Here is a 57671-nt window from a genome sequence, read left to right as displayed (position 1 = left end):
ACGAAGACAGTTCAGCAAGAGCAGTTGTCTCGCGATCAACGGCCGTGACCTCAAATCCCTGGGAAAGCAGATATCGTGTATCACGACCTGCTCCACATCCTAAATCTAAAGCATCACCTGTCTGTCCAAGGAGTGAGACGGCCCTGATGATCCCTTCAGAGGGGGGCCTCTCCCTGGTAAGTTCATAAAACTGATCCCACGTTTCTCTCATCTTTTTTTCACCTTTCATTCAAAGGAACAATCTTTATTTTGCAAGAATCTTACTATTTGTTACATCGTCGACTATACCTTCAAAGCAATTCACTCGTCTCAGTACTCTTCAGCTCATCAAGTGCCAGGAATACAACCAGTCGATTGGTACGCTCTCCTTCCTGAGCTACCTCTTCAAAAGCGCTGATATCCAACCCGCTCCAACGACTGGCAAAATCCTCGCACGCTTCATCAGCTCTATACTGATCAAATGACCAGAACGCCCTGGCAATAAAGTATAAAGGAGTTAAGTACACGTCCGTCCCACTCATGCTAATAGAATCTTTCTTTCTTATTATTAACGTTTAGAAGGCATATATAGTCCCTACTAAAAATCAAGATCTGGAGCAGCTTGACAGCCAATTCGAACGGATGCAATAATTGCACCACGAAAAGCACTTTTTTTAAGGATAAAAGCATGCTCAACGGCTCTACTCCCTTAGAACGCTACGGATACAATTTGACCCAACTTGTGAAAGTCGAAGCATCAGCTCCTCTTACTAGCCACGGGGCCGTGATACACCATGTCTTTGAGGTTCTCCAGCGAAGAACGAAAAATTCCCCAGTGCTCCTGACTTCCGATGAAACGGGGCGTTGGGCAATCGTAGCAGAAGTCATTCGTCGCATGGTAAAGGGAGACGCGCCTTTGCCTTTCTGTTCTCAGCAGGTAATCGGGTTGAATTACGAGGCACTCTTCACAGATCTATCTGATGATACAGCGATCCGACAAGAACGGATAGAACAGGTATATGCCCCTCTGAGAGAAAAGCTCGCCCGTTCAAAACCGGACTCTGATGAAGAAAGAACATTATTGGACGCGTTATTTCTCTGGCCTCCCCTGGAAGAGTGGATTGCACCAACGATGGCCCTTGAGCGGCTTCAGACGATGTTCATCACGATGCATCAGGCATCAGGCTCTTTCATGCTCTACGTCGATCATCTTCACCGCCTCGTCGGCGGCGAACCGGACACCTATCCAATTGATGCGAGTACTCTTTTGAAACCGGTCCTGGCACGCGGCCAGATCCAGTTAATCGGGGCCTGTACACTCGAACAATATCGCCAGTATATTGAGAAGAATGCCTCCCTCCAACGCCGCTTCCAGGCAATTTGCGTGCCAGCCGTCGAATGATAATCTCTAACGAAGTGATTGAGCAAAACTCAGAGACTGAAAAAGCGAAAATCAGGCTCTTTCGCGCAAACGATGCTGCTCGTTTGCTGAAATGGTGAGAAAAAGAGATTTTTGATCAGATATACGCCGTCTTTTTTGAATGAATCTCTTTTTTTAAAATAAAATTCACAACTATGGCAGAAGGTGTCAAGAATAGAATAATATATCTTGACAAGGGAAAGAGTATTGAAACAACTCCTGGCCAAAGGAAAAGAGGAGAATGGTAACATCATGAAAACATTGTGTAAGACACAAGGCATGCAAACTTCTTTCATCATCTCTGACCTGGACCCAATCTACAACGACGCTGTGCAAGAACTCTTCTTTATGCCTCATGAAGATGGCTTCGCCAAGACATTCCCGGCCAATACTCCCCATCTGGATATCTTCTACCAACATTTCACGCAGGTGCTCGAAGAACTCATCTTGCAAACAGCTCGCATCCATCCTGTTCCTTGGGAACAAGCACTTCTGGCATTTATACAGAAAGTTGAGCAACAGGATATTCAATGGTATCTCGCAGGAAGTGCCGCATTAGCTGTGCGAGGACTCGACGTGGCTCCGCGCGATCTGGATCTGATTACTGATGATGGAGGCGCTCATGCTCTGGGAAACCTTTTGTTCGATACGCTCATTCAGCCGGTCGAAGACTCGCACGGTTGGATCAGTAACTGGTTTGGGAGAGCCTTCTTCCATACGCGAATCGAATGGATTGGAGGAGTCCGTGAAGACGTTGATGAGCATGGGATAACCGAATATGGACCTACAGCTGCTAGTCGCTTGGAAACCATCAACTGGCAGGGATATGATATCCTGGTTCCTCCTCTTGACATCCAATTGGAGGTAAATAGACGACGGGGATTGGATGAACGGGTGAGAATGATCACACAGGGCATGATCTCCTGAGAGTGTTCGTATTGAATGTTGATAGAGACACACTCGAACGACGGCTCGCCACCCGTTCGAATAACGACTGGGGTGCGAGTCAGGCCGAACGCGAACTCATCTTCAAGCTGCATGCCACACAAGAAGACGTACCTGCAAGAGGGATAAGGATAGATGCTACTGCACCAATTCAAGAAGTGGTCGATGAAATACTTCGCCTGGTTAAACGCAATTAATGGCCCCAATCGTGGTCTCCTGCATTTAAAGGAGGTTATTTATTGAGCAAAGGTGCTTAAAATGCCTCTCCTTTGCATTTAGCACAGGATGATCTTCCTCCACTGTGATTCGCTCCTTAACAGAGAAGGGGCGATATCGAAGATCTTTTCCTTCTTGGGTTCAGATACTCGTAAGATTGCCCCCCTCTCTTGCCGTTACCAGCTTTACAGGCCAGTAAAAGAAGAGTAGAGAAAGAGCCATCGGATAACACGTCGTTTCATGAAATGAAGGAAGGTAGATGCACTCGATCCACTTTACTGTTCTCCCGCCTCCAGCCATCCTCAAAAACGAGGTAGAGTGCGTCAGGATCGCTGAGCATCGTGGCAAGGAAGCCGTGACCATTCAGGTCTCTCCCACAGGTGCGCCAGGAATGGTCTTTCATCATCACAACGGGCACGCTGCTCTTGAACACATCGTCACCCATTCGGGACGCAGCTTTTGCCCACCGCCTCTCTTTCTCTCTGGACCCGTCATTGAGCCCAGCGTCATGACCTACAAGCAGACAGCTTTTACCACAGTGCAGGTGATTTTCAAGCCCTGCGCCCTCAAAACCCTTTTTGGGATTAACGCCTCGCACCTTGCTCCCGGCTGGATGGGTCCACAGGAGTGCGGGGCTCTTGATTTGACCAGTCAACTGATGGAAGCCCGGAGCAGGCAAGAACAGATGACGCTTCTCACCACCTTCCTGCTATCTCGGCTCAAGCAAGAGAAACCACGAGATATGCTCATAGAAGAAAGCCTCCATTTGATTCACGCGCATATGGGTTCTCTGCATGTCAGGGACTTGCTGAACACGTTCCATCTCTCTGAACGCCAGTTTGAAAGGCGCTTCACCCAGGCGGTGGGCCTGACCCCCCAGGCGTATCTTCGGGTCAAGCGCTTTAATGCAGCGATCCACCTCATCAAAACCAGGCGCTTTGCCCGACTGACCGATGTGGCCGCCGCTCTGAACTTCACTGATCAGTCTCATTTGATTCGCGACATCAAAGCCTTTTCTGGCCTGACGCCCACACGCCTTGCCGGGCAGGTCGATGACTTCTATCATGAGCAAACAGGCTATGCTTTTGTTTGAACATGCCGGTTTTTTACAAGTCATCGAGGAATGAGCAGGATATACTCCAACCCATGAGAGAAACCCCATCGTTTCCCGACTGAAGGAGGAAATATTCATGCGCAAGCTTATTGTCTTCACAAATCTGAGCCTCGATGGAGTCATGCAGGCCCCAGGACGACCAGATGAGGATCGCCGGGGCGGCTTTGAGTATGGTGGCTGGGCAACCCCCTATGCCGCGATGGCGCAGGCTGGGGAAAGCATGCCCGCCATCGGCGCCCTGCTACTGGGCCGGCGAACCTATGAGGACTTCTACGCCGTCTGGCCCAAACAGAAGGAGAGCCCCTTCTCGGCAATGCTCGACAATATGCCGAAGTACGTCGCATCAACCACACTCGTCTCGCCGCTCCCATGGATGAACTCCACATTGCTAAAGGGCGACGCCGCAGAGACGGTGGCCAGGCTCAAGCAAGAGGTAGGCACGGATCTGGTCATCATGGGCAGTGGAGCGTTGGTCCAGTCACTCATGCAGGCAAACCTTGTCGATACGTACGTGCTGCTCATCCACCCACTGGTGCTGGGATCGGGACGCCGCCTCTTCCCGGAAGGTGGGGCAACAACCACATTCCAGCTTGTCGGCACCAGAACGACGAACGCGGGCGTCGTGATCGCAACCTACCAGTTGCCCCAGGAAAATCGCTAAAGGTGCGGCTCCTTGCTGAAAAAGGAGCAAGTTTTGCAGATCAGATGTGCCGTCGGAGAAAAAAGAGACCTCTTCAGTGACGTTGCCCTTTCAACAAAAATACGACAAAGGGCATGCTTATTATCTTTCGATAAGGTAGCATGCCCATCATTCTAGAAACAGCAGAGAAACGTTTGCTTTTTCAAGGCTATAACCATTACCAGAATCTGAGCTGCTCTGTTCCTACAGGCAATAAAACTGATACAGGCACAACCAGAGATGCTCTCTTTTACACCTCCAACTCTTGTGTGCTTAGTTCACGACCGGCCCGCAACTCTTTCTCATATCGATCGAACTGACGCACTTTGTGCATACCTGCACGCTCATAGAGGCGCGTTGCTCCTGTTAAGCTCTGTGCATCAACCTCTAAAGCCACCTTTCGTTCCCCACGATGATAGAGTTCACCAAAGGCTGTATGCAACAGGGCAAGGCCAAGCCCCCTCTGCCGCCAGGGTCGCACAACGCTCAGACTGTTGACCCAGGCTCTGTCTTCTCGACACTCGCAGAGGGCACAGCCCACAATCTTCTCATCTTCAAAGGCAAGAAACCAGAGGGTTGGATCAAACTTAGAGGCTGTAATATACTCGTGTTGAAATGTCTCAAACGGGACGGGCATGTAGCCCCAGTGGTCTTGAAAGCCCTCGTCGTCTGCGGCATGAACTGCACGTGCCATCTCCAAGGTAAAAGGACGCAGCGTTATTCCCTCTGGCCAAATTACTGGAGGTGGTGGTTCATTCATTTCAATCTCCATACGCAAGTTGCTCCGCACATAGATAAAACCTGCCCGCTCAATGGCTTGCCTATAGATAGTCGTTGGGTCACTACACGAAATGCTGAGCGAAATACGGGCATCTGCACGTACCTGGGGAATGAACTGACGGGCACGCTCCTCAACACACTTCAACAGCGATGCTTGCAATCCTAGATGAGCAGAATCAGGATGGACCTTCAAAACAACTGACAGACGCAAAGGGTTTTTATGTCCAAGATGAAGGTAGGCAACGATCTGATCGTGAAGAGAAAAGACCAGCCAGGTATCATGGGTCAAATCAACTTCGGGAGACGTCCAGAGGGTGAGCGTATCTGCCTCACTCACAAGCGCAAAGCCATATTCAGATTGTTGGCAGAATCTCATAAAATCTGTGACGCTCCTGACGTCATCGAGGGTTGCGGACCGCACAAAAAACCCCTCAGGGAATTGAAGAGTCATCGGTTGCTCCTATCTGTTCAAGAGAAAACATTCTCCCTTGTCAAGGTTTTCAGCCTGCATGAGCAAGTGTATCAAGTATTTTCTAAATAGGCAAGTTTTATCCTCATTCTCGGTTCTTACACGCTCCTGGCGAAAATATAAAGCATATTGCGATACAGTATTGGAAAGTGATAGCAAATGCTCTCAACTCATCCATTTGGACGGTTTCCGTTGACGGTAGAGCCGTTCCCTACCTTACAGACAATTTCAACCGTCCTGGCAACAACTGCGGGTGCCACTATCCCCTGCCCAAAGGAGTTGGGGAATGCTTTTCGTAAAATGTTATACGACCCATTGACATCGGCCTGGATGCGCCTGCCATCCTGTGCTCGATAGAGGCCACGGTATTCACGCTTTCCACGAAACTGGGGGTTCTCGGTTCGCTTGGGGTCATATACCGGAATGGGATCACAATCGAGAAACGAAGCTTTACTCGTATAACTCTCCTCCTGGATAACCACTTGAATGCCTACTTGCTTTGCTTTGTATGTCAGCAGGTCAAGAAAACGAGCATGAGGGATCTGGACAAACTGCTGATTGTTCTTCCTCCCCAGCATGACTTCTTGTTTCCAGAGCCGATTTTTCCCCAGCACCAGTGTACTGATTCCCTCTTCGACCAGAACATCAATGATTCGACGGCTTGCCGTGTGCAGATAGGCGTTCACGCGGCGCGTTCGCTTCGTCGTCATGGCCGTCAGCTGATGAGAGGTATGCTGGTTCTTGGGGAGAAGGCCCTGAAGGTGGGCGCGGTGTTTATTGTAGCCCTGGTTTTCGCTTTTCAATGGACGACCGTTGACCAGAAGCGGCTGAAACCCTGGCTTGTTCGAGGTGAGCGCGGCAAGGATGTCTACTCCTGGATCAAGAGCTGCTATCCACTCCTGGGTCACAGCGGCTTGCTCTTCCGGCTGTTCATAGACGACTTCAATCATGTACCCACCAGACGCAGGGACAATACGGACCTGATCAAGGTGCCACCATTCCGTCAGACAGGTGTCAATTTCGATGGGCAATCCTGAAGGCACGAGCTTGCCCGTTTTCTTGAAGTGACGTTTCCCCAGCGCCTGGGTATCGTAGATCAGGATCATCCGGCCCCGCTCTTTATCTTTGTACCCAGGGATACGTGGACGCCCCACAAACGTCGAAGGGTCTTCCAGGTACGTCTCCATGGCTTTGAAAAAGGATACCCAGTTTTTATGAATCAGAATGAGAAGGGAGTTGGCCACCTTGGCCGGAAGGGCTTTGTAGCAGTCCATCTGCTTGACCAGATGAAAGACCGCAGCATACGGCAGGTATTTCCTCTCATGGATGTATGCTTGCCGTATCTGATACATCGCCTGATTATACAGGTTTTTGGAGGCAAAGGCGGCGGCATCAATAGGCGCAAAGCGCGCATCGCTTTTGTGGATGAAGTGCTGTTCAACCAGCTGCATCGGGGAGGGCCTCCTCTTTGATCTGAGCAACCAGGGCTTCTGTCTTCCGTTTGGCACGACGTTGTCCATAGAGTCTGGCGCAAAAGCTATAGATGATACTTGTGAGGTCAGAGAGCAGATCTTCTGTACTATTCTCCGCCAGATTCACAACTTCAATGGTTCGATCCTGAACGGCCAGCAGCGTTTCCAGATAGCGAAAGCCAAAACGGGTCAATCGATCTTTGTGCTCGACGACAATCCGGCTGGCTTGCGGATCTTTGAGCACGGCCAGTAATTTGGGGCGACTATCGTTGACTCCTGAGCCAATTTCCTTGACCACCTGATGCACCTGATAGCCACGCACAGTACAGTATTGGACCAATCGCTCAGCCTGCCGCTCCAGATTCTCCCGATGCTCAGGTGAGGAAACACGAGCATAAATAATCACATGCTTCTCCTGATGCTGGGGCTTTTCTTCCACTTCCACAATGATGGTACCTGTGGGAGCCTGATAGCCGCGAATGGCTCCTTGTCGCCACCAGCGCAATGCCGTCGAGTAACTGATTCCTTGTTGTTTGGCATACTGACTCAATCTCATGCGCAAAGTGTACCATATTTGCATTCGTTTGGCAACATTTGCTTGTGGTTTCTAAAATCGGTTACAACACTCTTTCCTCATGGAAGGACGTATCAGATTCATACTATAGCTAGCCACTTTGAAGGCTGGTTTGGTGACAATCTGCATTCCATCATCATAGCTCCTCTCAATTGGTAGTGAGTGAATAGGAGCAGATCCACCTTCGCAGAAAGCTGTTGCGTGCGGTGCAGGTGATACTTTTCTGGAAGCATCTTTTATCTCTCACTCCATCTCCCATGCCAAAAAACCGCAACGTATTATCAACAAAACTGCACATCCAGAGACTATCAACATCTTATGACCAGGATGAGGAGGATCACAATGATAGGCTATTTGAAAGAGCCCCCGTGCAGTAGAAAACTTGACATGAAATGGCTCTTGCTATTATAATTTTATTATGAGTCAAATACCTAATCATCCTGATAAGGATGCTCTAGAAGCTTTTGGTGTGAAAGACACCCCTGTTTTATTGCCCGGAGGAAGTGGGACCACATTCAAAGCAGGTTCTCTTATTTTAAAGCCCGTCGAAAATAGTGACGAACATGCCTGGATTGCACAGGTCATCAATACTCTTCCACAAACTGGATTTCGTCTCGCCCGCCAGCTTCAAGCACACAACGGCGACTGGGTCTACAAGGGATGGAGCGCCTCGACCTTTCTTGAAGGGCATGAAGTCAAAGGAAAATGGAAGGAAAAAGTCAGCGTTTCGCAGGCCTTTCATCAAGCATTGGCTCCCATTCCTTGCCCTTCCTTCATTGGGACAAGAATGAATCCGTGGGCGCTAGCAGATAAAGTCGCCTTTGGAGAACTCCCTTTCGACGCTCATCAACACCTTCTCCCTGCTTTGAACAAACTACGAGCAGATCTCACGCCGATAGATCTACCATATCAATTGATTCATGGAGATATGCCTGGTAATATTCTTTTTCAAGATGGGCAGGCTCCTGCCATCATTGATTTTTCGTTCTATTGGCGGCCAGCAGCGTTCGCGACGGCGATTATTCTGGTTGACGCAATTGTCTGGGAGGGTGCTCCGGACACTGTCCTTAACCTTGTTGAGTATACTCCGATGATGCATCAACTTCTTCTGAGAGCTGAAATGCGCCGCATCTTAGAGCTTGATGGGTTGTACAAACAGTCGGGGAACACACGGCTCTTAGAACAAGTGCATGCTCACACTCATTTGATTGATGTCCTTTGTTCTCGGTCTCTTCTTTTATAGCTGGCCTCATTCTTATTTTTCTGCTGGATATACTGGCTGGTTACGCTGGAATGGGAGAGGAGAAGCCTCCTTGCACCTGACCTTCTCTCAAAGTGTTGAAGTATCTTGTATACATGCAGATCAGTATATGCTATTCTAGAGGCCGGATACTTGTATAGAGAGGGCATACCCTCTCTTACCTTTCTCTCTGGAAAAATGATGAGGAAGGAAGGAAGGAAGGCAATACCACGCATGACTGTTTTTGAGACATCCCGCTTGCTGCTACGTCCCATGAGCATTGCTGATCTGCAGATAAAGTGGGAGATTGACCGCCATCCAGATGTCTACCGTTTCCAGGGATTTATCCGCTTACCTAACGGGGAGAAACGCGCTCGCACGCTCTCCGAGACTCAGGAGAAACTGGAGCAACGGATAGGTGAGTTTGGACTCCAAGGCTTTGGAATGTGGGCAGTCGTGCTCAGAGAAACCAACATACTTGTCGGATGGGCAGGTCTTCAATTTTATCTCCTGGAATATCCCACTCACAGCCTTCCCGAAATTGAACTTTTTTATGGGCTTTCGCCAGCCTACTGGGGCCAGGGCATTATCCACGAGGCATGTCAGCGCATCATCGAGCATGGATTTCAGACGCTCAAGCTCACCCGTATCACTAGCGTTGTCCACCACGAAAATATCCGCTCGCTCAATGTTGCCAAACGCAACGGCATGCGCATTCTCGACCATCCCACAGAGAGTCACAATGCGTTGGGCATTCTCGAGAATCCTGCAATGGTCTAGCAGCAGGAAGGCACACATGTCCCTCCTGCTTAGCCTGAGGAAGCTCGACGTTTGTTCACTAGACACTGTCGAGATAGATTTCCCGGCAATGGCTAGCAAGGCGACACTCACGCCAGGCTTCTATTGCTTAGTCATGTGTCTGGTTAAGGCGACTCACGCTGTTCGCAGAGAGTGCCACTCCCATTAATGTTTGAGCGACTTGACCTTGCTTTATCGTTCCTGACGATAGGGCAAGAGAGCAAGCATCAAAAGCGGTGCCAGTCCAAGAACCCCCAGGCCAGCCAGCACGCCAAAGTTGAGAGAAATCAGGCCGATTGCGCCGGGAAGAGCCATTTCAAATGGAGCGCCCAGACTGATGACAGTGCGTACAAGACCGGAACTGCCAGGTCTGCAGGCGTATGCTTCGGCCTTCGCGATGGGATACCAGCCTGCACAGCTCCCACTAATCACGAGCAACGCAAGAATAGTCAGCCAGAGTGTATGTGCGAACAGGAGCACTACCATCCCAAGCAAGGTAGTCAAGGCTAACAAGGTGAGGAGATGCACCGGACGCAGATTGCGGCGCTTCAACACACGATCTAGCAGCAAAAGCCCGACGAACGAGGAGAGCATTTGCAGAAGCATAATCAACGCAATCCCAGCCTCGCTGATATGCACGATATCGCGCAAGTAGAGCGCGACAAAACCTAGAAAAACCTCGTCTAGCATGGTTGGAATCAGGGAAAGCGCAGCCCAGCGCACTAACAATGGGTCACGTAATGCGTCGCGCAAATTCGACCAGGGGCTTGCTTTGTCCTGCTTTTCAGGCAAGACTGCTGGACCTGCATGTGTTGGGAAACGCAGTGGCGCGAGGAGAAGGGCGACACTCAACCAGCTTATCGCCATCAGCCAGTAGAGCTCTGTCCAGCCGAGACGCAACGTGACAAAGGTAGCAACCAGGAGTGGCGAGAGACTATCACCAATTCCACTGAGCAATGTCCAGCGCGTCATCGTACGCGTCTCCTCGCCGAAAGCAGCATCAATCACTGTGGCTTGAGAAAGACCGATCGCAGCTTTCCCTGCGGGGGCAGAGAGAATAAAAGCCAGAAGTAGCACGAGATAGATGGTTGCATTGCCAATGATGATGTCTGTTGTAGCCAGAACCAGCAAGCCACAAAGAATCCAGCGCTTTTTAGAACCTCGATCGCTGTAGAGATTCATTAAAGGTTCCAGGAGCATGCTGGAGAGTGCAGCAACCGTGAAGAGCAGGCCAATCTGGGCATAGCTCAAGCCGAGGTGATCGCGCAACAATGGAAGGGCAACCACAGGGATGCCAGCGCTCACTTCGTCAATCAGCCCCATGCATAAGAGGAGGGGATATGCTGACACCTTTCTACGGCTCAGACGCGCAAAGATAGAACGTACAAACATGAAAAAAGAGTCCTCTCTGAACTTTGAGAAAAAACGACAACAAAAAAGTTCAGCGGACCTGGAGGGCCACGGGCAGTGTACGACCTGCCAGCATGGACTGGCTTTCTGAGTTGATCGATCTCAGAAGGCTTTGATTGTAAGACGGCATGAGGTTAATTGGGACCGCGAATCACGGGCAGTTCCTCCTCTGTGTTTCATAACACTATATCACATCCATACGGATGCTCAAAGGTTCACCCGAGACCTGAGTGGATGGTGCCATCATGGATACTTTTGTAGTAACCTGCAAAACAATAGTGGCACCACGGCATAGATAGATGCTCTACCATGGTGCCCGATAGGCTCATACGCTGCCCTTTAGGAGCGTAGAAATGTATATCTAGTGATACGCTGCCAGGAGCGGCTGGACAATCTCTTTATCTATCCTGGCCACAATGCCTTCTGGATAAGGAGGGCGCAGGTTGAGAACGATATGGGTAGCCCCGGCTTCGATATAGCCGCGTGCAGCCTCAAGCGTACTGCCGAGATCGTCGTAGTTGACCACAGGCTGCACGGAGGTCTCGATCGCGGCGGGATCGCGCCCAACGACGGCACAATGCTCATCCAGGATGGCGCGTTTGCGGCGCAGCTCGTCGGGAGAGCCACCGACGAAATTCCAGATATCGGCATAGCGAGCAACAACACGCAGGGTAAGCTGTTCGCCACTACCGCCAATCGTGATGGGTGGATAGGGCTTCTGGATCGGCTTGGGTTCGCAGTAGGCATCCTTCAACTGGTAGTATTTGCCGTCGAAGCTGGGAGCCCTCTCCGTCATCATCAGACGATACACCTCGCAGGCCTCGCCCAGACGCCGGATGCGCTCGCCCGCCGCGTAGAGTGGAATGCCATAAGCGTTATGTTCCTGCTCATTCCAGCCCGCGCCAATGCCGAAGTCGAGGCGACCGTTGGAGATGACATCGATAGTCGCCGCCATATTTGCCAGGACTGCCGGGTGACGATAGGTATTGCCAGTCACCATTAGCCCAACGCGCAAACGTTTGGTCAAGGCCGCAAAGGCCGACAGCAGTGTCCAACCCTCCAGACAGGGGCCAGTTGGATCATAATTGCCAATCGGCATGAAGTGATCAAAGAGCCAGGCATGTTCAATCGAAGATATCTCATCTGCCTCACGCCAGACGCGAAGCATGTCGTCATAGGTTGTCATCTGAGGAGCTGTCTTGATGCCAAAACGGAGTCGTTTGCTGGTTGCCATAAAGAAGGATATTCCCTTTCTCTTAAGAAGACCTTTTGCAATAGATAGAGACAAACTGAGATCTGCAAGGTCGTCTTCATGATATCACCTCTTCGGTAACCTTTTAAAGCATTCCAGGGCATCGCTAGATTGAGATGCAAAGAGATAGTGCACATATCATTGCTTCATAAACAAGGTTGCACAGATTGAAAGGATCGTAAATCGCCTAGCAAGTGGCTCAGCGCCATTTTTCTTATGAGAAAGTACCAATTTTGACGCAATATAGTATATATTGACAGCTATTGCTGTATTCTTATATGAAAAGATAGCACCAAATAGCAGTACAACGACACCAATTGGAACGGGGTTGTCATTTTTAAGAAGGAATAGATGGCGTGACAAAGATAGTGCAGTCTGTACAATGGATGATTTGTGCCACGTTTTTGCTGGCCCTATTAGCAGCATGTGAGAGCTCAACCTCTTCAACAGCTCAGCAGGGAACTGGAATCGCTTTAGCAAACCCGCGGAGAGCCGGAAACGTCACGACATCCGCGCAGCCCGGGAGTACAACAACCAACCAGCCAGAAGCTACTGCCACACTACGGCCAGATACTGTCCCGACACCAACGCCGAACGCTCCTATAATTCCCCAGCCGACACTACCAGTGATAGTGCCTACCCCCACGCCACAGCCTCCCGCTGGCGGTGGAAATACCATTCCTGCTGCTCAGGCTGTATTTACCTTAATCAATCAAGAGCGGGCCAGTGCTGGACTGCCAGCCTATACATGGAGTAACCAGTTGGTACAGAGCGCGCACCAGCATAATATCAACATGGTAGCGGCCAATCAGCTCTCCCACCAGTTGCCCGGCGAGGCCAGCTTCGGTGACCGTGAGCGGCAGGCGGGGGTAAACTGGTTCTCGGCAGCCGAAAACATTGGCTATGGCTCTGGTGATCCCACCAAAGCTGCAGTCGGATTAAATCAATCGATGTTTGGAGAGCAGCCTCCCAATGATGGCCACCGCCGCAACATCCTCTCCACCAGTTGCACAATGGTTGGGATCGATGTCGTTGTGGATAGTCAGCACAACAAGGTCTGGCTGACAGAAGACTTTGCAGCAGTGTAAACAGCTGAATAGGTGCGCTCAGGCCCCGCAATAACGCGGGGCCTGATTTTTTTGTGCCAGTGCACTCAAATACGTCTCAGCCTCATTCTTTCTTTCGCCTGGACTCAACTCTTTTTACAAAAGGTTTTCGGATACGCTCTCAATCAAATACGGAAGAGAACTGAATAGCAAAGCAGACGTCGTACACGCTTCACCCATGTATCAGGAATATCTATGCTACAAGCATAGAAAATCTCTTCAGATGCAGCTTGCTTTCTGCTACACTCGGAAAAGACTTTTGAAAAAAGAACCGGCAAAAAAGGAGTCTGATCGATGAAAATTGCGGCACTCTATGATATCCATGGCAACCTCCCGGCACTCGATGCGCTACTGAAGGAGCTCGAACAGGTTCAACCCGATCTCATCGTGGTGGGTGGAGATATTGTCTCTGGTCCCATGCCCGGACAAACCCTACAACGTCTCTCTCAGTTGGGCGAGAAGATGCGTGCCATTCGAGGAAATGCTGATCGCGAAGTGGTCATGATGTTTGACGGCCAGCCGATCAATCGGCTCTACCCACCTGCTCTCTCAGAGACAGATTATGAGGTGATGAGTTGGATTGCTGGACAGCTCACGCGCTCCCAGAGAGACTTTCTGGCCACACTCTCAGAGCAATTTGTAGTTCAGGTTGAGGGATTGGGACGCGTTGTGTTCTGCCATGCCACAGTGCGCAATGACGAGGAACTCTTTACCCCCATCACACCTGAAGAACGGCTTCGTATCATCTTCTCTTCTGATGAGCCGCAGATCGTTGTTTGTGGACATACTCATATCCAGTTTGAGCGATCAGTCGGCAAGACACGGATCATCAATGCTGGAAGTGTGGGCATGCCCTATGCTGCTCAGCCAGGCGCATACTGGCTTCTACTAAGTTCTGAGGGATACGAGTTCCGATACACCGCGTACAATGGGCAGGCAGCAGCGCAAGAGATCCTGGCAAGTGGGTATCCACAGGCACACGATTTCGCAGAAAACAACGTGCTTACGATCCCGACATTGGATGAGGCGGCTGAACACTTCGAACGGATAGCCGTAGCGTATGAGTCCCAACGATCATAGAGGCCTCCTCCTACTCGTGTCGTGCTTTCTGCGTCACTTCTTTTGCTCTTCCCAATACGATACACAACGCAAAGATGTCGATGCCTGGAAAGGTCAGATCGTTCAATCTCTTCCTGATATTCTAACGTTTCTTTGATTGAAATATCCATCGCTACACATTAGCCAGGGCCTAAAAATGATTGCAGAGACGGAAGACGCCAAAGCTAAAAATTCCAGCTACGTCTCACGATTCAATGAATGAACCTCTTTTTAAACCCTGGAGGCAGTACGGGAAGTCCCCGACTGCACAAACGCCTGCGCTATAAACAGATCTTGTTGTCCTCAACAATTATCTGGACTGGTATACTCCTGCATTCATGGCTCATGAGCTGCAAGCGTCTGTTCAATAAGGGTCTCCGAGCCAGCAATATTGCCAATCAATTCAGGAGAGAGGGCATACCGCTTTTGCAAGTAAGTTGGGTCAATCGAGCTGACCCAGACATGCTTGTCCTGCTGCCAGATAAGCACTTTGAGCGGCAAATCCAGAGCCAGCAACGGTGATGCGACCATAAGTGGTGTACCAGACCGGGGATTACCAAAGAGAAGAACATGAGCCTCCTGCATCTCAAGCCCGACACGTCTGGCCCCTTCGCTATGATCAATATGGGCAAAAATGGTCAGATGATGGCTCTCCATCGCCTTTTGCAAGCGATCAATCGTCTCCAGCACCGCAAAAGGACTCCGTCTGGTGATGACACCTTCTGCTGAGGGTGGTATTCCAGATAACGTTGGCTGATTCATAATACTCTCTTTTTTCTATCCATCACAAAACACTTTTTTTCCTGCTACTTCTCCCTGCTCCCAAGTCTGGCCGCAGTTTCGGCGAGACGCGAAGCATATCCCCATTCATTATCGTACCAGGCTGCAACCGAGACAAAATGCCCCTCCTGTACCTGAGTCAGAGGGAGATCAATAATCGAAGAATGCTGGTCGCCAACGATGCGCGCCGATGCCCATTCTTCTTTCAGTACGTCCATAATCCCTTTCAGTGGTCCCTCGCTGGCAGCCTGGATAAAGGCAGCGTTCACTTCCTGGACGGTGACCGGACGTTCGGTGATGAGATTGAGTTCGACGATGCTGCCAGTCTTGACTGGGACACGATAGGCCTTGCCTGTGATTTTCAGGTCCGGCCAGATAAACTTGAGGGCTTTCGCCGCACCGGAGGAGGAGGGAATGATGTTTTCGGCTGCCGCCCACGAATCGCGCCGGTCGCGCATAGGCTGGTCAGTTAAAGATTGGGTATTGGTGTACGCATGCACCGTTGTGAATAATCCGTACTGGATGCCAAATTGCTCCAGCATCACTTTCACTACCGCGGCAAGGGCATTGGTGGTGCAGCTTGCCATGCTCACAATTTTATGAGCCTGCGGATCAAAACTATCCATGTTAATACCAGGCAGTAGAACGGCATCGCAATCCTGAAAGGTTTTGCTAGCGGCACTGATGAGCACCCGCTTCGCGCCATGGTCAAGATGGACCTGTGCGCCCGCGCGCGTGGTGGCGCGACCAGTACAGTCAACGACCAGGTCAATACCCATTGCTCCCCAATCGGGCACTTCTCTGGCAGAATCGATATAAGGGATATCACGCCCACCAATCAGAAAACTATGTTCTTTAGTGCTGACATCTTCGTGCCAGCGGCCATAGTTGCTATCAACTTGAAAGACGGCTGCTGTGGTCTCAAGGTCTCGAATATCGGCAATCGCAACAGGCGTGAACAGATTCCGCTTCAAAGCTGACTTAAGCATGGACCGCCCAATACGTCCAAAACCGTAAATGGCAATGTTACTCACACAGAATCTCCCTTATTTTTGCAAAGGCCCTCCCGTTTAGGAAGACAAACATCTCATGAGCCAAGTATACCAGGAGATCTCAATAAATTTGAACCTGTTTCATCATTTTTTATAGCTTTCCTGCCAAATATTGCTTTACAGAACTATTAAATCATTCGAGATAAGCGTCCATGTCTTTCCACCTCAGTATTCAATTTCTGTATGTGGTCCTGGTTAACCGATTTCTCCCCATTGTCTTCCCCAACACAGACTTTTCCCCTTTGTAATCTTCTCCTTGAGGTAGAATTTGACGACTGCCACCAGACGCATCATGCGCTATCATTCTGTGTGAAGAGAACCACAGAGGAAGAAAAGACTGATGACCTATCAATACGCGGAAGAGAGGAGTAAGGCGCTTCAAGGGGCCCATGGTTTCATCCAGGTGAAGGAATATATTTGTTCATCCAATCTAAGAGATAAGAGGTTGTGTCAAAGATAATTGTATTTTCAGTGTGATCAGGAATCTCGAACTGCTCAATCACTGGATAAAAGTTTTCATCGACTAAGTAATTCCTTTCCTGCGTTGCAAGAGCCTGTTGTCTTCTCCGTTCGAGTTCCACAACAGGTATGTCAATATAGACAGTTACGACTGGATACTGATGCTCAATCGCCACACTCCTAAACCGGTCTCGGAGCCATCTGAGAAAATTTGTGTCATCTAAAACAATATTTTGCTCTTGTTGCATGAGGGAATGAAGCAACTGGATGCATTGTTGATGCGTTTTTTCCCATTCCTCTATTGGTTGTGGATAGGTCAAATCAAGTCCGCGTTGCCTCATAAGATCATCCAGACTGATATAGTTAGCCCGCATACGTTCGGCAATATGTTTGGCTAAAGTGGTCTTTCCAGAGAATGGAGCGCCACACATCAGGTACAATGTACTCATACAAGCCTTCCTAACATGTTTTTACCCCTTTTTTCGAGTTGGAACGCTCTGCGGGGTAAGGTATCCTGAGAGCAAGGGACTGTTGCCAGTCCTCCCCCCCAGGATACCTTACACCCGATCTGCCCTGCAAACAGGGCTCGTGAATTATTGCTGAATGAATGCCTACCTCAAAGACTGGCCGCTGGTTGAGCAAGTGGCTGAATTGACCTGTACCATGACGCTTCGCAAAACCGGAAACATCAGCCGAGAAGTCTCTACCTTATTCCCCCCTCTGACTTCTGCTGAGGTCACTCCGCAACGCTTACTTGCCCTTATACTCGATCGAGCATGGCTTGTCGCAAGCTATGTTCTATGGTATCTTACAAAGGAAAAAGGCTGCACAATGAACAGCACCCATTCGGGTTTGTAAAGCAGAAGGAGACAACGCTCCAGATGGTGAGTCGAGAAAGGATAGCGGCTCCAACACGGCTCTATGCCTTGTTGTTACGTATACGCCCGGTGCAGGCGGGGACACTGATGGCTTTTTCGGGAGAGTTTGCCCATGGCGCCTTCCTGCGCTGGCTCGGTCAGGTCATGCCTGATGTTTCGGCCTGGCTGCATGATGGGAATAAACGCCGTCTCTTTACCTGTTCAAGCCTGCAATTTGATTGGCCTGAACAACGCATGCTGTATGCCGAGCGCGAGAATGTACACCTTCCCCTGGATCCACAAAAAACCTATGTGCTTCGCATTACGCTTTTACTCGGTGAGTTATTTCCATTGTTGCATGAGGCACTCATTCGCTATTATCCCAATCAGCACGAGACCACTCAGCACTTTTTACAACTTGGGAAGCAGCGTTTTACGCTTGAAGAGGTGATCCTCACTCCTTCTCATCCCTCGGGTCAGTGTGGCATTACCTCGTTGACAACACTCATCGAACAGGCACAGCAGATGAGCCATCAAACACTCAAACACATAACACTGAATTTCACATCCCTGACGACGTTTAATCGATACAATAATGCTCAAGGATACGGCCCACATTATGCTGTACTCCCATTACCACACTATGTCTTCCCAAATCTGGCGAAACGTTGGGAGGATATCGCACCACCAGAGCTTGTGGGTCACATTGAGCGGCAAACTATCGAGGAGTACACCCTTCGAGATGGGATCATCATCACTGATTACGACCTGCATCCACATCATATCCACCTGACCAGACAGGAGCAGCCTGGCTTTCTTGGGCGCTGCACCTATCGCGTACGAGATACACGTTCATTACGTGTTGCGAACGACCGCGATAAGGAAAGCCAAAACGAGAATGGAGGCTCTCTACTCTCGCTTCCACAACAAATCTGGGTGCTCTCTCAGCTCGCCTTTTACACTGGCATTGGATACAAGACCTCCATGGGGCTGGGACGCGCTCAGGTCATCTAATTCCAGGCATCTCAAGTATGTGTGGCATATTCTTGTGGTCTCGGGAAGACAAAGGATGGATTAAGAAGAATGATCAAAAAGAAACTGGCTCCCTGGGAAGTCCTTGAGAGCACCATAAGTTACGAGGACCGCTGGCTCAAAGTGCGATCTGACCGTTGTCGGACGCCTCAGGGATCTATCATTGAGCCCTACCATGTGATCGAGTGCTCCACGTGGGTCAACGTTCTGGCATTGACTCCAGAGGGACAGGTGATCCTCGTCCGAGAATATCGCCATGGTGTCAGACAGATCCTTCTGGGTTTGCCAGGAGGTGGTGTTGAAACAACAGATGAAGATGTATCGGCTGCGATCAAACGTGAGTTGCTTGAAGAAACCGGATATAGTGGAGGGACATTTTTTTCGATTGGGCAGAGTTATGCCAATCCATCCAACCAGGATAATACTGTCTGGTCATTTCTCGCGGTAGATGTCACTCTATCTCAGGAACAGCAGCTTGATGAGGCCGAGCACATTGAGATCGTCTTGCACGATTTTATCAGCTTCCATGAGCAGGTCTGGAGTGGAGCAATCCCTATGCAGGCACTCTATCTTGCAACCGTTGGATTTGCGACACAGTTTATTTTACGGAGCACCCACCCCTCATTACAACCTATCCGAACGCAGCTTTTGCACCATGGCTCATGAGCGGCAAGCGTCTGTTCAATAAATGTCTCCGCGCCAGCATATTGCCAGGCAATTCAAAAGAGAGAGCATACCGCTTTTGCAAGGAAGATGCAGTTGACTTCTCAATTGACTTCTACTACCATACAGATAATTAGCAATACTGTCTATCTATGCATGCTGAGAAGCAATGGAACGGAGCTGAGTAAAGATGACACTTGAGCAGTTGTTGCAGGAATGCGCACAGATGACCTATGCTGATCGCATGCGCCATATGGTTGAGGTTGGACGACTGGCGGTCAGTGATGAGAGTGTGCGGCAGACGATCGTGGCGCTGGCAGAGGGTGATGTTTATCAGCGCACACTGGCGGTACAGTCCTGCCATGGGAGTCGCAACTCAGAAGGCGCAGCACTGGCTCTGCTCGATCGCTCCCGCAGCGTGCGCGCACTGGCAGTGAATATCGTTCCTTTGCTCTGCAGTGATGGACAGGTTCTAGATCTACTGGAGCAGATTGGCCTGGATCTCAAGGTAACGGTGATCTCGCGTCTCAAAACGCTCCGCCGTCAGGCACCCGTGGATTCATATGTGGAGGCACTGGCAGCACGCCAGGATATTCACTTACGGCGCTTTTTACCTCTGGCCTCACCAGAGGTGGTGCAACGCCACTTGAGCCAGATGCTAGAGCGCTTTCATTCGACACACTGGCATCGTCTGGTACGCTACCATCCCCAGCTGGCTTTTGCCTATCTCCAGCAACAAAGTGCCATGAAGACAGACAGAGACCTTCCCTTTGTTCAGGTGCTCAATACTGTACTCCCCACGCTCGTCAGCGTCGATCCGGATCTGGCGCTGGAGCTGGTACGGACCACTCTCAAGCATACACCACTTGCGCATCTGGCCTTTACACCATTGATTCTGAAACGTCCCCAGGAGATGGCAGAACTGGTTCTGGCATCCAATGAGCAGGTTCGCACAAACTCTTTCAACAAAGTAGCCCATAAGCTCAATACAGACGCTCTGCTGGCACTGGAGGAGCGTGGTCTGATCTCTATTCACTCCTATAAATTCAAACGCTTCAATCCAGAGCAGCGGCTAGCTCTCTATAACGCCTTTAGACGTGGCTGGCGCAATGAAGAAGGGATACTTCATCTCACATGGGTGGCAGCTCTACCTGGCGAGTTGAGGAGGCTGGAGGCGCGCCGCCATCTGGACCTTCCAATACTGGCAACACGTCCGCTGGTTCGACTGCGCTATGCTGGTCTATTGCCCTGGGAGGAGGCACGCATGGTGGTAGAGAGCGCCCTACGCTCCAAAGAGGCCGAGATGCGCTCGGTGGCGCTTCAGGCACTGATCGAGGCAACACGCTACCAGAAAGCGGCTCTTCCTGCTGCCCTACAGCTTGTGCTCCAGCGCCGCAACGAGCAGGACCCGGTCAGGCGCGAGATGATGCTGGCACTGGCCGCACTCCCCTCTAGTTGCTGGCATGAGGAGCATCTCCCTTCACTGGCACAGATTATCCGTGATGCCCTGGATGCCGCCGATCTATCGGATGAAACAGCTCAGGCAATTGGGAAGCTCGTCATTTTTCTCCTACCATTGTATCCCGTCTGGTGCGCGGAACAGTTAGCTCTCATCTATCGCGAGCGCAACCTGGTCCATACATTTTATCTGGACCGCGTCCTCTCAGACAGAGAGATTCCCTACATCGCATCCGCATTGCAGCCACTCTTGCACGCCTGGCAGGCGCGTGAAAATGCCTATCAGCTACTGGCCCTTGGCTCCATCTTTGGATGCCGCCTACGCGTCTTCAATGAACTGGCAGAAGTTCTGACTACCTTACTCGAGCAAACCCGCAGTCAGTATGTCGCTAGCTCTGCTGCCCGTCTCTTGCAGCAATACCAGTATAACCGGCTACTCGCGCTCGTTCCTGGCTTACTGGAGCGTGATGAGAGCTATATCGTAATCCCGGCAATCGCCGAATGCCTGCATCGCAAACGACAGGATCTGCTGACCCCCTATCTGGGGCAACGCACATTTACGGGGAAATTCACGAGCGGGCAGGTGCACATTGTGCTAAACTTTTACGATGGCTTTTACCGCTGGACCCCCGAACAGCAGGAAATTTTTGCCCGGACGTTGCTCGCACTAACCCATGACAATGCGCAACCAACAACCGTTTTGCAAAACGTGATTCAGCGGTTGATTGCCATGCCCACCATTCATCCACAGTCTGTTATCCAGTTCGCCAATGATACACGTCAGCCCGTGCGCGACACGACTCTGCGTGCCCTGAGTTGGATGGATGAGGGACAGGGAGTGCCGACCTTGCTCGAGGCAATGAATGATGACCGGGCCCGCGTGGCCATCTATGCCCTGCGCCGCATTCTCCTCGCTATGCCCCCACACGAAGCCTTAAGTATTTTGCGTACTATGCCGCTCCGACAGGTTACTGTTGCCAAAGAAGTAGTGCGGCTGATTGGCGATCTCGCCACCGAAGAATCCTACCAGGAACTTCTCCATCTGACGCAGCGCGATCTGCACCGTGATGTCCGGGTGGCTCTGCTTCGATCGCTCTGGCCCTATCTTGAGCGCGACGAGACCTGGGATGTGCTGACAAAGGCTGCTTCATTGCCCGAAAGCGGACCGGCACTCGGCGTGGTCAACATTCCGATCGATGGCCTCTCGCTCAAGGCACAACAAAGACTTACCAACCTCTTCACGATCCTGCTCACTCATCCTGATCCAGAGGTACGTATCGCGACGCTGAACCGCTGTGCCTTCTACCCATTCCGCGATCCTGATCACACCTTATATGCATGTCTGCTCCAATTGATGCAATCGCATCTTCCGGATGAACGCAGCACCGCAGCACAGGCAGCGTTTGCCATCTACACCGGGAATGATGCATCATTGGTCGGCGATACGGTACGCCATCTGCTCGCCAATCGCCAGACATTGCAGAGTATGCTTAACGCTTTTGTCCACAATCTCTCCACGAATCGCAAGTACCTGTTGCCAACGACGCGCAGCATTCATGCCGTACTGGCTGAGGACCCATTGACCTTATCCTGGCGCCTGCAAATCCTGTTCTGGGGACTTCCCTGGTCAGAGGTCATCCAGGAGATCATTCAGATGGGACCGCAGCTCCATGCTGATGCTCTTAGCACTGTCCTAAATCTGATCTGGCCAATCTCTCGACGGCCCGACGCCGATCTAGCAGAACTGGAAAACGCGCTAGCGACCCAGGCCGACGAGCGTCTGCGTCGCATCGCCCTGAGCGCCTTGATTGCGCAAACCCAACAGGCCAGAGGATGGAGCGATGAGCACATCCAACGCCTGCAACACTATCAGCTTGATAGTTCACCACTGGTGGCCGCCGCCGCCCAGTTTACCTTTCCCGTATAAGCGCGTCTCTTAAGACGATGAGCCAGCTGGTAGATCAACAACAAGATGAACCATTCATCCTCGCCATAAAATGGGCGAGGCTTTCTGGCCCTTTCATGATAATTCTTTATGATTCAGATTCTTGTTAAGAGGAGTGAGTAAATTTTATCCAACGACCATGACTCTCACATTCAGCTAACTTCTCACGTCGTATCTCACTCCCGCAATACCAAAAGAGTTCAAGTTCAGCTTGAGACATCCCTGCGTACCATTCTTCAGAGACACGAAACAGTACTCGCGTCTGCGCAAAATCAGCAATCTGCTCAAAAATACGCATGCGAACAGGCAGCGGTGTCTGATTCATTGCATAACTATGATAAATGCATACTGTCGTCTCATCAGGGACTTGCGCTAGCACCTCAGGAAGTCGATCAACTGCATCACCAGTGACAATGGATAGTGGGTGTTGTCGTGCCATTGTAATAGCGGCCTCAATACGTTGTGCGCGATCTCGGTGCTCAGGCCAGATCAAGGCTCGTAGCCAACGGACAGCCCGTTCATCATGGACATCAATTGGATTCAGATCAATTCCCATCCGCCAACTCACAACAGGGATGGTCTTCGGTAGAGGCGGGAAAATATCACTCCTTGGTTCGCAATACAACTGAACAGGGGACTCACGATCCCCAATATAGCCTCGCTCCCCATAATCATAGCCATAGCGATCCCATAACATATTCAATCCTGCACTCGGCCCTAGTTCGATCATCGCTAGTGGATTGCCGCCTCCAAGCCTGGCCACGCGATCAAAAGCCAGTAACAAATCGGCACAACGCCCCACTTCATTATTTTGCACACCATAGGTGGTAACAAGACGAATAATCTCATTGGCGTGTCTCAAACAAAAAGCTCTAAAATATGGATATGCCTCCTCACGTGGCCTGGCATTTGTCGTCAAGTTGGGGTAAAACTCAAGTAACTCATCCTGGATGCCACTAAACAACAAATACTGGACTGCCGCGAAAAGCATATGTGGGCGCTGCGGTCTGGTATTCGCGTGCAAAACAAGGCGCAAAATCTCCTGATCAAGTGCTGCCTGCTGAGCCAGCCAGGAATACAGCGGCGAAGCATTTGCCACATCCGCTCGGCCAAAGCTAGAAATTCCATGCTGAGTAAAACTCTGCTCTAAATAGGCTACTTCCTTTTCCTCAAACATGCTTGCATCCATGAACAATTTCTCCATTACATTGCCTGAAGACCTAACCTCCAGAGTAACATTTAACACTGCATAAGAGATTTCGCTTCTTTTTCTGAAGATGGGAGTCCCAAAGGAGAAAATACAAACCCTTGATTCCAGTCCACGAGTGTTTAATGATTTCCATGCGGATCCATTTAGAGCCGTTGAATGACTTATTCTCTCTTTATATCCATAGTATAACATTTTCTCCCATATTTTTAAACGTTACAATGGATGATAAAGCAAGGCCATCTGAATATACTCTCAGATGGCCTTGCTTTATCATATGATACGAAATATATGTTCTATTCCTCCCCTATTTGCCATTGTGTGCGTAACATAGCAGCCTCTCGCAGGATGCGATCCTGTAGCTCCTTTCCATCTGTGCTTATAGATTGCATTATTGTACTGTGATTGGAAGGAGAGATGCCTAGCATCTGTAGACGATTGAAGACAGGTGCCAGAGCCTGATCGGGATTACGGAAGAAATGGCTGCCGCGAATTCGGACAAAACGCCATCCCAGACGTTCTAAAATAGCTTGCCTTGCCATATCCTCTTCGATTTTTTCAGGAGGATGCCAACGGTCACCATCGCACTCGACCGCCAGACGCTGACCATTACCTTCAACGACAAGGTCAATGCGATAAGCGCCAACCGGCCACTGAGACACTACACGATAGCCAGCCTGTACTAATCGGCTTAGGACCTGGCGCTCAAACTCGGAATCCACTTTGTGTTCTTGCTCAGCAAGGCGCGTTATGAGGTGCTCTGGATTCTGAGCGTGAAGAATGATGCGTTTGCGAACATCTCCATCTTTTAGGTCAATGTGAGGATCTAGCGAATAGACGACCCAGAGCTGGTCGCGTGCTCGACTCGCCGCAACATTGAAACGCTTTTTGTACATGTACTCAAAGGCATCTTCACTCCTGAGTGAGAGTGGTCCATCTCCTTTAGGGGTGTCCACCAGTGAGAGAAAGATCACATCGCGCTCATCTCCCTGAAACTGGGCAGGATTTCCACAGAGGATCTGATGGTGAGTATATTTCATAGCCGAAAGATGTTGACGCAGCAAGCTATCAATAGAAAGCGCCTGCTTGTCACCAACCATTGAAATAGCTCCGAATGTTGCATTCTGGTACTCCCGCTGTTTGCTTGCGGCAATGATAAGTGAGGCAATAGCTTGTGCCTCCAGTTCATTGACATGGTCAGGTGTGTCAAAAGCCTGGACACGATAGGCGACAGTTGCTGGCCTACGTTGTACCTCACTATCATCACGTAAAGGCTTGATTTTACCGTTATAGGACAACATATTGCTGAACTGGATAATAGGAGATACGCAGCGGAAGTGTTCTTGCAGACAGACAGGTTCAAATGTCGTTTTGGCTAGCGCATAAATGGAGAGGCGTCCATCATAGATGGAGGCCAGAGGAATACCCTGGAGATGCTCATTAATGAGCTTATCTACTTGCTCGAGCTTCTGTCCCACATCCATGGGTGTGACCTGTTCGTCATCGCCCACAACAACAATTTGTTTAGCCATATAGACCGCAGCTAAGGCTTTAATGTCTGCCTGGCTGGCTTCATCGATAATGATGACATCAAAACTGTTGAGCCGGGGATCAAAGTTTTGTACGACTCTACTTAAGGGCATAATCCACACAGGGACTGCTGTTTGGCAGATTGGCATAAGCTTGCGCGCTTCCGCGAGAAGTTGTGCAGCGCGCTTCCCTGTGCCTTTACCAACCTTACGCATGACTTCCTTCCAACCTTGGAGGGCGCGCCGCTGTTCTAAGCTCGTGCGCCTTACCTGGGCAGCCCAGGCCTTCTTTTCCACTAATTCAGCTGTCACGGTATGGATGTTCTTATTTAAGTGTAAGGCGTGCTCCTGGAGGTGTTCCAGTGAGACTTTCGAACGGAGCTCAAGCGTATCATGCAACTGTCTCCAACGCCAGGCTTCTTGTGGATCGGTTGGCAGTTCTTGCTGTCCATGAATACCGTCTCGCTGACGAATGGCAGTGGCCCAACCTGGTGCACATTTCCTCAGCTTCTCCAGAAGGCTATGGCGCGTACGCAACTCACTTTGTCGTTCATAGAGCTCAACAAGGCGTGTAAAGGCTTCGTGATAAGATTTTGGTTGATAGTCTTTTATAGCATTGCGTAATCGTTGTACAACTTCTGCATATGTCTGAGATTGGCTACTTTTATCAAGGACACGAAGCTCGTGTAGAAAGCGAGCCTCATTGGCCTGATAGAGATGGCGGTTGACCTCAGCGGCCAGGATTGGCGGCAACTTCTCCTGGACAGCGTTAGCAAGACGCATGAGTTCTCCATGCTCAGACAGGTTAACTGGCATTTCTGCAAGGATGGTATTCCACTGGAGGCCATAGCGCATAAGCTCTTGTTCAAGAGGCGACCAGATAGTATCAAACCAAGAAAGGCATTGCTGTAATTGATAAATGTACTGCCTGCATATTCTCTCTGGCTCTTGACCCAATGCAGCCGCATCTGTAGCTCCAAGGACTGACATCTGACGCTGCCAGCGTCCTGCTAAATCCTTGCGAGCATTCAATAGACGCACAAACAGGTGTAGTGCGCGAAAGTGTTCTCTCGTCTCCGGACGTTGCCCTTTGACCTGTGCCTGTTCGATCAGTGCCTTCCAATCGCGATGGAGGAGCAATGCCATGCCTTTGAGGCGACCACTACGTTCAACATGTTTCAGAATTTCGTCGAGGGTACGCTCTGTTTGTAAAGAGAAAGCGCTCTCGAGCAGAGTTGGGTCGTGCTCAATAAGCAGAGGTTGGGCCTGAAGAGCCAGACTTTCAACCTGCTCGATTTTAGCAATGAGATCATCCCATATTTGACGGCTGGGTCCACCTGCACGCCCTGCGGCAATGGCTGCTAGACGCCACCGTTGCTCCTGATTTGAGTCTTTAAGAGGTTCCAGAGCTTGAATTAGACGATGTTGGAGTTGCTTGAAATCCTCTATCGATGGGATGTTTGGCGCTGCTATCCAGACATCGCGGCGAAAATTGAGCTCCTCATTCATTAGGTGCTCGTGTTCCTGTACCCATTGGTCAAATTCTACGGGAGATGCAATTTTTTGTGGATCTGGTAGACCAATAGCCATTTCACGCTCATCTTGAGGCGTGACAGTCACATTGGTACGATAGAGGGTGACCAGCTCTTCTGTCGTTAACAGAAGAGCTGAATCGAGAGTAATTGGCGCTGGAATCCAACTGTGTGTTGCACTGTTGATAGCCACGTAGCGTGCTGCATCTGAAGGCGCATACGTTTGCCCATCAAGGACAATCTCTCGATATTCACTCTGACGAGCCTCCAAGAGTTGCTGGCGTGTCTTTTGAAGTTCTTCAATTAATTTAATACGTTGTTGAGTTAGTCTCGAGGCTTCTTGCTCAAGTGTATTGACATTAATAGAAGAGAGGCGCTCCGTAATAGTATCAACGGCTCGTTCCATCTCTTTACGACTATCGTCCTCTAGAATGCTAACGCAGAGAGGTTGGAGCGGCTCAACTACTTTCTCACGAAGTACTTTGAGTGCTTTCGATGTATGGCTTGTGACGAGAACACTTTTTCCCTGGGCCAGAAGATGACCAAGCAAATTCGCAATAGTGTGCGTTTTTCCTGTGCCAGGAGGACCCTGGACGAGAACTGCCCCATAATGATCAAGGCGACGGGCTATTTCAAGCTGTTCTTTGTTTGCCGGCTTGCTGAAGAGGATTCGCTCGTCTTCTCCATTGAGTGAGGGCAGAAACCTGTCGGACGAAGTTTGCGAGTTGAAGCCACTATTCACTGCGTTGATGCCAGTCAGGCTGAGGAGGGAATAGGGAAGATCATTCTGGTGAGGAATGTGTTCGAGAATGGCTTCAAATGCTGTATTATATCCGATCGAGCGGCTTCTCAGGAAAATAACTGGATTGCGCGAAATAGACGGATATTGTCTATGAGTGCGCGAAATGGAATGTGAGATAAATTCACCATAAGGTGAAAGCTGGTTGACAAGACGCTTCAGAAATTGGGTAGTATCTTCATTTCCGAGTGGATGGACTGTATTTTGTACAAACTCTTGTCGTGCCCGACCAATCGCAGTAAGATTAATCTCGGGTAGAGTCTGCAACACGGATGTATAGAACTCAGGTGCATGTTCTGTTGTGCTGAGTATAAATTCTGGAACCTGAGCATTGAAAGTAAGTTGTAAACGGATCAGCAAAATGGGGTGGTAGACGCCGTTCTGAGTTTTGGCCGGATCCCAGTCGAGAATGCCATCACCCAGGATAAGTTCTACTCTTTCTGACTCTCGCTCCAGTTGAGCCCGTAGCGTATAGAGTTGGTTAAAGACTTCCATGACTTTAAAGGCGATTTGCTCTTTTTTGACCCATCGCTCACGATCGACCTGCCATTGTTTAAGCAACTGGTCTCTTTTAGGGTTCTCGTTAAATTTTGGTATTCTTTTATTAGTAAGTCGTACTTGCCCATTGATGGTCTGCCAGCCATTTTCTAGCCAGGGGAGTATCTCCTCTGGTGGTGCAGGAGGATCAGTAAGAGTTGGTCGTTTGACCTTTAAAATGACGTTATCGCTGCTAAACTCTAGAGCTTTTTTTTTATCACTGAGACTGGTTGGCTGATGTGGTGAGAGGGACGGGGTGGCATCCTCTTCTCCACTAGTAGTGCCAAGGCAAATGCAGGAGTGAACTGGAATGTTATTGAGCCAGAGTGACCATGATTGTTTCTCAACATCTTGCTGGACTGGATTTTGTAGGTGGTTAAAGGCCTGCGCATAACGAAAGATTTGGAAGAGCTTGGAGTGCGCTTCCTGCGCAGCCGTATTGGTTTGTGGTAACACTAATTGTCCTTTCCTTCGCTCTTAATTGGGAATAAGATATAGAGAAGGTGAAAAAGTAAATATAGTCTTGGAATATATATCAGAACTAGAAATAATTGTATGTTGCTATGTAGACCTGAGTATAGCAGAGATTTAGGAGTATAGTAAAGAGGGGTTTAGCAAACAAGCAAAATGCTCTGGATTTTCAGAATAAGTTCGGAAAAACTGGACTCCTGTCTCTCAAGCCTAACACATCTGGCTCCTTCACTATGATCAATATGGAAAAAAATGGTCAGTGATGGCTCTGCAAGCCTTGTCTTAGAAAAGAACTTCTAGTGGTAAAGGAAATCGAGACTTGGGAATAACTATCCACCATTATGCTGCTTTTTCAACCGTACCAGGCAAAGGTAACCCGGCAGGGATTGTTTTTGAGGCTGACCAGTTGACAGCAGCACAAATGCAAGAGATTGCTCGACGGGTTGGATTTAATGAAACGGCTTTTCTCTGCCAATCAACAAAGGCAGATCTCTGCTTACGCTATTTTACGCCCGGCCATGAGATGAATCTCTGTGGTCATGCCACAATCGCCGCTCTGTACGCTCTCAAAACGAAAAGGATGCTTGCAAACGATAAAGAGCCGCTAGCCCTGACAATAGAAACGAAAGCCGGGGTTCTCGCAGTATCTATTACAGCGCAATCGGGACAGGTGCTGGTCAGAATGCAGCAGGCAGATGCAGCATTCCGCCCATTTACAGGATCACGCGATGCTCTTGCGTCGGCTCTTGGGCTCGACCCTCTGGACCTTGAGCAGCATTTACCAGTCGTTTATGCAAGCACTGGAACATGGACATTGCTTGTGCCAGTTCGGACACTTGCAGCATTTCAGCGCATGGTTCCCCACAATGAGCGTTTTCCCACTCTATTACAGGAGATCCCGCAAGCATCCGTGCACCCTTTTTGCCTTCAGACCTACGATCCACAGGCTCACCTCCACGGGCGTCATTTCTCTTCCCCTTTTTCTGGCACACGTGAAGACCCTGTGACTGGCACTGCGTCTGGAGCGATGGGTGCCTACTATATTGAATACATTGAGCCACTTCATCACATGCACCTGGTTATCGAACAAGGACACGAGATTGGACACGATGGTCGGGTATACGTCGAAGTAGAGCGCTCGATGAACGGTATCCAGGTAGCAATTGAAGGCACAGCACTCTATGAGACTTCCTGGGAGCTTTGAAATGCCTGTTCATGCCTCTCGTCAACTATCTGAAGCTAGTGAAGGACTCACACTGGCTTCATAAGCCCGGGAAGAACTGAATGAAGTTTAAATCGAATGACCGTCACACTATCATATGTGAGCTCGATCATACGTATAGAAAAAAGCTACTCTGGAGGGTTCATTTCTTTATAGGCCGCACAATCCCAAAATAATGCCAGCTGAAGGATATCATGCGTATGTTGACACGTATGTTGATATGCTTTCGTCACAATCCATCTTAACGAGATAGGGCCCCACGCTTCCTCCTCACGAGATAGGTCCCACATCTTTTCATCAAACGATGCAAGCAATGGGATAACCTCATTCTCTCTGGCAGAGTGAAATGTTGATAATATGCTCTTTATATCTTGATTCGTTTTCCTCCAGGCATTCTCCTCATCATTCGGTATACTCGTTGAGGATGGGATATTGGCGCTTTTTTTAATGAACGGTAAAAGCTTTTCCTGTTCGTAATAAAGGACGTGAAATACGTGACGAGCAGCCGTCCATTCACCAAGCCATCGAGGATTGGGTGGGCAGAGAAAGAGCCGCTCTTCGGGAACCTGTTCAACTGCCCAGAGAAAGCCTTTTGCGCTCGCCCTCAGATGCTCACTCATTACTTGAAATAATTCCATGGTGGAACTCTTCTTTCTTCTTGGTTGCGAACATACATATTCTCTAGCTCTATTACCAGCAGCTAATGACAGATCAATAAAATGTGCTATTGAGATTGAGCAAGACGTGCCCGACAACTGCCCTCTGGATACGAGGTTTCCTGTGGGTGTAACGCATGCTCAAGACGCGCACCATAGGCAAGCTGATAGAGCTTTGCTGCACGAATGGTTTGATACTCCTCAGGTGTAAATGGCTGGCCGCGAGCAGTTTCGTATTCCGCAATAAACGCCTGTGCTTCCTCGTTGGTAGGTCCTCTGAAGCCTCCGAAATATTCTGTATAGGTAAAATAGCCAGAGGCACGCCCAACGATGATTGGCTCTTTCTCAAGCAAGAGGCTATCCCAATCATAGATAACGCTTACCCTCTCGCCAACGTAGCGAAAATGTTTCACGCCCCAATCGATATGGCCTAACACCAGATCTCCCGCACCCTGCAACTTGATCGCTTGCGCTTGAGATGCAATCTCATCGATCCATTCGGCTCCAGCCGCAGTCGCCTCAAAGTTGAAGAGCTTGCTATGAGGAACTCCCCAGGTTACTCCAGGTGGCAGGCGCAAATCAAGATCAGCAGGTTGCAAGCCTGGTATAATCGCAGGCGTTCTGGTGAGCCGTATCAGTTGAGCCAGCATTTCAGCCATCGAGCGTCGAATTGCGGGATCATATGCCTCGTGATAGATACCTTCATTCATAAGTTCTTCAGTAGTGGCAATCCCATATGCAAGGGGACATGGAGCGAGCAGCGGTTTTGTACAGGGATAGTTGTGAGCAAGCAGATAGCGTTGCACCTGCACCATGGCCTGCAAAAATGCGAGCGTATGAGCATGATGGACCTTTACGACCACACAACGTTGATCTTCCAGACGCACGCCACACACAGCGCCAATACTGGATTCATAGAAAAGATACTCCTCTACAGCAGCTCCAAACCCGTTCTGACAGAAGGTATCAATAAGCTCTGCTATTTTGTGCGGATCGGTTGTTCCAAAGACGTCAGGTTCGACAAAATGTTGCTCCCATTGAGCAATGTGCTTGCTAATAACGTCGTATTGAGCAATCATAGTTTTTTCTTATTCTCCATGTTTATGCTTTGTGATATCTTGTTGTGGCAAGACCCGGCCATAAGCCAGCACATTTTATCGTTGACAGAAAGGACCTCACAGCTACTTTGATAAAAGTAAGCTCTATGGCCAGCATCTGCCAACTCAAGCGAGCTCTCTGAAATAAGTACATACCTCTCTTAGCTGCTCGCTAAGCCAGATAACTTTATCATCAGCTATCTCGCTCCATGATGAGAAGAATATCCGATCGGTCTCTCGTTCAATCTCATCTCGTATCTCTTGTCCCTGCCGAGTGAGTTTAAAGTGATCGTCGACAAGGATACTATATCCTGATCCGATGAGTTCTTGAATGCCCTGCTGAATATCAGCAGGGTGTTGTGATTCTCCAAGGATGGCAATCAAACCGGGGAGTGTCTGTGTTTCTTTACTCCAGATTCGGCTTAATATATCAAAAACTGGCCCGGAGAAGCGGTAGGCTCGCCATGCAGCTATGTGTGCATCATCCCGCGCCTCCCATAAGCCTAAAACGGCCCATTCTATCTGAACAAGGGCCGGCGCTCGTTCGACTGATAAACGTCGTTGGGTTCGTGCCTGATGTGCTTTAATCAGCGGTTCTTGAGCTTGCCAGGAGCCATATACCCGCTCCATGAGAGCTCCGACTAATGCTGAGAGCGAGATTGATGGGGTAACCTCAAGGGATGCTAGATAGGCACGAGCCGCCAGCTCGATCCGGTTGCAGAGGTTGCGCCCTGCATCGGTTACAACATATCCGTCACCCTGTTGTTGAAGATAGCCTCGCTCAATCAAAAGAGGGAGATCATCAAGAAACACAGATCGAGTTGAATATGGGTTGAAGAGACTTTCCTGCATTTGCTGCACAGTTAGTGTCTGACCTCTGACGGTTTCACCTTCCAATGCACGTAACAGAAAGAACGCAGGACGAGTCAGACGATACTCATCGAGGAAAGGCCGAAGCTCTGTCCATTTCCGTCTTCTGAGTGTGAGAAAGAGCGAAAGTTGTTCGACTATTGTTCGTCGCGCTACGATAAGCGTTTCCATACCTATCCTTTCGTTTTTACTCACTGGCAGCAAGATGGCCCACAGATTGGAAAATATACTACCTTTATTTTGTCACGACAACCGCCGAGGAGTCATTCTCCTCTTTCAGAGCAGCATTACCAGCTAAACAAGAAATGCGGGCTTAATATTCTTTTCTATTTTATATAAGTATATATTTTTTTACAAGTTCTTGTATAGAAGGTATATTCTATATGGTATAATAGTCTCCGGGAGCAAGTATAGATATGTACAGATCTGATGGATAGGTGTCCCAACTAGAGATATTGATAATGCGTTGGCAAGTCGTTTTTCGCTAGATTTAAAAGATAGTACTCTTAATAATAGATGACCCTGGCTTCATTCGCTCATACCTCAAAGATAGGAACATCTATTACGCTTTGCCTCTCGCGTACTGACCAAATTTGTGTAGAAGTAAAAAAAGATTCTCATAATAGAAGATTGGAGCACATCATGAGTACAGATTCTGAGCAAGAGAAACGTGAACAACTCGAAAAACTTGCCCTTGGGCATGGAACAATATGAATTATAACGAGGTGGCTCAGATCAGTGAGACCTCTTTACTTCCAATAATAGCAGAGTTATACGGGTTAGAAGGCTATGAAATCAGGCCAGTCAAAGCACATGACGGAGGGCGTAATGTCGTTTATACGTTCGGCATGATCCGTTTTGATTACAACGATGGGAATTATTGTATAGATTTTGATACTGGGCAAATAACTGTCTTTGATTTCGATAATTCCTGTTTCGGTTGGTATATGTACGATCTGGCAGATCTCTGGACACATGGAATGGGCTGGATACAATTTGAACAAGGTGCCGGTAAACGTAAAAAGTTTATGGAGGATTATTTTGAAACAGTCCTCGAGGGATATAGAACCGAGACTGAGATCGATAATTCGATGCTGGATATATTGCCCGTCTTTATCAAAGCAACCGTCATGGAAAATATTGTAGATGCATTCGAGGGAATGCGTAACAGTGGAGAAAAGCCGAAGTGTGATGAAGAGCTGTCGTATCTCGTAAAATGCTTGGAAGACGATATCCCATATAAAGGATTTTTCCATGAGATTTACTCGTGTGAAGAACCCTTTGAATATAAAGAACGAAAGATTTAGTTTTTTACTGCAATCTTTTTATGATGCGATAAACATATTTTTCAAAATACAATCAATGTAATATATTTAATGCTGATTGATAATCCTTCTGTATCAACTTCTGTGCCTCTGGACAGAGTTTATTCCAGCTTCGTTGCAGTTTTTCCAGCACCCATTTGCTTCCCTCGTCGATGGTCATCTGGTGCTGAACATACGCCAGATAGAGCAAAGAGGGGACCTGTGCAATATGAGCCATCCCATCAGCACTGGCAAGACAGATGGACTCTTTCGTCATTTGCTCTGCCTGTATGCTTGCTCGATGGGTGGCAATGCATTCTTTGACTGCCTGGATCATTGCATAAGGATAGCTATACTCCTGCAAGATTGCTTCAGCTTCACGTGGTCCATGCAGATGATGATCCTCATACATTTTATAATCTTTGATACTGGCATAATCATGAAGAAGGGCTGCAATCTCGACAACATCTGCATCAGCATCCAGGATCTCAGCCAGTTGCTTACCATACTCGACAACCCAGAGAATATGGTGGGTCCAAATCCCATATCCAAAGATATTGCTCTTTGCCTGACACGCTTTTTCGACGACCTCAGCGAGATGCGCATGACGCATGGTTCTTTCCTTCCTCATTTCACACCAATACGAACTCTGTAACTGAAATACCAGGGGATTGGTTCAGATCCAATCTGTTGGAAGGCGATGCGGGAGAGACGATCAAAACCGATCTCGTGTGCAGTGATGGTTTTCAGCTTAAACTCATGACTATACGCATTTGTCAGAAGTAGATGTATGAAACGTGTTGCGTCTCCCTGTTCAACATGATGCAGAAACAACTCGCGTGTAAAACGAAAGTACGTACTTTCGCGTAAGCGTTTCAGATGTGTCTCTTTGGGCCATCGCTGCAACTTCTGAGCCAGTCCAAGCTCCCTGATACGTTCATCAAAGCGAGCATCCACCTCCTGATAGGCTTGCTTCAATTCCCAATTAAGGGTTGGCGGCCAGTCATAGTCATACGCCGCAAAAAACCCGCCAGGACGCAAGTGGAATCAAGCATGAGCACTGATGACCCATCCCCGCCAGAGCAGATTGATCGTCATTGTTTTTGTGGTGATTATCTTCAGTCCGGCCTCCTGACAGAGCTTCTGGGCCTCTGCCAGGGTATAGGCCTGGACATGTTGTGGATCAACCTGTTTGATGAACCACTCAAAGAGACGCCAGGGAAAAGGGAATATCCTCCGAGCATAATCCTCAAGCACCAGTTGCCCCTGAGCAGTGAGTAGTGCGGCCAGTGCACGCAATACTGTTACTGGGTTATCCATATAATGGAGTGAGTTTGTAAAAGTAATCAGATCAAAAGAAGCGAGATCATAGGGCAGCGAACCCGCCGTTGTTCCTGTGAGCGTGACCTGGCTCAGATGCACACGAGGATTGTTTCCCAGTAGCAGATGCGACTGCGCCAGCATATCCTGACTCGCATCCAGACCATATAATTCGGCAGTTGGCAGGAGTATTGCAAACTGTTGGAGAAGCAAGCCAGTCCCACAGGCTACATCAAGAATACGAAGAGGCACTTCACGTGTGCTGGCAAGCTCCTGTAGCTGTGTGAGATCAATGGTCGAACTGGTAGCGGCAAGGGTTCGCTCGGAAAAGGTCTTCCAGGAGCGATTATAGGATGCAGCCCCCTTCCCCACATAATAAGATTTCATACGGCACCGCTCTCTCGAACTTCCTTCATACTACGAATAAGATAGAGAATGCCTAACAGGATCAATCCCAGCCCTGGAAACCAGAGAGAGAGCGCAAAAGGAATGAGACTAGAGGGCGTCAGATGTGCCGCTAACAGTATTTCAATCAGGCCAACGCCAAGCACAATTATGGCTGGCGAGATAGCTCCACGACCAACATAGCCTCTTCTGGCGGCGAAGGCCACGGCCAGCAGGCCAATACCAAGTGCGAGAATATATGTTGGAAAGATCTGACTGCCAGGGATGAGCCCTCTGAAACCTAAAAAGACCGCAATCCCAATCGCCGTCGTCATACTACCCGCAATCATTAAACGAGCCGGGTCAATGAATGCAGCGACAAGCATCCCAGCACCAAGTAGGAAGACACCGAGTGGATAGGCGTAAGGATTTATATGAAGCAGCCAGGCCCCCAGCAGCAAGATAATGCCAACAATGAGTAATGTATAGGCCTGGCGTTGTGAACGGGTAGCTCTAACCAGGAGATTTCTTCTCATAAAAGACATTTCTTCTCTACCTTCTGAACTTTAGCAGCGCACCGACGACCTTTTTATTCCTCATCGCCTCCTTGCTTGATAGATAGGCCGCAAAGCAGGCCTGTTGCAGGCCAGTCTGAAGCGTCGGATAGGGATGGATGGTTGCAAGGATATCAGAGACGGTAAGACGGTGTTGTATCGCCAGGGTGATCTCCCCCAGTAGTTCGCCTGCTCGTAGCCCGACCATATGAGCTCCCACAATCTTCTCTTTCTTGCCTGCCAGAATAAGCTTGATAAAGCCAGCAGGAGCATTTTCAGTCTGTGCGCGGTCGATATGTGACCAGGGAAAAGTAAGCTCGCGGACCTGCCGATGCTGTTGCTGAGCTTCAGAGTAGGTCAGGCCAACGCGAGCCGCCTCTGGATCAGTAAAAGTACACCAGGGCAGGGCCCGATAGTCAACTTTACGCTTCCCAAAGGGCAGCAGAGCATTACGCACTGCAATGCTCGCTTGATAGGCTGCAACATGCGTGAAGAGATTGCCTCCAATCACATCGCCGATGGCAAAGATATTTGGAGTCGAAGTCCGAAGATAGGCATCTACCTTGATCCCCTTCGTCGGATTGTAGGCAATTCCAGCGGCCTCTAGATGAAGCCCGGAGACATTGGGCTGACGACCTGCAGCCAGCAAGATCTCATCAGCCTCCAGAGTCATCGTCGCACCGTCTTGTTGGATGATGACCTGCTTTATGTTCTCCGAGCGAGCAGCTTTGAGAACATGGGCATTGGTCAGTAGAGTGACGCCCTCAGATTGGAGTACCCTGGTAATCGCATCCGAGACCTCAGGTTCTTCACGCGGCAAGATATGGGCGGGCCTCTGGACCAGAGTGATCCGAACGCCTAAACGCGCCAGAGCCTGTGCCAGTTCGACACCGACTGGTCCGCCTCCCACAATGAGCAAGGAGGCAGGTAAAGCAGTAAGTTGAAAGACATCTGCATTGGTGAGATAGCCAGCCTCGGGAAGCCCTTCTATCTGAGGAGAGGCGGGATGAGAACCAGTGGCAATGAGCGTTGCACGACTGGTTATGCGCTCGTTATTGATCAGCAATGTGGTAGGAGATTGAAAAGAGACGGAACCAAATTGAACTGTGGCCCCTTCAGTGTAGACCTTTTCTGTGTCATGGACCTGTGTAATGACCCCTTGAATGTAGTCAGCGACCAGAGCCATACTGAGCTCTGTTGTCTGCGTCATGAGTCCCAGGTGGGCAGAGCTTCTGGTTTGATGAACAACCTGGGCAGCATGGATCAGGCTTTTGCTGGGAACACATCCAGTATATAAGCAATCTCCACCCAGGCGCTCTTTATCGACTACCAGGACACGGGCTCCAAGCGAAGTCGCAATACGTGCCGCTGGTAGTCCACCCGATCCACCTCCAATAATGGTGAGGTCGTAATCCATATGTGCCATATATTTCTTTTACCTTTTACAGAGACCTGAAAGGGGGATACGTTGTCGTACCTTATCTCATGGCTGCGATTGTTTGCAAGATGCCGCCAATGAGAGCCCAGAGAGCGATGAAATAGATCCATCTTCCACCATGGCGTCTGCTCGCCTCTGCAACCGAAACGTTTTGAAACCAGCGAGCAGTGGAGGGCCGGCTCAAGCGCCAGACGGTGAGTGGCGAAATAATGACCAGAATAGTCTCCGTTATAAAGGGCCAGAAGTTGCCTTTGCTCGCGCTTTGAAACAGATTGAGAAGTGAAACGAGGCCAGCAATAGAGAGAAGAGCACTGAAGACAAGCTGGACCCAGCGTGACCAGTTCCGTCCACGTCTGACCATCTCTCCTAAAAAAGCGGGTAAGCAGGCGATGACCAGCGAGACGAGAAGTAAGAGGAGCTTGCCAGGGATGGAAGTAAGGAACGAAGTAGGTGTTGACTGGCTAAAAAAGAGGGCGATGATGGGAGTAATCAGGATCTGCACCGCCAAGCCCCAGTCTACTGCAACGGCCATACCAATGCCCTTGGGAGCGGGGAGCGTCTGTAGCCCACCTTCGCTGCCTTCAGAAATGTCTAATTTCTGCACTATTGTAATACCTTTCTCAATCTATAACATCTAATCGAACTTCATATCTTCCTGGTAAGCGAGCTTGCCAGGAAAACGTTACTCTATCTTATACACAAGGATTGTATCTTATTTTTACGACAGGCGGAGGGGATGTAGTTTGTCTCATTGCTCATTCCCTTTATGATATACTACGATCGTATTGTTCCTTGTATGATACTGTTGCAGATGATACAGACCAGTAGTACCACGCTGATCGCTGGCCGTAATCAATAGGAAGAGGATGCCTGTAATGCAAGATTCTACTGAGCAGACATTTGTCGTTGACCTGTTGACCACCCTGCGCCACGACCATTTTAGTGCACCGGCCTGGGGACGTTTCCTGCAACGTTCCTGGTTGATGTCCAGTCAGACTGCTCGCGATAATCCTGTCTTACAGCGGTCGTGGCAAAGAATAACGTCTCTCATTGCGGGATTGGCAATGGCAGCACTGGTTGGCAATGGCCTGATCGCCGGGCCAATGGATACCTTGCGTCTATTACCTGGTTTTGTCTTCTGTGTTCTCTGGCAACAGAGCGATCTATTCTGGCACCTTGGTCTTAACCGCTCGGTGCAGAGTAGGGAATTGCTGCCATCCATTGGAGTAGCCAATACGCTCACGTGGCTCAGAGCGCTGGGTGCATCGTATCTCACAGGTCGGCTGATAGGAGGTCTGAGCACCCCGTCGAGCCTCGCGCTGATAATCTTTCTTTGTGGTATAGGTACGGATATTCTGGATGGGACCATTGCCCGGCGGAGTGGAACACAGACAAAACTGGGACAGATCGCCGATGCTGAAGCCGATTTTTGCCTCTATCTTGCCCTGACAATCATTCTGCTCCAGAATGGTGTGGTAGCGCTCTGGATTGGCTGCATCATGGTGCTCCGTTTTCTCCTTCCGCTGGTGGCAGCTATCATAAGCTATCTACTCTTTGCGCAACCTGTACGCTTCGGCTCTACGTCGTGGGGCAAGTATGCTGGCGTAGCCCAGTGCTGTTATTTTCTGGTGTTATTAGCGCCTCAGCCGCTTGCCCCGATCGCACATCGTTTACATACTCCTTTGCTTGTTCTGACCATCTGTCTGCTCGTTGCCGCACCAATGGCCCAGATAACTGCCAATCATAGTTTATGGGCCAGGAGGATGGCATAGCCAAATTGGCGCAACTCAATAGCTGTGCTGGCAGCTCTGGCCAGCGTTCTGGCCTGCTCCAAATCGAGAGAGGGTGGCAGGGTCAGCTTGTTGAGCCGTACGAGGAGTTCAGCACCAAGCAGCTTGCCGCGAATCTCTTGAACCATCGCCTGTAAGGCCTCATCATGGGCTTCAACGAGATCGACCGTCAGGCCTGCCTGGGTGAGATAGCGTGTGTACGCATCAAGCGGTTGTGCATCTGCGATACAGGCAATCCAGGCAAGCAGTCCCTGTAATTCTGGGGGAATAGCGCCGACGCGTGTCAGATCGCTCAGGCCAAGCTGTCCACCAGGTTTCAGAACACGGAAGAACTCAGCGGCCGCCGTTGCTTTGTCTGGAAATGTGCAGAAGGCGCATTCGCAGATGACCGCATCAAAGCCGTTATCTGCCAGAGGAAGAGCCTCAGCATCTCCCTCTTGAAAGGTAACTAGATGGTCAAGACCGGACTTTCTGGCTGCCTCAGTTGCCTGCTGGACCGCATCAGCACTATATTCAATGCCCAGCACATGACAGCCAAAGCGTTGCGCAAGGGTAATGGCACTCTGACCCTGCCCCGACGCAATGTCCAGGACCTGGTGTTGTGCTCCAAGATGGAGCAAAGAGCCAAGGTATTCTGTCAGTTGTGTGCCACCAGGATGGAATGATGTGCCAAGTAAGAATCGGGCTACATCGCTTTGATAGACGGTCGCGCAGCAGGCCTTTATCTCTGCTGCCTCAAAACCGATCTCTGGCTTCTGGTCTGCATCCATTGGCCTGCTCCTTTGTTCAACAAGCTAGAAGGATTGATGACTACTTTTGCTCAAATGAGAATGTCAAAGGTTCTGGTGTATAAGGCAGACCAGCCCGTTTCGCCTGATTGCGTTGACGTTCGCGTGCCTGGAGTTGATGTCGTGCCTGCTCGCGATAGCCTACGTTGTTATAGGCGCAGAAAGGGATCTGTTTGCCATCGGGCAAGAGAATCTCCTTACAGCACTTCATCAGATTTTTCTGATTAAAGGTCCAGGGGTCCATAAAGTCCTGGAGCATAATCATAAAGATATTTTTCGCAAACGCCCCCAGGTCTAAGCCATCAGGAAGATCGCAGGCGGCACATGAGAGTGCAAATTGCTGAGCGGCCTTATCCGAGCCAGCAACAGCTGAAGATGACCAGAGTCCTTCGAGGGCAGTCTTAATAGTATCTGAAAGGTCCAACACGGCCCGGTTTGAGATGTAATCGAGGTAATCATCGACATTCAGTAATCGCGTCAAAGGCAGCACCGTATCCCCATCATTGAGAACATAGGTCACCGAATTACAGGTTGGAAAGCAGCATGGTACGGGCACAAAGTCCGAGACCATCAGAAGATCACTGGTCTGTTCTTGCATGGCTTTGAGGATATCTGGGATGGTCAGGCGTTGCATAGGATCGCTGACGCCATGACGGCCAGACTGAAATGCGGGTTGGAAATTGATGCCACGGACCGCAGGATGCTTCAGACCAAAGGAGACGATAGCACCAACTTCATGGAGATTGACATTGGGATCAATGGCCGGGACCAGCACAACATGTGCCCCAATCTCTGCCAGGCGATCCAGTGCGCGCAGTTTCTGAGGGAGAATATCGGGCTCACCCCGTAACAGGCGATAGGTCTCAGCCTCAAAGCCGTCAAACTGGAAATAGATAGAAGGCTTCAAAGGTGCTAACTGTGCCAGAAAGGCATCATCATCGGCGATACGTTTCCCATTTGTATTGAGCATGACATGCCGGATATTCCGCGCTTTTGCGGCTGTAATCATCTCAATGATCTGAGGGTGGATAGAGGGTTCACCTCCAGAGAACTGGACAACCTCCGGATTGCCTTCAGTCTCTACCAGGTGATCGAGAATGTCTTCGACCTCTTCTAGCGTCAGATTAAAGCCTGCACCAGCATTGGCAAAACAGAGTGGACAATCCATATTGCAAGCGCTATTAACCTCAATAATGCCCAGACAGGCATGTTGCTGGTGATCGGGACAGAGTCCGCAATCGTGTGGGCAACCGCGCTCTATGGCTGTAGAATAGGCCAGAGGGATCGTGCCAGGTTTATTAAAGCGAGCAGCCGAGGTATAGGCCTGGGCATCACCATAGACCAGTCCTTCAAAGACGCCATGATCAGGACAGCGCTTACGCATATACACCTTATTATGGCGTAAGAGGATATGTGCATCAATGACCCGACGACACACTGGACAAATGCTGCGTGTGAGCTCAAAAAAGACAAAATCAGCATCTTTTTTCTGCCGGAGAGGAGTTACTAAGTGAGCAGCCGTGTAGGTGGGTAAAGAATGATCGTGTAGAGATTGATCTGGTTGGTTGTCCATGAGATCTCCCTGGTTATGACATTGACGCACTACTATGCATTCCATATCAAATTCTATTATACGCTATCAGGTACCATGATACAGATGATTCACTGATGAGCCAACCAACTTTTTTCAGTTACAAAAACGTTATAGAATTGAACACCCAGCCATGGATACTGCTTAACGAGCTCATACAATGGATCAGGCATACAAAAAGCTTGTTCACGTGTCTCCGCCAGTAGCCAGATACGTTGAAGAAGAGCTATCAACCGCGACCATTGTTGTGCTTCACCAAGGGCTTTCGCCAGGATCTTTACGGCTTCTTTTCGATCATACGTTTCTTCATCTATGCTAAAGGTCAGCTCCTCTGCCTTATCCCAGCACTGATCTTGAACCAGATACTCTACTATGCTCTTAAAATCACTATTTTTACTTTTATTTCTTTTGATCAATTTTATTATATTTTCCACCTTCTCCCAATGCCTCCCCTGGGCATATATTCTGGCTAACCAGGCCAACGTACCCGAGTAATCACTAGCTCTATTCTGCACTATATTTTCTGCACAACTTAGAAAATCCTCCGCTCTGCACCATTGTTGTTCCTGTATGAGTTTATGAGCAATCCAACCAAGCACAAAAGCTTGATTAGACGGCGTACTAAGTGCTGCAACCAACTTCTCAGCCTGCTCCCATCTCTGGACCTCGCTCAAGGCTATAGCCAGATCTTTTAGCGATAGTTCACGGACAACTTCTTTCTCCTCAGCCAGTATGATTTTCTCAAATCTCTCCCATTGTTGCTCTCTATGCGCTAAAACTATATCTCGCACATGGGATGCCATGTCTTCACTCATCGGGCTTTTCTCACGCTCCCATTTCTGAATTGAGACAAGCACATTGATTACCTCTTGAAGTATTTGTGTATCATGTACGTTAGCTTTTTTTCTTTTTGACGCGTTTTCTGCAGCCACTAGGATCGACATAGCTCGCTCCCATTGTCCCAACTGCCACAAAGAGAGTGCAATACTACTCAATATTTTAACGGTTTGATGCTCTAATCCTTCGATTTTGAAGGCAGCTTCCTCGGCATCAGCCAGAAGCATCAGTGCTCGTTCTGATTGCTGCATCGGAATGATTTCCTGTGCAATCTCACTCATGATTGATGCACGATCAAAAGGGCTCTCAATTGTGCGAGCCAGTATCACAAACCGTTCCCACTGCTGCGATTGCGCAAGAGTTTTAAGTACCTCACGCGTTTCATCGCCCATATAGTAGAGATTTATCCCCTGAACTGCTTCTTCCGCTTGCTCCCAACGTTGTACTTGTCTCCACAACTGCGCAATCTTACTGAGCATACAGGGAACCTGGACGCTATCGGCTAATGGATCTCGCGCTGCCGCCTCCGCTTGAGTAAGTACCGACTCGGCTCTTGTCCACTCCTGCGCCTGCCATAACGACAGAAAAAGGTCTTGTAATATATATGTCCGCTCGTTTGGATCGATAACTTGCTGAGCCACAATCTCGGCTCTCTCCCACTGTTGAGAATAGACCAGTACTTTAACCAGAGAGCCCAAAGTTAGTATCTGGCTCTCCTTTCCTTTACATGCAGCTACCTCTGCTTTAGCTAGCATAATCTCCGCTTGCTCCCATTGCTGGTTATTCCAGAGAGCTATGGCGATAGCGCTTAAAACCTGTACACGCTGCGATGACTTCTCTATTTTCTGAGCAAACTCTTCAGCCTGTACAAGAACCTCACTGGCCCTTGCTCTCTGCTCATCGCACATAAACAGGTCTGCCTTCTTGACCAACACCATTGCCAATTCGGCTATTTCCCATTCGGCGGGATTGGCAATTTCGCCGAATAAAGCTTCTGCCTGCTCCCATTGGTGCATGTTATTTAACATCTGGGCAACACGAATCAAGCCTGTATTTTCGTACTCATATGATATACGGCGAGCAGAGGCTTTCGCTATCTCTATTGCTGAGAGAGCTTTCTCCCATTGGCAATCCTGCCAGAAGGCATATGCGAGCTCATCAAATGCATAGACCCGATATATTGACTCCTCAATCTCACGTGCGACCTCTTCAGCACGCTCCCACCACCTTGCCTGTAGAAAAGCCCTTACTATTACCAGCAAAGATGTTGGATAATTACTGCTATCAGAGCGTTCTATCTGGCGGGCGACCATCTCTACTCTCTCCCATTGGCCAACCTGTTTCAAAGCGTTGGCAACAGTGATCAGGCTTAGCTCTCTGTATAATATATGGTCGATCCTCTGGGCAACTTTCTCAGCTTCAACAAACAACGTATTAGCCTTCTCTGGTTGTTGAATCTGCATCAACGCCACAGCTAGCTTACTTAAGGCATCTACCAATGGAATGGGCTCCTGGATCTGACGTATCATCTTTTCTGCACGTTCCCATTGCTGATCGAGGACCAGCGAAACAGCGATTGAGGCCAATGCCTCTGCCTTATCATAGGAGCTATCGATCTCTTTAGCTAACAGCTCTGCCTTCTCGATCTGTTGTTGCTGGACAAAAATCTTAATAAGTCTTACGAAAGCCCGGGACCGATGATGATGATTTTTCATCTGACGTGCGTGGCTTATAGCTCGCAAAAGCACTTGTTCGCACTCATCTGTCTTTCCCTTCTCAAGAAGATATTGAGAATACACATGAAGTAGATTAAAGTGCTCAAGTTCGTCACTGACAATTTCAATAGCAGCACGCACTTCTTGCTCATATTGTAAATGCAAACAGGCTTGAAATAAGCTCATAGGATACTTGTTTATCTGGCTTTGCAAACTACTACGTCGTAAGGTATATCTCCACAGAAGTGGGAGATATTCCAGTTCATGGTTAAGAGCCTTGCTCCGGCTTGCTACAGCCTGCCGGAGCCAATCCAACCGCTCCATTGATAGGCGATTAGAACTCCAACGCGGACTTCGTCTCTTTGGTTCCGTCTTATCTTTACTCATAGTTCTTTCCTTTTCAGACTATACGAAAAACAAGGCTTTATCTACGGAAAAGAGGTCGCTGGTCATATATATTTCTGTTTTCCCACTGGCATACAAAAAGTTGTACTGCCTGCACGCTTAAATTCTTTTGTATAGTGTGGGTGAGATGTACTTCTTGAAGTATAACAAATTTTTCTTCCCACGTTCCCCAAAAGCGGCTCTTCGGCACATTCCAGGCTATCAAACGGTAGCGGATACCTCTCTGCTTCATAAGGAGGTCAAGGTCTCAATAGAAGAAATTGTGTTGTAGAAGAATGAAGCCTGGCTTCTGATAGATGGCAATGGAGAAGTTCTATTGGCAACTGTGCCTTTTTTCATCATCTGGAAAAGTTGGGCAACGGGTACCAATACCCTGCTGTCGTGCTGGATGTCTCTCGGGTCTGGTGATAGGATGATTAATGTCGGATGTTCAGAAAACGATTCAGACCTTACGCATGGCAATAGCCTGTCGCTGCCCTGGAGTGCAGCTACGCCGCATCGTTCGGATGGCAGGAATATCCCTCCCATCGCAAAGCTACCTGGAACGGAGAGCAGACTCATGACAACAGAAAATTTCGATACTCTCATTATTGGTTTTGGCAAAGGCGGTAAAACTCTTGCTGGCTTCCTGGCAAAGAAGGGCCATAAGGTAGCGATGGTCGAAAGGTCTCAAGAAATGTATGGAGGAACCTGCATTAACATTGCATGTATCCCCACCAAGTCGCTCGTGTTATCCGCAGAACACGCCGCCACACATCAACCTGGCACCTTTGAAGAGAAGCAGATGTATTATAGCAATGCTATCAATGAGAAAACGCGACTGGTCACAGCCCTGCGCAAAAAAAATTATGACACGCTAAATACCAACCCCAATGTTACGGTTATCGATGGTCTCGCCAGTTTTGTCTCTCCATCCGAGGTAGAGGTCACTCTTAGCAAGAATCAGAAGTCGCTCCACATCCAGGCAGGCAATATTATTATCGATACTGGTACTGAACCGTATATGCCTCAGATCCAGGGACTGGAGCAGAGCCAGCGCATCTACACAAGTACGACACTCATGGAAAAGCAACGCTTACCCCATCATATGATCGTCATCGGTGGTGGCTATGTCGGTCTAGAATTTGCGTCCATCTACCGCGCCTTTGGCTCAGAGATTACCATTCTGGAGCAGCGAGACACCTTATTGCCAGCACAGGACCGCGATGTTGCAGAAGCTGTTATGCAAACCATGCAGGGACAAGGTATTCAATTCCACTTCCATGCCAATGTACAGCGGATTCATGATGAGGCCGAACAGACCATTGTTGAGTACACGAACGAATCTGGCCAGAAGCAGGAGATTAAGGGCGATGCGATCCTGGTCGCAGTAGGACGTGCAGCAGTGACCACTGAATTAAAGCTCGCTGAGGCAGGAATCGCTACCAACGAGCGTGGTTTTGTGAAGGTTGATGAGCATCTACGTACGAACGTCCCACATATCTGGGCCCTTGGCGACGTCAACAGTGGCCCACAGTTTACTTATATCTCGCTGGACGATTTCCGCATTGTTCGTGACCAGCTCTATGGAGATGGCAAACGCTCAACACTCACACGCCACCATGTTCCCTATTCCGTCTTTATTACACCACCCCTCTCACATGTCGGTCTCTCTGAAGAAGAGGCAAAACGACAGAATTACGAGATCAAAGTAGCGAAGCTGCCAGCAGGAGCCAATACCCGTGCCCAGATAATGCGCGAAACTACAGGGCTCCTCAAAGCGATAGTCGATGCTCACACCAATAAGATCCTCGGCTGCACCCTCTATAGCGCTGAGTCGAATGAGGTCATCAATACAGTGGCCATGGCAATGCATGCTGATATGGATTACCAGATCCTCCGCGATACCATCTTTACCCACCCAAGCGTCTCAGAAGTCTTAAACGATCTCTTCAGCCTTCTGTAAGATCAATGAAGTATCCAAAAGTCCACCAGAAAAACTGCTGAGCATGGTTTTTCTTGATCCCATATGTGAAAATAAAATGGTTACTTGCTTGATGCTAGCTTCTTTTTCTTTTTCCCAACTCTCATGGTGAAATACCTGATCATAAGAGAGTTGACAAAAAATTATTTTGCGCATATTTACATATTACATAGAAAGAGATGTGAAATAACACTGATGCAATATAATCAACAATCGAACGGCGGAATAAATTCTACGGCACCACTTGCTGATGAATGGTATAAACTCCTTGAGGAAGAAAAAGATGTGGTTTTGCTGGAGAGTAGTCTGCAAGATCAGGAAAATATGTCCAGTTTTCTCTTTTCCAACCCCATACAGATATTGAAGATTCATCGGGTAGCAGAGCTCTCACATCTCCTTCTTTCGATCCAGATGTATGTACAACAGGGCTATTATGTTGCTGGATACTTTGCTTACGAGTGTGGCTATGCTCTCGAAAAACTGGGCCTCGCCGATTATTCCAGTGAGAAAAAACCTCTCGCCTGGTTCGGAGTATACAAGCAGCCGCTCGTTCTCAATCACCTGAGCAAGACAGAGCCGTCCTTATCTTTCTCTCATCCAACGCGAAAGGATGCTCCATACCTTGTCAAGGATCTTCATTTTAATCTGGATGAATCAGCCTATCATCACAAAATAGAGCAGATCAAAGAGTACATCCGCGCAGGTGATGTCTATCAGGTCAATTTTACTGGTCGCTACAATTTCACTTTCTCCGGTTCACCTGTCTCCTTTTATCAAGCCCTGAAAAAAAAGCAGCAGGTACGTTATGGAGGATATATACGAACAGCAGATCAAGACATTCTCTGTTTTTCGCCAGAATTATTTTTCCGGGCTGATGGGCAAAAGATTATCACAAAACCAATGAAAGGAACTGCTCCGCGAGGTTGCACATTAGCTGAGGATGACGAACAGGCAGCATGGCTGTACAATGATACAAAGAATCGAGCCGAGAATGTGATGATTGTTGATCTGTTGCGTAATGATCTGGGGCGCATCTGCCAGATTGGTTCCGTTACAGTTCCTCATCTATTTGAGATTGAGCAGTATGCGACGCTCTTTCAAATGACTTCGACCGTACAAGGGAGAGTGCGAGAGGAGATAGACTATTCTCAACTATTCCAGAGCTTATTCCCCTGTGGCTCTATAACGGGAGCTCCTAAAATGAGAGCGATAGAGATTATTAAAGAACTGGAGGATTCTCCACGTGGAGTCTACACAGGTTCCATCGGTTATTTTGCGCCTCGCTCTCTCACAAGCGAAGCAAAGGCCGTATTTAATGTTGCCATTCGGACCATTGTCCTTGAACAGGGACAGGGCGAAATGGGTGTTGGGAGTGGCATCACCTATGATTCTCAACCTGCTGATGAGTATCTGGAATGTGCAATCAAGGCACGCTTTTTGACAACAAACGCTTCTGAGTTTGCACTTCTAGAAACAATCCTCTGGGATGAAGGATATTGCTCTCTTGACAAACATCTAGAACGGATGGCGAACTCAGCCAGATACTTTGGCTATCCGTATCATCGAAAGAGGATTGAAGACGCCCTGGCCAATAGTGAAGTACATCTTGTTCGAGGATGTCGCTATAAAGTCCGGCTAAAACTGTTTTCGACCGGGCAGATAGAGGGTGAAACTCTCCCCCTGCAACCAGAGACTCTCTCCACCTCTCCTCGTACCATTATTTTGAGCTCAATACGCACCCATTCTCGTAATCGCATGCTCTATCACAAAACAACAGACCGGACCCTCTATGACCGCGCGACCCGCTTTGCCAAAGAAAATGGGCATGTGGATATGATCTTCCTCAATGAAAGGGATGAAGTAACAGAAGGGGCCATAAGTAATATTTTTATTGAAAAGGATGGTCACCTGTTTACTCCTCCGATACAGTGTGGTTTGCTGAACGGGATCTACCGCCAGCGGATGCTAGAAAGTCACGCGACGATTGAGGAAAAAGTTCTCTTTGTGAATGATCTGGTTGAGGCTGAAAAAATATATATCTGTAATGCTATACGAGGCCTGGTGCATGTCCAGCTACAGCTACAGGAATGCAAATTTTGAGTACAACCGGACTTAATAAAGCAGTCCCCATCACAAGGAGAACATTTTCACTTCACTATCGACAGTACTAAAACTCTTTTGAACTAATTTTTAACAAAGTATACCCCATAAACATTGCTGCTAAAACAAAAGAGTAGTAGCAAGAGGCAAAAGAAGTAAATACTCCTGATATTTTTATGGACGAGATGCAAGAAAATCATGAAGAAGCTGGATATTATTCAATTCCTTCTCTTTCGCAACGACTAAACGCTTCTTTACCCTTGGCCACATTATTGGTAGATCACCAACAGCCTTGCCTCGTAACACCAGATGGGATGCCACAATCCAGTTTTGCGATGTCTCCTGGATCACAGTAGCTAAGGCCTCTTCTTGAAAGAGGGTCAAATATTTGTAAAAAAAATGGCGCGAGTTGGCGATTTCTTTTAGTGCGCCAAAGATAGTATCAAGCTCTTCTTCGACTACTGCTAGATCCTGTTGCATGATCTCTTCAACTTTTTGCAGCGTCGCATTTACGGCATCCATTCCGATTTTTGCAGTGGGAGGGGCATGGCGCAGATCGTAAAGGCGTTTTGTTTCCATTACCGCACAGTTGTCTGCAATCGCTTGATACAAATCTTCTCTGGTATATGTGCGCGGAACGTTGATGGCTTCTGCATAGAGCAATCCATATGGCCCTGGCAAAAGGGTCGTATAGTAAGAGTCCAGAGACTTCTTTAGATCGTGAAGAGCGACTGGACCATAAAATTGGTAGGGATGATCGGCAATAATGACATGGCCATCTTCTATAGCACACGCTTCAACAGTATGTGGATGATGAACACGTTCATAATAGATTGAATAGGGAAGATAATAGGTATCTATCATCAGAGCAATTGTGTGACCCGACTGAAGGATATCATACAGACGTTTTACATAGCTCTCCAGGTCTGTATCATGCTCGATCATCCATTTTACACCGTGATCATTCTCAGTAATATCCTGATAATATGGATCTATTTTGAGCGTCTTTTCTTCTTCTTGATAGATCAAACCTGCTTGATGCCACACATAATCAATGGGAACCCCCAGTCTGAGAAGCATTGCTGATAAGGTAATTCCCCGGCAATTATGAAAAGCATTTGTATACACGGTAAGCTGAGGCATAGGTATCTCCTCTCTCTCCTATTGCAGGCTATGCCGTCTCAATCGTCATAGCAAAAACATGCATTGAGGGATTATCGGCGAATTGGAAGCTTTCTACGGTCTGCGGCGAAGGGAATTTTAAAGAATAATACCACAGCTTTGGCTTGATATGATCATAGCGTCCTGTACGTGTGTGGAGATAACTTAACGTCAAAGCCAGGCGATCGGAAAAAGCTGGCACCAATGACGAAAAACTCGATAAATACAGTTTACTCCGATGCACTACGACCCCTTTATGAAAAAAGAGAATATCATCAAATAAGTCTGTATTGCTTGAGGTGCCCAGAATATGAAGCCCTTTCATCATGCAGGGAGCAAATGAAATGATCTGCTCAGTGCATTCTATATTATCTCCTGTCTCGGCCTGCTTCAGCTCAAATGGAATATCATAGAACGTCAAAGGTTTGTCAAAAGGGAACTCCTCCGCAGGAAATGAGGCTCCCATCAGGCTAAGGGCACCAAGATGATTCTCACTTAATAGGGTACAACCACGATTATTCAGAAACGCCTTTAAATCCAATGGTATGTAACTATTCATTAGATCCAACTCCATAAGATGATGGATAAAAGGTGCACAATAATGCAATGAAAAATATAATTGAGAATAGATTTCTTGCACGCTTTTCAATATATGTTCATTGCATTGTAAAGAGCTACCAGCAGACAGACTATATCTCTTTAATTGAGTCGTTAGAAGCCATTTGTGTTATCCCCCTTTCTCTTTAAAAAAGAGTGCGTGTGTATATTTTATATGCCTGGCCCTCACAAAACAAGTATACATTTCAAAGAGAAAGAGATGATAGTCTCAAAATAGGCTACATATAGGCTAGAGGCTATCTCATCTTCCACCAAACAAAAATCCCTCGGGACCAGATATTTTTCTAGCTTGAGACTCCCCTCCTGGCTTTCTTTTCTTTAATTACCGTTCACCTTGATTTTGGCGCTGTTGTTGCCTGAAAAGCTCATTGGAGAAACTATGATCCAGAAGAGACTGCAAGAGCGGTGGCTACATGTTTGAAATGCACGCAAGGGATCGTGGAAGTGCGACCAGGTGGATCCCCACGCCTTTTGGAACTGCTACCTGAAAGTAATGACAGCATCTCTATCAGATAGATAAAGTGGGGGAAAAGCAGCATATGCAAAAAGCGCAATATAAATCCAAGATAGTGTGTGAATCAATGAGAGAAGATCTTGATTTGTGGAGAAGGATCAGCTATACTGCATGTAACGAGGAATAATTACACATATATAATAACATAAAAATGAATGTTTGTCAAGGGTTTTGGGGAGGAATTTTCACTGAGTACACGGGGTCTGTTATCTGCCAGTAATAATTACTAACTTCCTTTTACCTGGATAAACCTGGAAAGTGTGCCACTAAACCGCATTACTACCTGTTCAGGAATTCGCAATCTCGTTACATATAATGGCTTGCTGGAATCTATTCCCGACACCATACTTGAAATCATTTAGAAAAAGGGAAGTGGATTTAACGGAAAGGAGAAGTGGCGCTTCATCACCAGCTATAAGCAGGGGCTGACTGCGCCATGAGATGTAGATGATCATAGATGGACAAGAAAGTAGCCATGATGCACTCATAGTAGCACAGCTTCTGGCCCCTCTCAATGCGAGGCCCCAGGTGATCCGTTATAATACCAACCGAGAACTTATTATTCTCGACCTCTCTGACCTCAATTTACGCGAAGTACCACCTGAACTGTTTCATTTAAAGAGCTTACGTCGTCTCTCGTTATCCTGGAATCGGCTCACGTTCATACCAACCGAAATAGAACAGTTACATAATCTTGAAGAACTTTCACTGGAAGGCAATCAACTATTAGCCATTCCTGAAAAAGTTGGGCAATTGAGAAAACTCCAGAAACTTGTGCTCTCCTGGAACCGTCTGGTCTCTCTACCTACCGAGATTGGGCAATTATGTCATCTCCACGAATTGTATCTGGGAGGAAACCAGCTGGCATCTTTGCCAGCTGAACTTGGCCAGGCCGAGCTTCTTCAGACACTCTCGGTGGAGTGGAATCGCCTGACAGCCCTTCCGGCCACACTTGGCCAGCTACAGAATTTACAGTTACTCTCTCTCTCTAAAAATTTGTTGACGACATTGCCAACTGAGCTTAGTCAACTACAGAACTTGCAAGAGCTTTTTCTGATGCAAAATCGGCTAGCCTCACTACCCATTGAGCTTGGTCAACTACAAAAATTACGGCGGCTTATCCTGTCCTGGAACCGGCTGACCTCATTGCCAGTAGAACTGAGTCATTTACATCAACTCGAAGAACTTGCACTCGCAGAAAATCGGCTTACTTCGATCCCGGCAGCCATTGGTCGACTGAGCAACCTTCAAGAACTCTCTCTGGACAAAAATCAACTGCTGACTGTGCCTGCCGAAATCGGACAACTAAGCAAGCTCCAACGCCTCTCTCTATCCGGAAATCGTTTAACAACGCTTCCAACAGAGCTTGGACAACTCCATAGTTTACAGGAGCTCTGGTTGCACAAAAACCAGTTCACTTCACTCCCACCAGAGATCAAAATTTTGCAGATTCGCCAACAATTATCCTTAGACAGGTAGGGATCGCTCTCTGTAAAGGTAGATTGACAGCTTCAGACTATTGAAAACAGATTTTTCAGCAATATTTTTTTTGGTCTGCATCTGGGAATAAACCTTTCGCCTCCCCTGTTTATATAGGTGTATGAATAACAACATCATTGCATTGCTCCTGTGAGAAGCGGTTTCTACGAGCGTGAGATGACCAGTGCATACAGGAGCATAACTACATGAGACTTTACGTTGGCGGACTTCCCTACCAGACAAATGATAACGACCTGGCAAACCTTTTTGAGCCAATCGGTGCTGTAAGCTCTGCTACAGTCATTACAGACCGTGAAACTGGACGCAGCAAAGGTTTTGGCTTTGTCGACATGAACACCAATGAGGATGGACAGCGCGCTATCGAACAGCTGAACGGCTCTCAATATGGTGAGCGTACTATCACAGTCAACGAGGCGCGCGAGCGTCAAAACAGCGGTGGCAGCTATCAGCGGCGCTCTAATTCAAATTATCGCAGCGAACGCTACTAGTTCCCCTACAAAACCTTAACAGAGAAGCGACTCTCTCACATTGAGAGGGCCGCTTCTCTGTTTTCTCTGCCATCATCCCTCCCATTGCTAGAGATAGATTGACCACAACAGAGTGACACGATTACAGGCAAGCAGTATCCTCTTATCTTCTCATAAAGAATCTTCAGTCTCAGTACAGAGATTGAAAATTCTTACTTACTGCCAACTGGTCGCGCCTCTATGCCACACACTTTTACACTATCATCTGGATGCATACAGAGACTGGCATGAAACAGGAGACAAAGCCATTATTCAAAACGAAGCAGGACCTTTCCAAACGGACGCCCCTCTTTATAATACCTTTGGGCCTGTTCAATCTCCGTGAAAGGAAAAATTTGATCAACAAGAGGATGGATACGCCCTGCATACCAGAGCTCTACGATCTTCTCAATAGCTCGATCCCGTTCTTGCTGAGGCGTCAGAAGAATATTCATCCCCACAATACCACGACGAAAGGCTAGAATATCAAAAATGGGGATGTGCAGTTGAATATTTCCTGGCACAAACCCTACGACAACAAGAGTTCTCCCTCGCTTCAGGGTGGTCAAGGCCTGCTGTGTATAGGCTCCACCAAGAATCTCTACCACAAGATCAACACCTTCACCATGTGTTAAGCGCATAACCCCATCATACAATGTCTCTTGCGAGAGATCGATAATGCGCTCATAGCCCGCTTCCTGAGCTCGCTGGAGCTTAGTGGTCTGGCCCGCAGTTGTGATGACGTTGGAAAGTCCATATGCTCGCATAAGCTGGATGGTAGCATTTCCGACTGCACTTCCCACCCCAGGTGCTAAGATGGTCTGTCTGGACTGAGCGTCAAATTGAGCCTTCCCAAGCTCTAAAGCCAGGAGAGCAGATTGATAGCTCTGACGTAATGCTGCTGCTTCAGTCAAAGAATGTCCTTCTGGTATCGCGATAACATCTGCTGGACTCGCAACTACATATTCTTGCCAGGTTCCTCCGTGAGGGAGATTGTATGCCTCGCGAAAAAAGACACGTGTCCCTATGGGGAAAGTCTGCATCTCATCCCGAGACTCAACAATCGTTCCAGATCCTTCAATACCCATAATCTGAGAAGTGGCTCCCATAGGAGGAGGGAAACCATGGAACATCCCTGCATGAATATTAAGATCACGGTGATTTAGCGTCGCAAAGGACATCTTAACCAAAATTTGTCCAGGCTCCAATGATGGTTCTGGAAGATCAACGATGAGCCATGGCTCGTTGTACGACTGAAATGTGATCGCTTTCATCAAATAATCCCTCATTTGGTGTTTTTTTCCACGACATATATTTCTCGTATTTCATGCCTATCTATACAATAACAGATAGAAGCCAATATATCCATTGTATACACAAAGAAATGTTGCTTCAGATACGTTTCTCTTGATTAAGCTATCCTTACATAGCTCTTCCTTGCAACAGAAGGAGGGGGAAAATCGTAAGCATAAGTACGACCATCAGGCTCTGATGGTACATCAAAAAGTCTGTCTCTAGACGTTGAAAAGACAGACATATTTCGTTTCAAACCGATTAAGGCACTATAATCCTTGCCATGCGGTGATTTTGCGATAGAAAAGAGTGTATACGTGACACAAACACAGACACTTCCTCATTGGGATATGAGCGTTGTCTACCCTTCTCTCACTTCAACTGAGTTTATCCAGGGGTACACCAGACTTACACAGAGTATTACGGAGCTCTCAGAGCTCTTTGATACCTATAAAATTCAGGAACACCCTGCCCTCACATTGGATGAGAAGCTTGTTCAAATCTTTGAAAGGGTACTTACTCGCTTCAATGCCGTCTTAGATGAAGAAAAAACATTGACGACCTATGTGCTGTGCTTTATTACGACAAACTCACAAGATGATGTGGCCCAGGCCAGATTAAGTGAGCTTCAACAGTGGCAAGTCAAATTGGCGACTTTGAGTACACGTTTTACCGCCTGGATCGGTTCTCTTGATGTCGAATACTTGATAAAACATTCTCAAGCAGCGCAAGAGCATGCGTACATTTTATTGCATGCAAAAACTCAAGCGACCCATCTTATGAGCCCACAAGAAGAGATGCTGGCAACCGAACTCAATGTCAGCAATGGGGCAGCCTGGTCCAAGCTCCACTCTAATATCAGCTCACAGATCAAGGTTCCATTTACGCGTGATGGTCAGACGCAAGAGCTACCTATGAGCGTCATTCGAAATCTCGCGTCCGATCCCGATCGAGACATACGCCGTAGAGCCTATGAAGCGGAGCTAGCAGGCTGGAAACAGGTCGCAGTCCCTCTGGCGGCGGCAATGAATAGTATCAAAGGCGAGGTCAATACACTTATGGAGCGGCGGCGCTGGGATTCGGCGCTGGATTCTGCCCTCTTCAATAATAGCATCGATCAACAGACACTCGCAGCTATGCTTTCGGCTGCACGCGAAGCCTATCCAGACCTCCGACGCTATCTCCACCTAAAAGCACGTCGCTTAGGGCTCTCGCGCCTGGCCTGGTATGATCTCTTTGCCCCACTGGAGGTAGATGAGAAAGAATGGGATTTTGCAGAAGCACGCCGCTTTATCGTTAAACAATTTGGCAGCTATTCAGAGCGATTGGCAAGCTTCGCAGATCGAGCATTCCAGGAGCAATGGATCGATGCAGAGCCTCGTCCAGGCAAATCTGGCGGTGCCTTCTGTATCTCATTGCGTGCTGACGAATCACGCATCCTGGCCAACTACAAGCCCTCATTTGATGCTGTCAGCACTCTGGCACACGAATTAGGCCATGGCTATCATAACCTCAATCTGGCCCATCGTACAGCCTTGCAACAGACCCTTCCCATGACGTTAGCAGAAACGGCCAGCATCTTCTGTGAGACGATTATTCGGCAAGCTGTTCTACGCAATGCCAATAAACAGGAACAGATTGCAATTTTAGAGGCTTCACTCCAGGATGCCTGTCAGATTGTGGTTGATATCAGTAGCCGCTTCCTCTTTGAGCAACGTGTGTTTGAGAAACGCAAGCAACGTGAGCTCTCAGTTGAAGAGCTCAATACGATTATGCTGGATGCTCAACGCGAGACCTATGGGGATGGTCTCGATCAGACTCAGCTTCATCCTTATATGTGGGCAGTCAAAGGACACTATTATAGTACCTATGACTCCTATTACAATTATCCCTATATGTTCGGTCTGCTCTTTGGTACGGGTTTATATGCACAATATCAGCAGGATCCAGAGACATTCAAACGCGGTTACGATGATCTGTTATCATCTACTGGACTGGCCGATGCAGCGACATTAGCAGCTCGCTTTGGCATCGATCTACGCTCAGAAGATTTCTGGCGCTCCAGTCTAAACATCATCCGTAAGAATGTTGATCGCTTTGAAGAGCTCTTAAACGAAAAGTAGACGGTATAACACAATCAGAAAGAGAGTAAGGCTCCGTTTTACTCTCTTTCTGACAGAAAATGTGACCTTTAGCCAATATGTTCCGAAAAGAAGGATAAGACCCGTTGCCATGAATCAGATGCGGCATTGGCATTGTATGTCTTTCCTTGATCATTGAAAAATGAATGTTTGGTATCTGGATAGATTTTGATATCATGAGGAATATTATAGGTTGTTAGAGCCTGATCCAGCTTTTTCGCAGCCGGTGTTGTAAAGTCTTTATCAGGATAAGAACCAACAACTGGACAGAGACGAGACACAGCCTCTAATGGTTTGGGATTGGCACCATAGAAAGGTGCAATTGCCTTCAGTCGGTTATCAGTACATGCCCAGGAGATTGCAAAACCACCTCCCATACAGAAACCTATTGCTCCAATACGCTCACTGGCAACTCCTGCTTGCTCGGCCAGATAAGAGAGTGAAAGCTTTAAATCATTAATTCCTTCATTATCAAGTGGGCTAAAAAGCATCTGTCCCATGGCGCGGAACATACAAACAGTACGATTACGGCCAGCAAACAGATCAACGGCCAGGGCAACATAACCTTCATTGGCAAAACGGACAGCGATATCACGGATATTATCCGTCAAGCCGAATATCTCATGAATCACAACTACTGCAGGAAAAGGGCCATCCCCTTCCGGACGAGCCAGATAACCCTCTAATTGACGAACGGGCGACGGAAATGAAACGGAGTAGGTCTGTACCATTACAAGTTTCTCCTGGTAAGATATTTATTACGCTAATACCAACTCTTTTCTAGCCTATTATCAGACCCGGTAGCTTATGAAATACGTAAAAAAGCATACGCGTTTCACAATCTTTGATAAAGACGCACTAAATAACAGAATGGAGTCATATCGATATTTAAAGGAAGTAATGGAGCCTCCGATACGCAAAAAAAGAGCCAGGATGGTGAGATCCTGACTCTTTTTTTGCTGTTTGTTGCACCTGATGGTACCAACTGTTGAGGATATTCTCTCAATTTTGCCGAGCGCGCCGTTTACAAC

The 57671-nt window shown here is 48.4% G+C and carries 47 protein-coding genes and 1 pseudogene (1 of these 48 cut by a window edge); 20 read left to right on the top strand and 28 right to left on the bottom strand.

What is annotated here, in order from left to right:
* Together EL628_RS11285 and EL628_RS11280 are read right to left on the bottom strand one after the other, a co-directional pair.
* Nucleotides 1–211, bottom strand: the 5' end (the start) of a protein-coding gene (locus EL628_RS11285; protein ID WP_161975425.1) for a class I SAM-dependent methyltransferase. The gene continues 392 nt to the left of window position 1, outside the view; only the first 211 of its 603 coding nucleotides appear in the window; the start codon lies at nucleotides 209–211; the stop codon falls past the left edge of the window.
* Nucleotides 212–290: 79 nt separating this feature from the next.
* Nucleotides 291–521, bottom strand: coding sequence for a hypothetical protein (locus tag EL628_RS11280; protein WP_126580046.1), 231 nt, complete (start codon nucleotides 519–521; stop codon nucleotides 291–293).
* A 146-nt stretch (nucleotides 522–667) separates the two neighbouring features.
* Here EL628_RS11280 and EL628_RS11275 point away from each other — a divergent pair, with 146 nt between their 5' ends.
* From EL628_RS11275 to EL628_RS11260, 4 genes are all read left to right on the top strand, one after another.
* Nucleotides 668–1381, top strand: a complete 714-nt coding sequence (locus tag EL628_RS11275) for a hypothetical protein (RefSeq protein ID WP_126580045.1) — start codon at nucleotides 668–670, stop codon at nucleotides 1379–1381.
* A 270-nt stretch (nucleotides 1382–1651) separates the two neighbouring features.
* Complete coding sequence (locus EL628_RS11270) at nucleotides 1652–2326, top strand: nucleotidyltransferase family protein (protein ID WP_126580044.1); 675 nt, start codon at nucleotides 1652–1654, stop codon at nucleotides 2324–2326.
* A 493-nt stretch (nucleotides 2327–2819) separates the two neighbouring features.
* On the top strand, nucleotides 2820–3653 hold the full coding sequence (locus tag EL628_RS11265) for an AraC family transcriptional regulator (RefSeq protein WP_126580043.1): 834 nt from the start codon (nucleotides 2820–2822) through the stop codon (nucleotides 3651–3653).
* 97 nt (nucleotides 3654–3750) lie between these two features.
* Complete coding sequence (locus EL628_RS11260; protein WP_126580042.1) at nucleotides 3751–4335, top strand: dihydrofolate reductase family protein; 585 nt, start codon at nucleotides 3751–3753, stop codon at nucleotides 4333–4335.
* A gap of 268 nt (nucleotides 4336–4603) precedes the next feature.
* Here the strand turns inward: EL628_RS11260 and EL628_RS11255 are convergent, their stop codons facing one another.
* The 3 genes from EL628_RS11255 to EL628_RS11245 all read right to left on the bottom strand — a co-directional run bounded on the left by EL628_RS11255 (nucleotide 4604) and on the right by EL628_RS11245 (nucleotide 7630).
* Complete coding sequence (locus tag EL628_RS11255) at nucleotides 4604–5584, bottom strand: GNAT family N-acetyltransferase (protein WP_126580041.1); 981 nt, start codon at nucleotides 5582–5584, stop codon at nucleotides 4604–4606.
* Between the two features lie 188 nt (nucleotides 5585–5772).
* Nucleotides 5773–7053: an RNA-guided endonuclease InsQ/TnpB family protein gene (locus tag EL628_RS11250; protein ID WP_126580040.1), complete on the bottom strand. Its 1281-nt coding sequence runs from the start codon at nucleotides 7051–7053 to the stop codon at nucleotides 5773–5775.
* Nucleotides 7040–7630 (bottom strand): IS607 family transposase, encoded by a 591-nt coding sequence (locus EL628_RS11245; RefSeq protein WP_126580039.1) that lies wholly within the window; start codon nucleotides 7628–7630, stop codon nucleotides 7040–7042. The genes EL628_RS11250 and EL628_RS11245 overlap by 14 nt, the downstream gene beginning before the upstream one ends.
* Nucleotides 7631–8117: 487 nt before the next feature.
* Here EL628_RS11245 and EL628_RS11240 point away from each other — a divergent pair, with 487 nt between their 5' ends.
* Both EL628_RS11240 and EL628_RS11235 read left to right on the top strand, forming a co-directional pair.
* On the top strand, nucleotides 8118–8891 hold the full coding sequence (locus EL628_RS11240; protein WP_161975424.1) for a phosphotransferase: 774 nt from the start codon (nucleotides 8118–8120) through the stop codon (nucleotides 8889–8891).
* Between the two features lie 231 nt (nucleotides 8892–9122).
* Nucleotides 9123–9668, top strand: coding sequence for a GNAT family N-acetyltransferase (locus EL628_RS11235; RefSeq protein WP_161975423.1), 546 nt, complete (start codon nucleotides 9123–9125; stop codon nucleotides 9666–9668).
* Nucleotides 9669–9878: 210 nt separating this feature from the next.
* Here the strand turns inward: EL628_RS11235 and EL628_RS11230 are convergent, their stop codons facing one another.
* Nucleotides 9879–11078, bottom strand: a complete 1200-nt coding sequence (locus EL628_RS11230) for an MFS transporter (RefSeq protein WP_126580036.1) — start codon at nucleotides 11076–11078, stop codon at nucleotides 9879–9881.
* Between the two features lie 379 nt (nucleotides 11079–11457).
* Nucleotides 11458–12330, bottom strand: coding sequence for an LLM class F420-dependent oxidoreductase (locus EL628_RS11225; protein WP_126580035.1), 873 nt, complete (start codon nucleotides 12328–12330; stop codon nucleotides 11458–11460).
* A 374-nt stretch (nucleotides 12331–12704) separates the two neighbouring features.
* Between EL628_RS11225 and EL628_RS11220 the strand changes: the two genes are divergently transcribed.
* Nucleotides 12705–13436 (top strand): CAP domain-containing protein, encoded by a 732-nt coding sequence (locus EL628_RS11220; protein ID WP_126580034.1) that lies wholly within the window; start codon nucleotides 12705–12707, stop codon nucleotides 13434–13436.
* 312 nt (nucleotides 13437–13748) lie between these two features.
* Entirely contained in the window at nucleotides 13749–14534 is a 786-nt protein-coding gene (locus EL628_RS11215) for a metallophosphoesterase family protein (protein ID WP_126580033.1), read from the top strand.
* Nucleotides 14535–14888: 354 nt separating this feature from the next.
* Here the strand turns inward: EL628_RS11215 and EL628_RS11210 are convergent, their stop codons facing one another.
* From EL628_RS11210 to EL628_RS11200, 3 genes are all read right to left on the bottom strand, one after another.
* Nucleotides 14889–15314, bottom strand: coding sequence for a DUF302 domain-containing protein (locus EL628_RS11210; RefSeq protein WP_126580032.1), 426 nt, complete (start codon nucleotides 15312–15314; stop codon nucleotides 14889–14891).
* A 44-nt stretch (nucleotides 15315–15358) separates the two neighbouring features.
* Entirely contained in the window at nucleotides 15359–16366 is a 1008-nt protein-coding gene (locus EL628_RS11205) for a type I glyceraldehyde-3-phosphate dehydrogenase (RefSeq protein WP_126580031.1), read from the bottom strand.
* Between the two features lie 413 nt (nucleotides 16367–16779).
* Nucleotides 16780–17292: a P-loop nucleotide/nucleoside kinase family protein gene (locus EL628_RS11200; protein WP_126580030.1), complete on the bottom strand. Its 513-nt coding sequence runs from the start codon at nucleotides 17290–17292 to the stop codon at nucleotides 16780–16782.
* Nucleotides 17293–17446: 154 nt separating this feature from the next.
* Between EL628_RS11200 and EL628_RS29800 the strand changes: the two genes are divergently transcribed.
* From EL628_RS29800 to EL628_RS11185, 4 genes are all read left to right on the top strand, one after another.
* Entirely contained in the window at nucleotides 17447–17701 is a 255-nt protein-coding gene (locus tag EL628_RS29800) for a hypothetical protein (RefSeq protein WP_161975422.1), read from the top strand.
* A gap of 23 nt (nucleotides 17702–17724) precedes the next feature.
* A complete protein-coding gene (gene cas6 / locus EL628_RS11195; RefSeq protein WP_161975421.1) occupies nucleotides 17725–18714 on the top strand; it encodes a CRISPR system precrRNA processing endoribonuclease RAMP protein Cas6 in 990 nt (329 codons plus the stop codon).
* A gap of 69 nt (nucleotides 18715–18783) precedes the next feature.
* A complete protein-coding gene (locus tag EL628_RS11190) occupies nucleotides 18784–19398 on the top strand; it encodes an NUDIX hydrolase (protein WP_126580028.1) in 615 nt (204 codons plus the stop codon).
* A 187-nt stretch (nucleotides 19399–19585) separates the two neighbouring features.
* Complete coding sequence (locus EL628_RS11185; protein WP_126580027.1) at nucleotides 19586–22780, top strand: hypothetical protein; 3195 nt, start codon at nucleotides 19586–19588, stop codon at nucleotides 22778–22780.
* 124 nt (nucleotides 22781–22904) lie between these two features.
* Here the strand turns inward: EL628_RS11185 and EL628_RS11180 are convergent, their stop codons facing one another.
* The gene (locus EL628_RS11180) at nucleotides 22905–23987 is read right to left on the bottom strand and encodes a DUF2332 domain-containing protein (RefSeq protein ID WP_161975420.1); all 1083 of its coding nucleotides are present in this window, start codon (nucleotides 23985–23987) and stop codon (nucleotides 22905–22907) included.
* A gap of 314 nt (nucleotides 23988–24301) precedes the next feature.
* Complete coding sequence (locus EL628_RS11175; protein ID WP_126580025.1) at nucleotides 24302–28858, bottom strand: PDDEXK-like endonuclease domain-containing protein; 4557 nt, start codon at nucleotides 28856–28858, stop codon at nucleotides 24302–24304.
* 334 nt (nucleotides 28859–29192) lie between these two features.
* Here EL628_RS11175 and EL628_RS11170 point away from each other — a divergent pair, with 334 nt between their 5' ends.
* Entirely contained in the window at nucleotides 29193–30077 is an 885-nt protein-coding gene (locus EL628_RS11170) for a PhzF family phenazine biosynthesis protein (RefSeq protein ID WP_126580024.1), read from the top strand.
* A gap of 146 nt (nucleotides 30078–30223) precedes the next feature.
* Here EL628_RS11170 and EL628_RS11165 read toward each other — a convergent pair whose 3' ends face one another.
* From EL628_RS11165 to EL628_RS11155, 3 genes are all read right to left on the bottom strand, one after another.
* On the bottom strand, nucleotides 30224–30733 hold the full coding sequence (locus EL628_RS11165) for a DinB family protein (protein ID WP_126580023.1): 510 nt from the start codon (nucleotides 30731–30733) through the stop codon (nucleotides 30224–30226).
* An 86-nt stretch (nucleotides 30734–30819) separates the two neighbouring features.
* Nucleotides 30820–31830, bottom strand: coding sequence for a protein kinase family protein (locus EL628_RS11160; RefSeq protein ID WP_126580022.1), 1011 nt, complete (start codon nucleotides 31828–31830; stop codon nucleotides 30820–30822).
* Between the two features lie 144 nt (nucleotides 31831–31974).
* The gene (locus EL628_RS11155) at nucleotides 31975–32889 is read right to left on the bottom strand and encodes a helix-turn-helix domain-containing protein (protein ID WP_126580021.1); all 915 of its coding nucleotides are present in this window, start codon (nucleotides 32887–32889) and stop codon (nucleotides 31975–31977) included.
* A 668-nt stretch (nucleotides 32890–33557) separates the two neighbouring features.
* Here EL628_RS11155 and EL628_RS11150 point away from each other — a divergent pair.
* Nucleotides 33558–34025: pseudogene (locus EL628_RS11150) on the top strand (phosphotransferase); the annotation flags it as partial.
* Between the two features lie 52 nt (nucleotides 34026–34077).
* On the opposite strand, the gene EL628_RS11145 reads toward EL628_RS11150, so the two are convergent.
* The 6 genes from EL628_RS11145 to EL628_RS11120 are packed head-to-tail and all read right to left on the bottom strand — an operon-like array spanning nucleotide 34078 to nucleotide 38322.
* Nucleotides 34078–34635, bottom strand: coding sequence for an HD domain-containing protein (locus tag EL628_RS11145; protein WP_161975419.1), 558 nt, complete (start codon nucleotides 34633–34635; stop codon nucleotides 34078–34080).
* 14 nt (nucleotides 34636–34649) lie between these two features.
* The gene (locus EL628_RS11140) at nucleotides 34650–35063 is read right to left on the bottom strand and encodes a hypothetical protein (RefSeq protein WP_126580018.1); all 414 of its coding nucleotides are present in this window, start codon (nucleotides 35061–35063) and stop codon (nucleotides 34650–34652) included.
* A gap of 6 nt (nucleotides 35064–35069) precedes the next feature.
* Nucleotides 35070–35729: a class I SAM-dependent methyltransferase gene (locus EL628_RS11135; RefSeq protein WP_126580017.1), complete on the bottom strand. Its 660-nt coding sequence runs from the start codon at nucleotides 35727–35729 to the stop codon at nucleotides 35070–35072.
* Complete coding sequence (locus tag EL628_RS11130; protein ID WP_126580016.1) at nucleotides 35726–36262, bottom strand: hypothetical protein; 537 nt, start codon at nucleotides 36260–36262, stop codon at nucleotides 35726–35728. The genes EL628_RS11135 and EL628_RS11130 overlap by 4 nt, the downstream gene beginning before the upstream one ends.
* 16 nt (nucleotides 36263–36278) lie before the next feature.
* Nucleotides 36279–37706, bottom strand: a complete 1428-nt coding sequence (locus EL628_RS11125) for a dihydrolipoyl dehydrogenase family protein (RefSeq protein WP_126580015.1) — start codon at nucleotides 37704–37706, stop codon at nucleotides 36279–36281.
* Between the two features lie 52 nt (nucleotides 37707–37758).
* Nucleotides 37759–38322: a hypothetical protein gene (locus EL628_RS11120; RefSeq protein WP_126580014.1), complete on the bottom strand. Its 564-nt coding sequence runs from the start codon at nucleotides 38320–38322 to the stop codon at nucleotides 37759–37761.
* A gap of 271 nt (nucleotides 38323–38593) precedes the next feature.
* Between EL628_RS11120 and EL628_RS11115 the strand changes: the two genes are divergently transcribed.
* Nucleotides 38594–39490, top strand: coding sequence for a CDP-alcohol phosphatidyltransferase family protein (locus EL628_RS11115; protein WP_161975418.1), 897 nt, complete (start codon nucleotides 38594–38596; stop codon nucleotides 39488–39490).
* Here the strand turns inward: EL628_RS11115 and EL628_RS11110 are convergent.
* From EL628_RS11110 to EL628_RS11100, 3 genes are all read right to left on the bottom strand, one after another.
* On the bottom strand, nucleotides 39460–40278 hold the full coding sequence (locus EL628_RS11110; RefSeq protein ID WP_126580012.1) for a class I SAM-dependent methyltransferase: 819 nt from the start codon (nucleotides 40276–40278) through the stop codon (nucleotides 39460–39462). The two genes, EL628_RS11115 and EL628_RS11110, sit on opposite strands and share 31 nt — an antisense overlap.
* A 40-nt stretch (nucleotides 40279–40318) precedes the next feature.
* A complete protein-coding gene (locus EL628_RS11105; protein ID WP_126580011.1) occupies nucleotides 40319–41869 on the bottom strand; it encodes a radical SAM protein in 1551 nt (516 codons plus the stop codon).
* 89 nt (nucleotides 41870–41958) lie between these two features.
* A complete protein-coding gene (locus EL628_RS11100) occupies nucleotides 41959–44826 on the bottom strand; it encodes a hypothetical protein (RefSeq protein WP_126580010.1) in 2868 nt (955 codons plus the stop codon).
* A gap of 577 nt (nucleotides 44827–45403) precedes the next feature.
* Between EL628_RS11100 and EL628_RS11095 the strand changes: the two genes are divergently transcribed.
* Entirely contained in the window at nucleotides 45404–46789 is a 1386-nt protein-coding gene (locus tag EL628_RS11095) for an FAD-dependent oxidoreductase (RefSeq protein ID WP_126580009.1), read from the top strand.
* A gap of 213 nt (nucleotides 46790–47002) precedes the next feature.
* Nucleotides 47003–48907 (top strand): aminodeoxychorismate synthase component I, encoded by a 1905-nt coding sequence (gene pabB, locus EL628_RS11090; RefSeq protein ID WP_161975417.1) that lies wholly within the window; start codon nucleotides 47003–47005, stop codon nucleotides 48905–48907.
* Nucleotides 48908–49081: 174 nt separating this feature from the next.
* On the opposite strand, the gene EL628_RS11085 is transcribed toward pabB, so the two are convergent.
* Both EL628_RS11085 and EL628_RS11080 read right to left on the bottom strand, forming a co-directional pair.
* Entirely contained in the window at nucleotides 49082–50050 is a 969-nt protein-coding gene (locus EL628_RS11085) for a hypothetical protein (RefSeq protein WP_126580007.1), read from the bottom strand.
* 28 nt (nucleotides 50051–50078) lie between these two features.
* The gene (locus tag EL628_RS11080; protein WP_126580006.1) at nucleotides 50079–50627 is read right to left on the bottom strand and encodes a beta-sandwich domain-containing protein; all 549 of its coding nucleotides are present in this window, start codon (nucleotides 50625–50627) and stop codon (nucleotides 50079–50081) included.
* A 1020-nt stretch (nucleotides 50628–51647) separates the two neighbouring features.
* On the opposite strand from EL628_RS11080, the gene EL628_RS11075 reads away from it, so the two are divergent.
* Both EL628_RS11075 and rbp read left to right on the top strand, forming a co-directional pair.
* Nucleotides 51648–52679, top strand: coding sequence for a leucine-rich repeat domain-containing protein (locus EL628_RS11075; RefSeq protein ID WP_126580005.1), 1032 nt, complete (start codon nucleotides 51648–51650; stop codon nucleotides 52677–52679).
* A 206-nt stretch (nucleotides 52680–52885) separates the two neighbouring features.
* Nucleotides 52886–53188: an RNA-binding regulator gene (rbp, locus tag EL628_RS11070; RefSeq protein WP_126580004.1), complete on the top strand. Its 303-nt coding sequence runs from the start codon at nucleotides 52886–52888 to the stop codon at nucleotides 53186–53188.
* A gap of 287 nt (nucleotides 53189–53475) precedes the next feature.
* Here rbp and EL628_RS11065 read toward each other — a convergent pair whose 3' ends face one another.
* Nucleotides 53476–54480: a quinone oxidoreductase family protein gene (locus tag EL628_RS11065; RefSeq protein ID WP_161975416.1), complete on the bottom strand. Its 1005-nt coding sequence runs from the start codon at nucleotides 54478–54480 to the stop codon at nucleotides 53476–53478.
* 336 nt (nucleotides 54481–54816) lie between these two features.
* Between EL628_RS11065 and EL628_RS11060 the strand changes: the two genes are divergently transcribed.
* Nucleotides 54817–56622: a M3 family oligoendopeptidase gene (locus EL628_RS11060; protein ID WP_126580002.1), complete on the top strand. Its 1806-nt coding sequence runs from the start codon at nucleotides 54817–54819 to the stop codon at nucleotides 56620–56622.
* A 68-nt stretch (nucleotides 56623–56690) separates the two neighbouring features.
* Here the strand turns inward: EL628_RS11060 and EL628_RS11055 are convergent, their stop codons facing one another.
* Entirely contained in the window at nucleotides 56691–57371 is a 681-nt protein-coding gene (locus tag EL628_RS11055; RefSeq protein ID WP_126580001.1) for a dienelactone hydrolase family protein, read from the bottom strand.
* Between the last annotated feature and the right edge of the window lie 300 nt (nucleotides 57372–57671).

The sequence above is a fragment of the Tengunoibacter tsumagoiensis genome (assembly GCF_003967535.1).
Lineage (GTDB): Bacteria > Chloroflexota > Ktedonobacteria > Ktedonobacterales > Ktedonobacteraceae > Tengunoibacter > Tengunoibacter tsumagoiensis.
The sequence above is the reverse complement of the archived record's forward strand: the minus strand, read 5'-3'. Positions and strand labels throughout refer to the sequence as shown.

Coding starts and splice junctions, on each gene's coding strand:
- EL628_RS11280 (WP_126580046.1), bottom strand. CDS start 521: ATGAGTGGGACGGACGTGTACTTAACTCCTTTATACTTTATTGCCAGG.
- EL628_RS11275 (WP_126580045.1), top strand. CDS start 668: ATGCTCAACGGCTCTACTCCCTTAGAACGCTACGGATACAATTTGACC.
- EL628_RS11270 (WP_126580044.1), top strand. CDS start 1,652: ATGAAAACATTGTGTAAGACACAAGGCATGCAAACTTCTTTCATCATC.
- EL628_RS11265 (WP_126580043.1), top strand. CDS start 2,820: ATGCACTCGATCCACTTTACTGTTCTCCCGCCTCCAGCCATCCTCAAA.
- EL628_RS11260 (WP_126580042.1), top strand. CDS start 3,751: ATGCGCAAGCTTATTGTCTTCACAAATCTGAGCCTCGATGGAGTCATG.
- EL628_RS11255 (WP_126580041.1), bottom strand. CDS start 5,584: ATGACTCTTCAATTCCCTGAGGGGTTTTTTGTGCGGTCCGCAACCCTC.
- EL628_RS11250 (WP_126580040.1), bottom strand. CDS start 7,053: ATGCAGCTGGTTGAACAGCACTTCATCCACAAAAGCGATGCGCGCTTT.
- EL628_RS11245 (WP_126580039.1), bottom strand. CDS start 7,630: ATGAGATTGAGTCAGTATGCCAAACAACAAGGAATCAGTTACTCGACG.
- EL628_RS11235 (WP_161975423.1), top strand. CDS start 9,123: ATGACTGTTTTTGAGACATCCCGCTTGCTGCTACGTCCCATGAGCATT.
- EL628_RS11230 (WP_126580036.1), bottom strand. CDS start 11,078: ATGTTTGTACGTTCTATCTTTGCGCGTCTGAGCCGTAGAAAGGTGTCA.
- EL628_RS11225 (WP_126580035.1), bottom strand. CDS start 12,330: ATGGCAACCAGCAAACGACTCCGTTTTGGCATCAAGACAGCTCCTCAG.
- EL628_RS11215 (WP_126580033.1), top strand. CDS start 13,749: ATGAAAATTGCGGCACTCTATGATATCCATGGCAACCTCCCGGCACTC.
- EL628_RS11210 (WP_126580032.1), bottom strand. CDS start 15,314: ATGAATCAGCCAACGTTATCTGGAATACCACCCTCAGCAGAAGGTGTC.
- EL628_RS11200 (WP_126580030.1), bottom strand. CDS start 17,292: ATGAGTACATTGTACCTGATGTGTGGCGCTCCATTCTCTGGAAAGACC.
- EL628_RS29800 (WP_161975422.1), top strand. CDS start 17,447: ATGAATGCCTACCTCAAAGACTGGCCGCTGGTTGAGCAAGTGGCTGAA.
- cas6 (WP_161975421.1), top strand. CDS start 17,725: ATGGTGAGTCGAGAAAGGATAGCGGCTCCAACACGGCTCTATGCCTTG.
- EL628_RS11190 (WP_126580028.1), top strand. CDS start 18,784: ATGATCAAAAAGAAACTGGCTCCCTGGGAAGTCCTTGAGAGCACCATA.
- EL628_RS11185 (WP_126580027.1), top strand. CDS start 19,586: ATGACACTTGAGCAGTTGTTGCAGGAATGCGCACAGATGACCTATGCT.
- EL628_RS11180 (WP_161975420.1), bottom strand. CDS start 23,987: ATGGATGCAAGCATGTTTGAGGAAAAGGAAGTAGCCTATTTAGAGCAG.
- EL628_RS11165 (WP_126580023.1), bottom strand. CDS start 30,733: ATGGAATTATTTCAAGTAATGAGTGAGCATCTGAGGGCGAGCGCAAAA.
- EL628_RS11160 (WP_126580022.1), bottom strand. CDS start 31,830: ATGATTGCTCAATACGACGTTATTAGCAAGCACATTGCTCAATGGGAG.
- EL628_RS11155 (WP_126580021.1), bottom strand. CDS start 32,889: ATGGAAACGCTTATCGTAGCGCGACGAACAATAGTCGAACAACTTTCG.
- EL628_RS11145 (WP_161975419.1), bottom strand. CDS start 34,635: ATGCGTCATGCGCATCTCGCTGAGGTCGTCGAAAAAGCGTGTCAGGCA.
- EL628_RS11135 (WP_126580017.1), bottom strand. CDS start 35,729: ATGAAATCTTATTATGTGGGGAAGGGGGCTGCATCCTATAATCGCTCC.
- EL628_RS11130 (WP_126580016.1), bottom strand. CDS start 36,262: ATGAGAAGAAATCTCCTGGTTAGAGCTACCCGTTCACAACGCCAGGCC.
- EL628_RS11125 (WP_126580015.1), bottom strand. CDS start 37,706: ATGGCACATATGGATTACGACCTCACCATTATTGGAGGTGGATCGGGT.
- EL628_RS11115 (WP_161975418.1), top strand. CDS start 38,594: ATGCAAGATTCTACTGAGCAGACATTTGTCGTTGACCTGTTGACCACC.
- EL628_RS11110 (WP_126580012.1), bottom strand. CDS start 40,278: ATGGATGCAGACCAGAAGCCAGAGATCGGTTTTGAGGCAGCAGAGATA.
- EL628_RS11105 (WP_126580011.1), bottom strand. CDS start 41,869: ATGGACAACCAACCAGATCAATCTCTACACGATCATTCTTTACCCACC.
- EL628_RS11100 (WP_126580010.1), bottom strand. CDS start 44,826: ATGAGTAAAGATAAGACGGAACCAAAGAGACGAAGTCCGCGTTGGAGT.
- EL628_RS11095 (WP_126580009.1), top strand. CDS start 45,404: ATGACAACAGAAAATTTCGATACTCTCATTATTGGTTTTGGCAAAGGC.
- pabB (WP_161975417.1), top strand. CDS start 47,003: ATGCAATATAATCAACAATCGAACGGCGGAATAAATTCTACGGCACCA.
- EL628_RS11085 (WP_126580007.1), bottom strand. CDS start 50,050: ATGCCTCAGCTTACCGTGTATACAAATGCTTTTCATAATTGCCGGGGA.
- EL628_RS11080 (WP_126580006.1), bottom strand. CDS start 50,627: ATGAATAGTTACATACCATTGGATTTAAAGGCGTTTCTGAATAATCGT.
- EL628_RS11075 (WP_126580005.1), top strand. CDS start 51,648: ATGATCATAGATGGACAAGAAAGTAGCCATGATGCACTCATAGTAGCA.
- rbp (WP_126580004.1), top strand. CDS start 52,886: ATGAGACTTTACGTTGGCGGACTTCCCTACCAGACAAATGATAACGAC.
- EL628_RS11065 (WP_161975416.1), bottom strand. CDS start 54,480: ATGAAAGCGATCACATTTCAGTCGTACAACGAGCCATGGCTCATCGTT.
- EL628_RS11055 (WP_126580001.1), bottom strand. CDS start 57,371: ATGGTACAGACCTACTCCGTTTCATTTCCGTCGCCCGTTCGTCAATTA.